This is a genomic window from Roseicyclus sp. (assembly GCF_965662675.1).
Lineage (GTDB): Bacteria > Pseudomonadota > Alphaproteobacteria > Rhodobacterales > Rhodobacteraceae > Roseicyclus.
Window position 1 is genome coordinate 1 of sequence record NZ_CBFIIK010000009.1, and the last position, 46,951, is coordinate 46,951.

General features: G+C 62.7%; 39 protein-coding genes, 1 tRNA gene and 2 pseudogenes. 16 read left to right on the forward strand and 26 right to left on the reverse strand.

All coding sequences use genetic code 11. The features are described 5' to 3' along the window. Nucleotides 1-319, reverse strand: a pseudogene (locus ACTG4J_RS03295) (DNA mismatch repair protein MutS); the annotation flags it as partial. A gap of 127 nt (nucleotides 320-446) precedes the next feature. Between ACTG4J_RS03295 and ACTG4J_RS03300 the strand changes: the two are divergent. The 3 genes from ACTG4J_RS03300 to ACTG4J_RS03310 are packed head-to-tail and all read left to right on the forward strand — an operon-like array spanning nucleotide 447 to nucleotide 3,285. Further along, nucleotides 447-2,711, forward strand: a complete 2,265-nt coding sequence (locus ACTG4J_RS03300; protein ID WP_439137098.1) for an NADP-dependent malic enzyme — start codon at nucleotides 447-449, stop codon at nucleotides 2,709-2,711. 38 nt (nucleotides 2,712-2,749) lie between these two features. Beyond that, nucleotides 2,750-2,992, forward strand: a complete 243-nt coding sequence (locus ACTG4J_RS03305) for a type II toxin-antitoxin system CcdA family antitoxin (RefSeq protein ID WP_439137099.1) — start codon at nucleotides 2,750-2,752, stop codon at nucleotides 2,990-2,992. Beyond that, nucleotides 2,992-3,285, forward strand: a complete 294-nt coding sequence (locus ACTG4J_RS03310; protein WP_439137101.1) for a CcdB family protein — start codon at nucleotides 2,992-2,994, stop codon at nucleotides 3,283-3,285. The genes ACTG4J_RS03305 and ACTG4J_RS03310 overlap by 1 nt, the downstream gene beginning before the upstream one ends. Before the next feature lie 3 nt (nucleotides 3,286-3,288). Here ACTG4J_RS03310 and dnaJ read toward each other — a convergent pair whose 3' ends face one another. The 3 genes from dnaJ to ACTG4J_RS03325 form a co-directional block, all read right to left on the reverse strand. Then, nucleotides 3,289-4,446 carry a molecular chaperone DnaJ gene (gene dnaJ / locus ACTG4J_RS03315; protein ID WP_439137102.1) on the reverse strand — a complete coding sequence of 386 codons (1,158 nt, stop codon included), beginning with the start codon at nucleotides 4,444-4,446 and terminating at the stop codon, nucleotides 3,289-3,291. A 74-nt stretch (nucleotides 4,447-4,520) separates the two neighbouring features. Continuing rightward, on the reverse strand, nucleotides 4,521-6,425 hold the full coding sequence (gene dnaK, locus ACTG4J_RS03320) for a molecular chaperone DnaK (protein WP_439137104.1): 1,905 nt from the start codon (nucleotides 6,423-6,425) through the stop codon (nucleotides 4,521-4,523). 255 nt (nucleotides 6,426-6,680) lie between these two features. Then, on the reverse strand, nucleotides 6,681-7,334 hold the full coding sequence (locus ACTG4J_RS03325; RefSeq protein ID WP_439137106.1) for an ABC transporter permease: 654 nt from the start codon (nucleotides 7,332-7,334) through the stop codon (nucleotides 6,681-6,683). A 287-nt stretch (nucleotides 7,335-7,621) separates the two neighbouring features. Between ACTG4J_RS03325 and cysQ the strand changes: the two genes are divergently transcribed. From cysQ to ACTG4J_RS03365, 8 genes are all read left to right on the forward strand, one after another. Further along, nucleotides 7,622-8,431 (forward strand): 3'(2'),5'-bisphosphate nucleotidase CysQ, encoded by an 810-nt coding sequence (gene cysQ, locus ACTG4J_RS03330; protein WP_439137108.1) that lies wholly within the window; start codon nucleotides 7,622-7,624, stop codon nucleotides 8,429-8,431. Next, on the forward strand, nucleotides 8,428-9,228 hold the full coding sequence (locus ACTG4J_RS03335) for a 3-deoxy-manno-octulosonate cytidylyltransferase (protein ID WP_439137109.1): 801 nt from the start codon (nucleotides 8,428-8,430) through the stop codon (nucleotides 9,226-9,228). The genes cysQ and ACTG4J_RS03335 overlap by 4 nt, the downstream gene beginning before the upstream one ends. Next, nucleotides 9,225-10,439, forward strand: a complete 1,215-nt coding sequence (locus tag ACTG4J_RS03340; RefSeq protein ID WP_439137110.1) for a glycosyltransferase family 2 protein — start codon at nucleotides 9,225-9,227, stop codon at nucleotides 10,437-10,439. The genes ACTG4J_RS03335 and ACTG4J_RS03340 overlap by 4 nt, the downstream gene beginning before the upstream one ends. A gap of 118 nt (nucleotides 10,440-10,557) precedes the next feature. After that, entirely contained in the window at nucleotides 10,558-11,451 is an 894-nt protein-coding gene (galU, locus tag ACTG4J_RS03345) for a UTP--glucose-1-phosphate uridylyltransferase GalU (RefSeq protein ID WP_439137112.1), read from the forward strand. Nucleotides 11,452-11,467: 16 nt separating this feature from the next. Further along, nucleotides 11,468-12,694 (forward strand): glycosyltransferase, encoded by a 1,227-nt coding sequence (locus ACTG4J_RS03350; protein ID WP_439137114.1) that lies wholly within the window; start codon nucleotides 11,468-11,470, stop codon nucleotides 12,692-12,694. A gap of 15 nt (nucleotides 12,695-12,709) precedes the next feature. Continuing rightward, the gene (locus tag ACTG4J_RS03355; protein ID WP_439137115.1) at nucleotides 12,710-13,720 is read left to right on the forward strand and encodes a glycosyltransferase family 2 protein; all 1,011 of its coding nucleotides are present in this window, start codon (nucleotides 12,710-12,712) and stop codon (nucleotides 13,718-13,720) included. Continuing rightward, on the forward strand, nucleotides 13,717-15,417 hold the full coding sequence (locus ACTG4J_RS03360) for a DUF5927 domain-containing protein (RefSeq protein WP_439137116.1): 1,701 nt from the start codon (nucleotides 13,717-13,719) through the stop codon (nucleotides 15,415-15,417). The genes ACTG4J_RS03355 and ACTG4J_RS03360 overlap by 4 nt, the downstream gene beginning before the upstream one ends. 3 nt (nucleotides 15,418-15,420) lie before the next feature. After that, nucleotides 15,421-16,857 carry a nodulation protein NodH gene (locus tag ACTG4J_RS03365; RefSeq protein ID WP_439137117.1) on the forward strand — a complete coding sequence of 479 codons (1,437 nt, stop codon included), beginning with the start codon at nucleotides 15,421-15,423 and terminating at the stop codon, nucleotides 16,855-16,857. Between the two features lie 13 nt (nucleotides 16,858-16,870). On the opposite strand, the gene ACTG4J_RS03370 is transcribed toward ACTG4J_RS03365, so the two are convergent. The 9 genes from ACTG4J_RS03370 to ACTG4J_RS03410 form a co-directional block, all read right to left on the reverse strand. Then, nucleotides 16,871-17,335: a PTS sugar transporter subunit IIA gene (locus ACTG4J_RS03370; protein WP_439137119.1), complete on the reverse strand. Its 465-nt coding sequence runs from the start codon at nucleotides 17,333-17,335 to the stop codon at nucleotides 16,871-16,873. A 74-nt stretch (nucleotides 17,336-17,409) separates the two neighbouring features. Further along, complete coding sequence (gene hpf / locus ACTG4J_RS03375; RefSeq protein WP_439137120.1) at nucleotides 17,410-17,985, reverse strand: ribosome hibernation-promoting factor, HPF/YfiA family; 576 nt, start codon at nucleotides 17,983-17,985, stop codon at nucleotides 17,410-17,412. Nucleotides 17,986-18,209: 224 nt separating this feature from the next. Further along, nucleotides 18,210-18,974, reverse strand: coding sequence for an LPS export ABC transporter ATP-binding protein (lptB, locus tag ACTG4J_RS03380; RefSeq protein ID WP_439137122.1), 765 nt, complete (start codon nucleotides 18,972-18,974; stop codon nucleotides 18,210-18,212). Then, nucleotides 18,971-19,477: a lipopolysaccharide transport periplasmic protein LptA gene (gene lptA, locus ACTG4J_RS03385; RefSeq protein WP_439137124.1), complete on the reverse strand. Its 507-nt coding sequence runs from the start codon at nucleotides 19,475-19,477 to the stop codon at nucleotides 18,971-18,973. Before lptA ends, lptB begins: the two co-directional genes overlap by 4 nt. A gap of 8 nt (nucleotides 19,478-19,485) precedes the next feature. Then, the gene (gene lptC, locus ACTG4J_RS03390) at nucleotides 19,486-20,082 is read right to left on the reverse strand and encodes an LPS export ABC transporter periplasmic protein LptC (RefSeq protein WP_439137125.1); all 597 of its coding nucleotides are present in this window, start codon (nucleotides 20,080-20,082) and stop codon (nucleotides 19,486-19,488) included. 9 nt (nucleotides 20,083-20,091) lie between these two features. After that, nucleotides 20,092-20,703: a ribonuclease D gene (locus ACTG4J_RS03395; RefSeq protein ID WP_439137126.1), complete on the reverse strand. Its 612-nt coding sequence runs from the start codon at nucleotides 20,701-20,703 to the stop codon at nucleotides 20,092-20,094. 149 nt (nucleotides 20,704-20,852) lie between these two features. After that, nucleotides 20,853-20,939: transfer RNA gene (locus ACTG4J_RS03400), tRNA-Leu, on the reverse strand. A 72-nt stretch (nucleotides 20,940-21,011) separates the two neighbouring features. Next, nucleotides 21,012-24,245 carry a translocation/assembly module TamB domain-containing protein gene (locus tag ACTG4J_RS03405; protein ID WP_439137127.1) on the reverse strand — a complete coding sequence of 1,078 codons (3,234 nt, stop codon included), beginning with the start codon at nucleotides 24,243-24,245 and terminating at the stop codon, nucleotides 21,012-21,014. Nucleotides 24,246-24,262: 17 nt separating this feature from the next. Beyond that, complete coding sequence (locus ACTG4J_RS03410) at nucleotides 24,263-26,080, reverse strand: autotransporter assembly complex protein TamA (protein WP_439137128.1); 1,818 nt, start codon at nucleotides 26,078-26,080, stop codon at nucleotides 24,263-24,265. Between the two features lie 147 nt (nucleotides 26,081-26,227). Here ACTG4J_RS03410 and ACTG4J_RS03415 point away from each other — a divergent pair, with 147 nt between their 5' ends. Further along, on the forward strand, nucleotides 26,228-27,214 hold the full coding sequence (locus tag ACTG4J_RS03415; protein ID WP_439137129.1) for a complex I NDUFA9 subunit family protein: 987 nt from the start codon (nucleotides 26,228-26,230) through the stop codon (nucleotides 27,212-27,214). On the opposite strand, the gene ACTG4J_RS03420 is transcribed toward ACTG4J_RS03415, so the two are convergent. Beyond that, nucleotides 27,211-28,014 carry an undecaprenyl-diphosphate phosphatase gene (locus ACTG4J_RS03420; protein WP_439137130.1) on the reverse strand — a complete coding sequence of 268 codons (804 nt, stop codon included), beginning with the start codon at nucleotides 28,012-28,014 and terminating at the stop codon, nucleotides 27,211-27,213. The genes ACTG4J_RS03415 and ACTG4J_RS03420 overlap by 4 nt on opposite strands. A gap of 211 nt (nucleotides 28,015-28,225) precedes the next feature. Here ACTG4J_RS03420 and ACTG4J_RS03425 point away from each other — a divergent pair, with 211 nt between their 5' ends. The 3 genes from ACTG4J_RS03425 to gltB all read left to right on the forward strand — a co-directional run bounded on the left by ACTG4J_RS03425 (nucleotide 28,226) and on the right by gltB (nucleotide 35,023). Then, complete coding sequence (locus ACTG4J_RS03425; protein ID WP_439137131.1) at nucleotides 28,226-29,659, forward strand: NAD(P)-dependent oxidoreductase; 1,434 nt, start codon at nucleotides 28,226-28,228, stop codon at nucleotides 29,657-29,659. A gap of 79 nt (nucleotides 29,660-29,738) precedes the next feature. Continuing rightward, entirely contained in the window at nucleotides 29,739-30,422 is a 684-nt protein-coding gene (locus ACTG4J_RS03430; protein WP_439137133.1) for a hypothetical protein, read from the forward strand. Nucleotides 30,423-30,484: 62 nt separating this feature from the next. Next, nucleotides 30,485-35,023 carry a glutamate synthase large subunit gene (gltB, locus tag ACTG4J_RS03435; protein WP_439137135.1) on the forward strand — a complete coding sequence of 1,513 codons (4,539 nt, stop codon included), beginning with the start codon at nucleotides 30,485-30,487 and terminating at the stop codon, nucleotides 35,021-35,023. 68 nt (nucleotides 35,024-35,091) lie between these two features. Here the strand turns inward: gltB and serB are convergent, their stop codons facing one another. After that, nucleotides 35,092-35,967 carry a phosphoserine phosphatase SerB gene (gene serB / locus ACTG4J_RS03440; protein WP_439137153.1) on the reverse strand — a complete coding sequence of 292 codons (876 nt, stop codon included), beginning with the start codon at nucleotides 35,965-35,967 and terminating at the stop codon, nucleotides 35,092-35,094. A gap of 135 nt (nucleotides 35,968-36,102) precedes the next feature. Here serB and ACTG4J_RS03445 point away from each other — a divergent pair, with 135 nt between their 5' ends. Further along, entirely contained in the window at nucleotides 36,103-37,569 is a 1,467-nt protein-coding gene (locus ACTG4J_RS03445) for an alpha/beta hydrolase (protein WP_439137136.1), read from the forward strand. A gap of 70 nt (nucleotides 37,570-37,639) precedes the next feature. On the opposite strand, the gene ACTG4J_RS03450 is transcribed toward ACTG4J_RS03445, so the two are convergent. The 11 genes and pseudogenes from ACTG4J_RS03450 to ACTG4J_RS03500 all read right to left on the reverse strand — a co-directional run. Further along, entirely contained in the window at nucleotides 37,640-38,701 is a 1,062-nt protein-coding gene (locus ACTG4J_RS03450; RefSeq protein WP_439137137.1) for a lipocalin-like domain-containing protein, read from the reverse strand. Beyond that, a complete protein-coding gene (locus ACTG4J_RS03455; RefSeq protein WP_439137138.1) occupies nucleotides 38,691-41,096 on the reverse strand; it encodes an FtsX-like permease family protein in 2,406 nt (801 codons plus the stop codon). The genes ACTG4J_RS03450 and ACTG4J_RS03455 overlap by 11 nt, the downstream gene beginning before the upstream one ends. A 3-nt stretch (nucleotides 41,097-41,099) precedes the next feature. Further along, entirely contained in the window at nucleotides 41,100-41,765 is a 666-nt protein-coding gene (locus tag ACTG4J_RS03460; protein ID WP_439137140.1) for an ABC transporter ATP-binding protein, read from the reverse strand. Nucleotides 41,766-41,804: 39 nt separating this feature from the next. After that, entirely contained in the window at nucleotides 41,805-42,617 is an 813-nt protein-coding gene (locus tag ACTG4J_RS03465) for a TonB family protein (RefSeq protein WP_439137142.1), read from the reverse strand. After that, nucleotides 42,614-43,000 carry a biopolymer transporter ExbD gene (locus ACTG4J_RS03470; RefSeq protein ID WP_439137143.1) on the reverse strand — a complete coding sequence of 129 codons (387 nt, stop codon included), beginning with the start codon at nucleotides 42,998-43,000 and terminating at the stop codon, nucleotides 42,614-42,616. The genes ACTG4J_RS03465 and ACTG4J_RS03470 overlap by 4 nt, the downstream gene beginning before the upstream one ends. Further along, entirely contained in the window at nucleotides 42,997-43,383 is a 387-nt protein-coding gene (locus tag ACTG4J_RS03475) for an ExbD/TolR family protein (RefSeq protein WP_439137144.1), read from the reverse strand. The genes ACTG4J_RS03470 and ACTG4J_RS03475 overlap by 4 nt, the downstream gene beginning before the upstream one ends. Beyond that, nucleotides 43,380-44,012: a MotA/TolQ/ExbB proton channel family protein gene (locus ACTG4J_RS03480; protein ID WP_439137145.1), complete on the reverse strand. Its 633-nt coding sequence runs from the start codon at nucleotides 44,010-44,012 to the stop codon at nucleotides 43,380-43,382. The genes ACTG4J_RS03475 and ACTG4J_RS03480 overlap by 4 nt, the downstream gene beginning before the upstream one ends. Beyond that, entirely contained in the window at nucleotides 44,009-44,767 is a 759-nt protein-coding gene (locus ACTG4J_RS03485; protein WP_439137147.1) for an ABC transporter ATP-binding protein, read from the reverse strand. The genes ACTG4J_RS03480 and ACTG4J_RS03485 overlap by 4 nt, the downstream gene beginning before the upstream one ends. Then, complete coding sequence (locus tag ACTG4J_RS03490) at nucleotides 44,764-45,750, reverse strand: FecCD family ABC transporter permease (RefSeq protein ID WP_439137149.1); 987 nt, start codon at nucleotides 45,748-45,750, stop codon at nucleotides 44,764-44,766. The genes ACTG4J_RS03485 and ACTG4J_RS03490 overlap by 4 nt, the downstream gene beginning before the upstream one ends. Beyond that, entirely contained in the window at nucleotides 45,747-46,601 is an 855-nt protein-coding gene (locus ACTG4J_RS03495) for an ABC transporter substrate-binding protein (RefSeq protein WP_439137151.1), read from the reverse strand. The genes ACTG4J_RS03490 and ACTG4J_RS03495 overlap by 4 nt, the downstream gene beginning before the upstream one ends. Continuing rightward, nucleotides 46,601-46,951, reverse strand: a pseudogene (locus ACTG4J_RS03500) (hypothetical protein); the annotation flags it as partial. The gene ACTG4J_RS03495 and the pseudogene ACTG4J_RS03500, both read right to left, overlap by 1 nt.

Here is a 46,951-nt window from a genome sequence, read left to right on the forward strand (position 1 = left end):
GCACCACGGCCTTGGAGCCGCCGCGCCTTTTCGCCTCCGCCGGGTCTTCCATCTGTTCGCAGATGGCCACGCGAAACCCTTTTCGGATCAGGGTCAAAAGGTAGCTCTCAGAACTATGCGCAGGTACACCGCACATGGCGATATCTTCTCCGAGATGCTGGCCCCGCTTTGTCAGCGCGATATCGAGCGCCGCCGCTGCCGCGACCGCGTCGTCAAAGAACATCTCGTAAAAATCGCCCATCCGGTAGAACAACAGCGCATCGGCATGCTGTGCCTTGATCTCCAGATACTGCGCCATCATTGGCGTGACGCTACTCATTCCGCCCCCCGATTGCTCGTATCCTAACCTACGCAAGCCCGGCTCGGGATTGAAGCGGCAAAAGGCCGTTGTTGCCGCCGCGTCTTGCAGTGGCTAAACCAGTGTTCGGACCGAGGGGGAGACAAAAATGGCTGAAAAGAGCAGGATCACTCGCGAAGAGGCCTTGGCCTATCACCTGGACCCGTATCCGGGAAAGATCGACATCAACGCTTCGACACCGATGGCGACTCAGCGCGATCTTAGCCTTGCCTATTCCCCCGGTGTCGCCGTCCCCTGCGAGGTGATCGCCGAGCGGCCCGAAGCGGCCTATGACTACACTACCAAGGGCAATCTGGTGGCCGTGATTTCCAACGGCACCGCCGTGCTTGGTCTGGGCAATCTCGGTGCGCTTGCCTCCAAGCCGGTGATGGAGGGCAAGGCGGTGCTGTTCAAACGCTTTGCTGATGTGAATTCCATCGATATCGAGCTTGATACCGAAGACCCCGATGAGTTCTGCCGCGCCGTGCGGCTGATGTCGCCCACATTCGGCGGCATCAACCTTGAGGATATCAAGGCGCCGGAATGCTTCATCATCGAACAGCGCCTCAAGGAAGAATGCGATATCCCGGTGTTCCATGATGACCAGCATGGCACCGCCGTGATCTGTGCCGCGGGTTTGATCAACGCACTGCACATTTCGGGCAAGAAGATCGAGGATTGCCGCATCGTGCTGAACGGCGCGGGGGCTGCTGGTATCGCGTGCATCGAATTGCTCAAGACCATGGGCGCGCGGCACGAGAACTGCATCGTCTGTGACACCAAGGGTGTGCTGTATCAGGGCCGCACCGAGGGCATGAACCAGTGGAAATCGGCCCATGCGGTGAAAACCGACCTGCGCAGCCTTGAGGACGCGATGAAGGGGGCGGATGTCTTCCTTGGTGTGTCCGCCAAGGGGGCTGTGACGCGCGAGATGGTGGCCAGCATGGCACCGAACCCCGTCATCTTTGCCATGGCCAACCCCGATCCCGAGATCACCCCCGAGGAAGCGCATGAGGTGCGCCCCGACGCCATCGTCGCCACGGGCCGGTCGGATTACCCCAATCAGGTGAACAACGTCTTGGGCTTTCCCTATCTCTTCCGTGGCGCGCTGGATATTCATGCCCGTGCCATCAATGACGAGATGAAGATCGCCTGCGCCCATGCACTTGCCGATCTGGCGCGCGAGGATGTGCCCGATGAGGTCGCCGTGGTCTATGGGCGCGATCTTTCCTTCGGGCGCGATTACATCATTCCCACCCCCTTTGACCCCCGGCTGATCTATACCATCCCCCCCGCCGTGGCGCGGGCAGGCATGCAAACCGGCGTGGCGCGGCGTCAGATCGACGATCTTGACCGCTACGCCGAGGGGCTGCGCGCCCGGCTTGATCCGACAAGCTCGATCTTGCAAGGAATCTATGCGCGGGCAAAATCGGCGCAGGCGCGGATGATCTTTGCCGAGGGCGATGATGTTCGCGTTCTGCGCGCCGCTGTTGCTTATCAGCGGCAAGGTTTGGGCCGCGCGCTTGTCGTGGGCCGCGCGGCGGATGTGAAATCCAAGCTCGAAGCAGCGGGCCTTGCCGATGCCGTGCGTGAGTTGGAGGTGGTGAATGCCGCCAACACCACCGAGTTGGAAAGCTACAAGGCCTTTCTCTATGAACGCCTGCAACGCAAAGGCCATGACCGGGCCGATATTCACCGCTTGGCCGCGCGCGACCGGCATGTCTTTGCCGCGCTGATGCTGGCCCATGGGCATGGCGATGCGCTGGTCACGGGGGCGACGCGCAAATCGGCCCATGTCCTCGATCTGATCGGCAAGGTTTTCGATGCCCGCGCCGAGGACGGGGCTGTCGGCATCACGGCGCTGTTGCACAAGGGCCGCATCGTCCTGATCGGCGACACGCTGGTGCATGAATGGCCCGAGAAGGAAGATCTGGCGCTCATCGCCCAGCGCGGCGCGCAGGTTGCCCGCGATCTGGGGCTGGATCCGCGCGTGGCCTTCGTCAGCTTTTCGACCTTTGGCTACCCGGTCAGCGAACGCGCTGAAAAAATGCATCAGGCCCCACAGGTTCTCGACAAGCTGGGGGTCGATTTCGAATATGATGGGGAAATGGCCGTCGATGTGGCGCTGAACCCCGATGTGATGGCGCAATACCCCTTCACCCGGCTTTCGGGGCCTGCCAATGTTCTGGTTGTGCCGGCGCGCCATTCGGCCAGCATCTCGGTCAAGCTGATGCAGGCGATGGCGGGGGCCACGGTGATCGGCCCGATCCTGACCGGGTTGAAAAGCCCCATTCAGGTCTGTTCGACCGTTTCGACGGCCAATGACATCTTGAACATGGCGGTAATGGCAGCCTGCGAGATCGGGCGGCGCTGACCGAGTTTCTTGGCGTGTGGGCAAGGGATGTGTATACTATGCCCACACCAACGCCGAGGGCCGTCATGGGCAAGCAACGCACCAACATCACGATCGATGCACGGCTTTTGGCCGATGCGCGCGAGATGGGGCTGAATGTCTCGGCCATCGCCGAAGAGGCGCTGCGCACGGCGCGCCGTGAAGCGTGGCAAAAAGAGAATGCCAAGGCGTTGGAAAGTTTGAATATCTGGGTTGAAGAGAACGGTTTGCCGCTTGCAGATTACCAAGTCTTGAAACTGTGATGGCGCAATACAAAGTCTATCGGCTGACAGGCGGTGAACTGGTCCTCGACCTTCAAAGTGACCTTATCGAGACCACGACACGAATCGTGGCTCGTTTGATTCCCTTCGGCCAGCTTGGAACTTCGATAAAAGACGCCAATCCGGTCTTTGTGATTGACGGGGAAGAACTTGCCCTTTTGACAACGCACCTTGGCGCGGTGCCGGAAACCATTCTAGGAGACGAGGTTTCCGATCTTGGCCAACACAGCTACACCATCCTGCGCGCCATCGACATGGTCTTTACCGGGATCTGAGGCTTAGCCCTTCATCCCGTCCCAAAAGCTTTTGACCTTGTCGAAAAAGCCGCTGGCGTTGGGGTTGTTCGACTTGGCGCTGATCTCCTCGAATTTTCGGAGCAGTTCTTTTTGTTCTGCCGTCAGGCTGACCGGTGTCTCCACCGCCAGCTCGATGTACATATCGCCGACACCCGCGCCGCGCAGTTGCGGCATACCCTTGCTGCGCAACCGCATTTGGCGACCCGATTGCGATCCCTCGGGCACCTTCACCCGTGCGCGGCCGCCGTCGATGGTCGGCACCTCGACCTCACCGCCAAGAGCGGCCTTGCTCATCGAGACTGGCACCCGACAGAACAGGTCGATCCCGTCACGTTGAAACAGCGCGTGGTCGCCCACTTCGATAAAGATATAAAGATCGCCCGATGGCCCACCGCGCAAACCGGCTTCACCCTCGCCCGACAAGCGGATGCGCGTTCCGGTTTCCACGCCTTGCGGAATATTCACCGATAGCGCGCGGTCTTTTTGCTGCCGCCCGGAGCCGCCGCAACTACGGCAAGGGTTCTTGATCACCTGCCCCATGCCCGAGCAGGTCGGACAGGTGCGCTCAACCGTGAAAAAGCCTTGCTGTGCGCGTACTTTCCCCATGCCCGAACAGGTCGGGCAGGTCGTCGGCTCCGAACCACCCTCGGACCCCGTGCCGGAGCAGCCAGAACAGGCGGTCGTGCTTGGCACGGTAATCTGCTTTGTCAGGCCGGCATAGGCATCTTCTAGCGATATTTTCAGATTATAGCGCAGATCCGAGCCGCGGCTGGCGCGTGAGCGCTGGCCGCCACGCTGGCCACCCATGAAATCCCCGAAGAGATCCTCGAACACATCCGAAAAGGCCGAGGCGAAATCGCCCTGACCCGGCCGCCCGCCATAGCCGCCCGCGCGCCCGCCGCCGGCCATGCCGCCATCGAAGGCGCTATGCCCGAAGCGATCATAAGCCGCGCGTTTCTCGGCATCCTTCAGGATGTCATGGGCTTCGTTCACCTCTTTGAACTGGGCCTCGGCATTGGGATTGTCGGAATTGCGGTCGGGGTGAAGCTCTTTCGCCTTTTGGCGATAGGCTTTCTTGATCTCATCGGCGGATGCGCCTTTCGAGACCCCAAGAACCTCGTAGTAATCGCGCTTGGCCATGTCGTTCCTTCCCTGAACGCAGGCGACCGGCCGGGTTTACGCCCAGCCGGTCGCCGTTGGATCACGCCGTTGGATCAGCCGCGCTTGCGGTCGTCGTCGAGATCTTCGAAATCGGCATCGACGATATCGTCATCGACGGGGCGCGCGGCGTCCGGGTCGTCTTCGCTATCTGAAGCCTGCGCCTTGTAGATCGCCTCACCGAGACGCATCGCGGCTTCGGTCACATTCTGGATTCCGCCTTTGATCTTGCCAGCATCTTCGGTTTCCAGCTGTTCTTTCAGCGCCTTGATCGCCAGTTCGATGGCTTCGATGGTCGAGGGGTCGACCTTGTCGCCATGCTCATCCATCGACTTTTCGGTCGAATGGATCAGGCTTTCGGCCTGATTGCGTGTTTCGACCAACTCGCGGCGCTTCTTGTCGGCGTCGGCGTTCTCCTCGGCCTCCTTTACCATGCGGTCGATATCCTCGTCCGACAGACCACCCGAGGCTTGGATGGTGATCTTTTGTTCCTTGCCGGTGCCTTTGTCCTTGGCGCCGACCGACACGATGCCATTGGCGTCGATGTCGAATGTCACCTCGATCTGCGGCACACCGCGGGGCGCGGGCGGAATGTTTTCCAGATTGAACTGGCCCAGCATCTTGTTGTCAGCGGCCATTTCACGCTCGCCTTGGAAGACGCGGATGGTCACGGCGTTCTGGTTGTCATCGGCGGTCGAGAAAATCTGGGCCTTTTTCGTCGGGATCGTCGTGTTGCGGTCGATCAGGCGGGTGAAGACACCACCCAGCGTTTCGATACCAAGCGATAGCGGCGTCACGTCGAGCAGCACCACATCCTTGACGTCGCCCTGCAGCACGCCCGCCTGAATGGCCGCACCCAGCGCCACGACCTCGTCGGGGTTCACACCCTTGTGCGGCTCCTTGCCGAAGAACTTGGTCACTTCCTCGACGACCTTGGGCATGCGGGTCATGCCGCCGACCAGAACAACCTCGTCGATATCGCCCTTGGACAGGCCCGCATCCTTGAGGGCGGCGGCACAGGGCTTCATCGATTTGGTGATCAGATCGCCAACAAGGCTTTCGAGCTTGGCGCGCGTCAGCTTCATTACAAGGTGAAGCGGTTGACCATTCGCGCCCATCGAGATGAAGGGTTGGTTGATCTCTGTCTGGCTAGAGGAAGACAGCTCGATCTTGGCCTTTTCGGCCGCTTCCTTGAGCCGCTGCAGCGCCATCTTGTCGGTCGTCAGATCGACGCCGTTTTCCTTTTTGAACTCATCGGCAAGGTAGTTGACGATGCGCATGTCGAAATCTTCGCCACCGAGGAAGGTATCGCCATTGGTCGATTTCACCTCGAACAGGCCATCATCGATTTCCAGGATGGTGATGTCGAAGGTCCCGCCGCCAAGGTCATAGACCGCGATGGTGCGCGTCTCTTTCTTGTCGAGGCCATAGGCAAGTGCGGCTGCTGTCGGCTCGTTGATGATGCGCAGCACCTCGAGGCCCGCGATGCGGCCGGCGTCTTTGGTCGCTTGGCGCTGGGCGTCGTTGAAATAGGCGGGCACGGTAATGACGGCCTGCGTCACCTCTTCGCCAAGGTAGCTTTCGGCGGTTTCCTTCATCTTGGTCAGGATCTGCGCCGAAACCTGGCTGGGCGAATATTTCTCGCCGCGCACTTCGACCCATGCATCACCATTGCCGCCATTGACGATATTGTAGGGGACAAGCTTCTTGTCCTTTTCAACCTCGGCATCGCCAAGGCGGCGGCCGATCAGGCGCTTGACGGCGAAGATGGTGTTTTCGGGATTGGTCACGGCCTGCCGCTTGGCGGCTTGGCCGACCAGACGCTCATCATCGGTATAGCCGACGATCGAGGGCGTGGTCCGCGCCCCTTCGGAGTTTTCGATCACGCGCGGCTGGCTGCCATCCATGATGGCGACGCAGGAGTTGGTTGTGCCGAGGTCGATACCAATCACTTTGGCCATGTCGGTCGGGTCCCTTCTTTCAAGCGAACGGGCGGTGGCGGGTCCGTTTTGGCCCCCGATGCGCCCCGTATAGGATAATGGTGTTGGTCAAGGTGCACGCCCCAACCGGTTCGCAGGGTATATAGGAGGGGGGTCAAGCCCCTGCAAGCGGGGCTGGACAGCAGAAAATCAGGCAAATTGACACGATGGCAAAGTTTGATCCGCGCCAAATGCATTCGGGCGCCGCTTTGCCGTCAGTGCCGCGCTGTCAGCCGGTCACCGACCAGCGCCCCAGCTTGCCGAAATATGCTTGCGGCCATACGCGTCGCCCATGAAGCCGATCATGAGGGCAACCAGTGTGAAATACAGCGGATATTCCCAATTCGAATGGTGTGGGAAGTAGTTGACAAAGGTAAAGCCACGCGCCTGATCGATCACATGGAACAGTGGGTTCCAATCGAACATGTCGATCATCATGCCGGGCATCATGTTTGCCACGAACATCTTGCCCGACGCGATCATGTTGGCGCGGATATAGATCAGTTGAACGATCGTGACGACATCCGGCAGCCACGGCTTCGCCGCCATCAGCATCAGCCCGACCGCGCATCCTGTCGCCCAAGCCAAAAGGTACATCAACAACGCGCCGGGCCAAAAGTGGATGCTGATCGGATTGATGACGGTGTGGATCGCAAAGAGGATGATCAGCAGGCAGATGGTTTGCGTGTAAAGAACGCTCATTGCAGAGGAGAAAATAGCCACCAGCGTGTTCATCGGCGCATGCTGCATCATTGCCGATGTTGGGCCTTCGGCACCCATGACTTGCTGCACTGACTTGATATGGGTCAGGTAGGCATAGATGCCGGTGAGCAGATACAACAAGAAATCGCCCCGTATCGCCGCACCGCGCGCACCGATCACGGTGAACATGAGATAGAAGGCAAAGATAAACAGAACCGATTGCAGCACGCTGAGCATGATGGCCCAAATCGCGTTGCGATGGCTTTGGCGCACCTTGCGCGCAGCAGCGATGAAGCTGAGTTCAAGCATGTTCAACGCAAGACTGAAGGTCGATTGCGTGCGCCTTGCCTCGAACATGAGCGGCTTACCCCTGAATACCCAAACATCGCTGCAGGGACTTGCCCATGCGCACTGCACTTGCCCCGCCGCGTGATGCCGACGATAACGCTATAGCCTTATCACGCAATCAAGGCAAAATGGAGGCAGATGTGGATTACGATCATGTGATGCGGGTTTTCCGTGAGGCGGCGATCGACGCGGGCGCGCGGATCATGGAGGTCTACAGGGCCGATGATTTCGATGTGCGGGCCAAGTCGGATGACAGCCCCGTGACCGAAGCCGACGAGGCTGCCGATGCGCTGATCTCGGCCCGGCTACGTGCAGAATTTCCAGATATCGTGTTGGTCACCGAAGAACAGGCCGACAGCCACGCTCAAAGCGCGGCGCGGTTCATCATCGTCGACCCGCTGGATGGGACCAAGGAATTCGTCCAGCGCCGTGGCGATTTCACCGTCAACATCGCGCTCGTGGAAAATGGCGTCCCGGTGCGCGGCGTGGTCTACGCACCCGCCAAGGAACGGCTTTTCTATACCGATGCGCAGGGCGTCAGTGTCGAGGAAACCGGGGCTTTCGATCCTGTCGGTATCGGCCCTGTTACGCCGATCAGGGTCAAACAGCCCGAAAAGGCGGGGCTTTTCGTCGTCGCCTCCAAATCGCACCGCGATGAGGCGACGGACGCCTATATCGCCAAATACCCCGTCGCCGATCTGAAAAGCGCGGGCTCGTCGCTGAAATTCTGTCTCGTGGCCACGGGTGAGGCCGACCTCTACCCCCGGCTGGGTCGCACGATGGAGTGGGATACCGCCGCGGGCGATGCCATTTTGCGCGGCGCGGGCGGGCGCATGGTCCGCTTCGAGGATCATCAGATCTTCACCTATGGCAAGCCGGGCTATGCCAACGGGTTTTTCATCGCCTACGCCCCCGGCGTGGAGTTGCAGACACCATGAGCGTCATTTGCGTGATCCCGGCCCGCTATGCCTCGACCCGCTATCCGGGCAAGCCATTGGTGACGCTGCGGGGCGCGACCGGCGAAAGCCAGAGCTTGATCGAACGCAGTTGGCGGGCGGCGCGGGCCGTGTCGGGCTTTGACGCGATTTATGTCGCCACCGATGATGACCGGATCGCCGCGGCGGCGCGCGGGTTCGGCGCGGATGTGCTGATGACCTCGTCCGAGGCGCGCAATGGCACCGAACGCTGCGCCGAGGCGCTGGGCCAGCTTGGCGCTGGGGTCGAGATGGTGGTCAACCTGCAAGGCGATGCGCCCCTGACGCCGCCGTGGTTTCTGGAGGCGTTGATCGCGGGCCTGCGCGCCGATCCTGATGCGGCGATCGCCACGCCGATCCTGCGCTGCGACGGCGAGACGCTGGCCGCGCTCAAGGCCGATCGCGCGGCTGGCCGTGTCGGCGGCACCACCGCCGTCGTCGATCACGCGATGCGCGGGCTTTACTTCTCCAAGGAGGTGATCCCCTTCACCGCCCAAGGTTACGCACCCGCGGCGCCGACGCCCGTGTTTCATCATGTTGGCGTCTACGCCTATCGCCCGGCAGCATTGCGTGCCTATCCCGATTGGCCCATCGGCCCGCTCGAGGCGCTCGAGGGGCTGGAACAGCTTCGGTTTCTCGAGGCTGGGCATCGTGTTCTCTGTGTCGAAGTGGCGGCACAGGGTCGAAAATTCTGGGAACTCAACAATCCCGAAGATGTGCCTCGGATCGAGGCGATGTTGACGGAGATGGGCCTGCCGTGAGTGATGCGCTGCGGTTGAGTGTCGTCGTGGTCAGCGCGGGGCGCCCCCGCGCATTGGATCGCTGTCTGACCGCAGTTTCGCAGATGCGCACCACGCGGGCCGAGGTCATCGTAGTTGCCGATAGTGATGGGATGGCTGTGGCTCGCCAACATGACTACGGCGCGCGGCTGACGCTTTTGGCGCAGGAGGGGGCCAATATCTCTGCTGCGCGCAATATCGGTATTGCGGCGGCGGCAGGTGAGATCGTGGCCTTTATCGACGATGATGCCGTGCCCGAGCCCGATTGGGCCGAGGCGATGCTTGCCGGTTTCGAAAACCCCGCGATCGCCGCCGCGACCGGGCCCGTCATCGGGCGCAACGGAATCTCATTGCAGTGGGGGCGGATGGCGGTCGACGTGCAAGGGCAGGATCGTTGGTTGCCCGCCGGGGACCAGATCAGGCCGGACGAGGTGCCGAAACTGCATGGCACGAACATGGCGTTTCGCCGGGAAATATTGTCTCGAACAGGCGGATTCGACACGGGTTTCGCATTTTTTCTGGACGAGACGGATCTTGCCTTGCGGCTTGGCAGCGCTGGTTTTGCAACCGCCTATCTTCCCGGTGCCGTTGTGCATCATGGGTTTGCCGCAAGCGCACGCCGAACCGAGGATCGGGTGCCGCTCGACCTGTTCGACATTGGCGCGTCGAGCGCGCTGTTCCTGCGCAAACATGCGCCCGATTCTCTTGCAGCGGGGCTGGCGCGTCTTGAGGCGGACCAGCGGACCCGGTTGTTGCGGCTGGCGCGACGGCGCAAATTGACCGCGCAGGATATGCGCAAGCTGATGGAAAGCCTGCGCGCCGGTATCGCGGATGGTGGCGCGCGCCAAGGCAGCGTGTCGATCGTCGCGCCATGTCGGCGATCCTTTCAGCCGTTGCGTGACGCAATGCCGCCGGCCATGGGCTTTACGAATGGTTGGTGGTTTTCCGCGCATCACCTTCGCCTTCAGGCCGAAAAACGGATCGCGGATGGGCAACCTACGACAGTCATCTTGCTTGCGCCGACACCGCGTAAACACAGGGTTGAATTCACCCAAGGTGGTTGGTGGGAACAGCGCGGCGGCCTTTTTGGACCATCCGACAGGGCGGGCGCCCGGATTCAGCCATGGCGGTATCGCGCACGGGTCGCGGCCGAGGTGGCGCGAATTTTTAGAGAGATGCCTATCGCTTTCTAGCAGAAAGCCTATCGAAAGAATATTTTCATGATTCCCCTTTGCCGGGGATTTCGCCATACTGCCCGGCAACTTCGCCACGAAAGCGGTGTGCGGGGGCACAATGAGCAGGGGTGAGTGAATGAAAAAGCGTGTGACCAAGGCGATCTTCCCCGTGGCTGGCCTGGGAACCCGGTTTCTTCCGGCGACAAAGTCGATCCCGAAAGAGATCATGACCTTGGTGGACCGTCCGCTCATTCAATATGCCATCGATGAGGCGCGCGCCGCCGGGATCAAGGACTTCATCTTCGTCACCAGCAGGGGCAAATCCGCGCTCGAGGATTATTTCGACAACGCGCCCGAGCTGGAAAACCAGCTGCGTAAAAAGGGCAAAACCGACCTGCTCGAGGCACTCAAGACCACCAATATGGAATCGGGCGCCATCGCCTATATTCGCCAGCATCGTGCGATGGGGCTGGGCCATGCGGTCTGGTGCGCGCGGCGACTGTTGGGCAATGAGCCCTTCGCCGTGATCTTGCCCGACGATGTCATCGCGGCCGAGACGCCCTGTCTGCAGCAGATGGTCGAAGCGCACGCCGAGATCGGCGGTAACATGGTCGCCGCGATGGAGGTGCCTGCGAGTAAAACCTCGGCCTATGGTGTGCTTGATATCAAGGAAGACATGGGCTCGGTCGTGTCGGTCAAGGGCATGGTCGAAAAGCCCGCACAAGGTACCGCGCCATCGAACTTGGCGGTGATCGGGCGCTATATCCTGACCCCCGCGATCATGGACAATCTCAACAAGATCAAGACCGGCGCGGGCGGCGAGGTGCAATTGACCGATGCGATCGCGCAGGAAATCGCCAATTCGGGCAATGTCTACGGTTTCCGTTTTCGCGGCCAGCGTTTCGACTGCGGCTCAAAGGCCGGCTTTTTGCAGGCGACCGTCGCCTTTGCCCTGGGCCGTGACGACTTGCGCGACGAGTTCTCCCAATATCTGGGGGATCTGATGGCCGCGCGTAACGCAGCGGAATAGGCATGGGGCCGCCGTAATGGCCGGTCTTTCGCAAGCGGGCTTGATCTGGCTGGATGTGACGCGGCTTGTCACCCGCGCCGGGCGGGGCGTGTTGACGGGCATCGATCGTGTCGAGATGGCCTATCTTGAGCATCTTCTGGCCTTTCCGGCGACCCATACAAGTTTCTTGCTGCGCTCGACACGCGGATACCTGTTGCTGGATCAAAATGGCGGGGCGGTTTTGCGTGACATCCTTACTGGGCGTCGCGCGCTTGGTCCGGCTGACCGCCTGTCGCGGCTGATCGGAAAAGGGACTGATCCGCGTCACAGGGTCGAAGCAAGCCTAAGGGCCCATGCAATCGCCCGCTGTCTGCGCGGCGGGCTTGGCCGCATGATCGGGCGGGCGGCCAAGGGGCCGGGCTGGTATCTCAATATCGGTCATACAGGCTTGAGTGCTGCGCGGCTTGGGGCCTTTGCGGCCCGACCTGATATGCGTGTAGCCGTTCTGGTCCATGACCTGATCCCGATCATACACCCCGATCTGGTCGCGCCCGGCATGCCCGCCCGCTTCGCCGCCCGGCTGAAGGCTGTGCGCGCACATGCCGATCTGGTCATTTGCAATTCGAAGGCGACGGCGGACGATCTGGCGCGGCATTGGTCGGGCGGGGACGGCCCGCCCCGGATCGTGGCGCATTTGGGCGTCGATGCGATGCCGCGTGACGATACCGCCCGCGATCCGCGTCATGTGGTGATGCTCGGCACGATCGAGCCGCGCAAGAACCATGCCTTGATGCTTGATACATGGGAGGTGCTGGCCCGCGCGGTGTCACCCGAGATCCTGCCACAGCTGCATATCATCGGGCCGACCGGCTGGCAGGTCACGGCGCTGATGGATCGGATCGCGCATCACCCGCTTTTGGGAAAGGCGATCCACCTGCATGGCCCACTGCCCGAGGAAGCGGTTCGCAACCATCTGGCGCGCGCCGGTGCTTTGGTCTTTCCGTCCCTGGCCGAAGGCTATGGCTACCCACCGCTCGAGGCGGCATTGGCCGGATCATTGCCGATTTGCAGCGATCTGCCCGTATTTCGCGAAACCTTAGGCAACAGCGCAGTTTACGTCCCGCACAAGGATGCCTATTCTTGGGCGGAAACGATTAAGAAACTTCTTTTGGTTAGTGACGAGTTGCCATCCCTTCCCCCGCCCAAAGCTCCGGGATGGGATGCGCATTTTGAGACGGTGGGCGCGCTTCTCGCTCACCCGTGAGCGGAAGGGCCGAGCATGAAGGCGATCAATCGGTATTCATTGCGCTTGCAGCGCAAGAAATACCTCGTTCGCGCTTGGCGAAAAAGCCGGGCGTTGCGGGTCGTCTCAGATCGGACCAATGTGATCGGTCCGCAAGATGTGCTTTGTTTCTGCACGCTGCGAAACGAAAAAGCGCGGCTGAAGTATTTCCTGAACTACTATCGCGATCGGGGCATTTCACATTTCCTCTTCGTCGATAACGACAGCAATGATGGCAGCCGGGAGTATCTTGCCGAACAAGCCGATTGTTCCGTTTGGACCACGCCCGAAAGCTACAAGCGCGCACGTTTCGGCATGGATTGGATCAACCGGTTGCTTCGGCTTTATGGCCATAAGCATTGGTGCCTTGTGGTCGATCCGGATGAGTTTCTGGTCTACCCGTTCAGCGATACCCGTCCGATACCTGCGCTGACCGATTGGCTTGATGCATCGTCGATCAAAAGCTTCGGCGCGATGATCCTCGACATGTATCCCAAAGGTGCGATCAGCGCACAGCCCTATGCCGAGGGTAGTGACCCTTTCCAGATCGCTTGTTGGTTCGATCCGGGCAACTACGTCATCCAACGCAACTGGCAATACGGCAATCTCTGGATTCAAGGCGGGCCGCGCGCGCGCGCCTTTTTCACCGAAACACCTGCCAAGGCCCCCGCATTGAACAAGATCCCGCTGGTCAAGTGGCACAAGAGCTATGCCTATGCCAGTTCGACACATATGTTGCTGCCGCGTGGCCTGAACCTTGTCTATGACGAATGGGGCGGCGAAAAGACCTCGGGTGTTTTGCTGCATGCGAAATTTCTCGATACCTTCAGCGCAAAGGCCACCGAAGAGCTTGAGCGCCGACAGCACTACGCCGCCTCGGCCGAGTACAAGGCCTATCATGCCGGGCTGAACCAGCACCCAGATTTCTGGACCAAATGGTCCGAGCGTTACATCAACTGGCGCCAGCTTGAGATCCTCGGTCTGATGTCCAAGGGTAATTGGGCATGAGCGCGCTGGGTTTCGTCATGTTGTGCCACACCGCGCTGCACCGCGCGGCACAGGTGGCACGCCATTGGGCGGAACGCGATTGCCCCGTGGTCATCCATGTCGATCGCCGCGTCAAACGCGCCCGCTACGAGGATTTTCGCCGCGAATTGGCCGATCTTGAGAATGTGCGCTTTTCCAAGCGCCTGCGCTGCGAATGGGGAACCTGGTCGTTGGTGCAGGCCTCGCAATCGGCGGCCGAGTTGTTGTTGGCGGAATTTCCGGGTGTGCGACATGTCTATCTGGCGTCGGGCTCATGCCTGCCGCTGCGACCGGTGGACGAGTTGCAGGCCTATCTTGCCGCGCGTCCCATGACCGACTTCATCGAAAGCGTGACCATCCGCGATGTCGATTGGACGGTCGGCGGCCTGAATGATGAACGCTTCAAGCTGCGTTTTCCTTTCTCATGGAAACGCCATCGCTTCTTGTTTGACACCTATGTCGATCTGCAACGCCGGGTCGGTTATCGGCGCCAAATGCCGGAAGGTGTCATGCCGCATCTGGGTAGCCAATGGTGGTGTCTGACCCGCCAGACCCTGACCGCCATCTTGCAAGATCCAAGACGGCGCGAGCTGGAGCGTTTCTTCAGCCTCGTCTGGATTCCGGATGAAAGCTACTATCAGACCTTGGTGCGCAACTATGCCCGCACGATCGAAAGCCGGTCGCTGACGCTGTCCAAGTTCGATTTTCAGGGCAAGCCGCATGTCTTTTACGACGATCACCTTCATCTGTTGCGTAGGTCGGATTGCTTTGTGGCGCGCAAGATTTGGCCCAAGGCCAACCGGCTCTACAACACCTTCCTGACCGATGACGCCACGATCAGCCGCATGGCCGAACCGGCACCGGGCAAGATTGACCGGGTTTTCTCGCGCGCGTTGGAGCGCCGAACGCGTGGTCGGCCCGGCCTATACATGCATAGCCGCTTTCCCAACCCGGATTGGGAGAATGGCAAGACGGCCGCGCCTTATTCGGTGTTTCACGGCTTTAACGATCTTTTCCTCGATTTCGAGGGGTGGCTGTCGCGCCGCTTGGGAACGGTGGTCCATGGTAATATCTTCGATCCGCGCCGCGCTCGTTTCGCGGGTGATGCGCCGACCTATGCCGGGGGTTTGTCGTCCAGCGCGACGATGCGCGACTATAACCCCGAGCATTTCCTGACCAGCATGATCTGGAACACCCGTGGCGAACGGCAGACATTCATGTTCGGGCCACGCGATAGCCAAAAGGTCGGCGCTTTCCTGGCGTCCGACAGTAACGCGCAGATCTCGGTCATCACGGGTGCTTGGGCGGTGCGGCTTTATCTCTCGAACCGCAACTTCGCCGATATCCGGCAAGAGGCGGCGCTTTTGCAACGGCGCGAGGTAGAGTTCGTCAACACGCTGCGCCATGTGAAATCGCGCGCCGATATCCGAATCTGGACGTTGGCGGAATTCATCGAAGAGCCGATGGAGAACCTGCAAAGCATTCTTGATGCGATCGAGGGTTCCAATGCGCTCCGACTGACCGAAGCGCCGCGAATGGCCGATCTGTCGGGTTTCGCGGCCTTCCTGCAATCGCTCAAGAACCAAGGGATGAACCCGATGACCGTGGGCGATTTCCCGCAAGAGGGGCATGCCCATCGCCCGCCCGCCGACCGCAACCGCCCCTATCTGGTGAACTGATCCATGGCCGCACGCCGTTTCGACGCCTTCGTTCTTTTTGCCGAGATGCGGACGGGCTCCAATTATCTCGAGGAAAGCCTCAACGCGCTGCCGGATGTGATCTGCCACGGCGAGGTGTATAATCCGACCTTTCTGGGACATCACAACCGCTTTGAATTGTTCGGCTTCGACATGGACCGCCGCGAGGCCGACCCCGTCGGCCTTTTGGATGCGCTGATCACGCAGACCGAGGGTTTGCCGGGGTTTCGCCTGTTTCACGATCATGATGACCGCGTGGTCGAACGTGTCTTGCCCGACCCCCGGATCGCCAAGATCATCCTAACGCGGAACCCGCTCGACAGCTATGTCAGCCGCAAGATCGCAAGCGCCACGGGCCAGTGGCGGCTGACGGATGCGCGGCACCTCAAGACGGCGCGGATTCATTTCGATTTGGCCGAATTCAACGAGCTGATGGATCAGCTCATGGGGTTTCAACGCCATTTGCGGCGCGGCTTGCAGGTGTCTGGCCAGGCGGCATTCCATATCCGCTACGAAGATATCAACGATCCGGAGATATTGAATGGGCTTGCCGCCTTCCTTGGCTCAACAGGGCGGGTCGAGGGGACATCGACCAAGCTCAAGAAACAGAACCCCGAAGACCTCTCGCAAAAGGTAGAGAATTACGAGGAGATGCTTGCTGGTCTGCGTGATCTTGACCGTTTCGGCCTATCGGTGACGCAGGAATATGAGCCGCCCCGCCCGGCGGGTGTGCCGGGTTTTGTCGCTCACCCTGAGGTGGGATTGCTGTTCCTGCCCCTCAAGGGTGCGCCGGAACAAGCGGTTTTGGATTGGATGGGCGAGATCGGCGGCGTGGGGCGCGACGCGCTTGTGCGCAAAATGAGCCAGAAAGACTTGCGCCAATGGATGAAGGATCACCCCGGCTATCGCAGTTTCAGCGTGCTACGTCACCCGGTGGCGCGCGCCTATAACAGTTTTTGCCGGTTCATCTTGCCCAATGACCGCCCCGTCTATGAAGAGCCGCGCAAGGTCATGCGCCAGCGCTACAAGCTTCCCCTACCCCCTCAGATGCCCGGCACAGATTGGACCGAAGAGATGCAAAAGGCAGCGTTTCTCGGCTTTTTGGAGTTTCTCAAGCCCAACCTTGCCGGACAGACCAGTATTCGCGTCGATACCGCTTGGGCCACGCAATCGGCCATTCTGCAAGGTATGGCCAATGTCACCTTGCCCCATACCCTGATCCGCGAGGAAGAGATGCAAGCGGCCCTGCCTGATCTTGCCCGCGCCGTGGGCCTGACAGCCCCACCCACGCCCAAGGCCGAGAGTATTCCGACCCAGATCGCGCTTGATACCATCTACGATGGCAAGCTCGAGAAAGCGACGATCGATGCCTATCGGCGCGATTACCTGAACCTTGGGTTTCAGCGCTGGAACAACCGCTGACGCCCCGTTTTCCTCAGGCCGCTTTCGATGTCGCGTATTCGGTCAGCAGCGTATGCAATGTTGCCGCGTCGTTGTTCGCCCGCAGCTTTGCCCGTAGTCCCGCATCGCGCAATGTGCGCGACACAAGCGCCAATGCCTTGAGGTGATCGACACCGGTATCAGCAGGTGCAAAAAGGGCAAAGACCAGATCGACGGGGTGTTTATCGGCCGCGTCGAAATCGACCGGCTTTTCCAAGCGGAAAAAGGCACCATGCACCTCGGTCAAGTCGGGCAGCCGCGCATGCGGGAGTGCCACGCCATGCCCGACCCCGGTCGGCCCAAGACTTTCGCGCTCTTGCAGGGCGTCGAATATCTGGCCCTCGGGCAGTTCGATCAGGTCATGCGCCAAGGCAGCGATTGACTGCATCAGGCGTTTCTTACTCGTGACGTCGGTCAACACTCTGACGGCGCGCGGCTTCAAAAGCGACGACAAGTCCATTTCATACCCCGTAACGATCCGGAACCCGGATCTGTTTCGCGCACCGCACCGTTATTGTGCGGTGCGCGTATTCGTCATTCTGGCCGCGGGTCTATCCAGCCGACATTACCATCATCTCGCCGGTAGACCACGTTCACACCGCTATGTTTCTCGTTCCGAAAGACCATGACGGCTGCGCCGGACAATTCCATCTGCATCACGGCTTCACCAACCGAAAGCGAAGGTATTTTCGCCTCCATCTCAGCCACGATGATGGGCTGAAGATCTTGCGGCTCATGTTCCTCTTCATCATGCCCGGCTGGCGCGAGGACATACATCGGCGCGTCGCTGGTTTCAACGGGGCTTTGGCGATCGCGGTGGTGATCCTTCAGGCGCCGCTTGTACCGGCGCAGCTGTTTTTCCATTTTTTCGCAAGAACCCTCGAAGGCGGCATAGATCTCATGCGCGTGACCTTTGGCAGATGCCGTCAAACCCGTCGAAAGATGGACCGTTGTTTCACAGACGAATTCCGCGCCCGAGCGCGAGAAAAAGACCGTCGCATCGGTCGGGCGCTCGGCGTATTTGCCGACGGCCGCGCCGAGGCTGGTCTTTACATGCGTTTGCAAGGCTTCGCCGATATCGATCTGCTTTCCGGTGATTTGGTAGCGCATTTGGTCTCCACCATTCGTAGGCACGGGGCGTTCATGGGCCGGGATGGTCCACGCGCCGCGCGCAAGATATATTCGGGTTGTTTCGGTTAAGAGCGATCCAGAGCCCCCCTTGGTGGGGCTTTTCCCGGGCTGGGCCCGGTGGGATCAGGGATGAAGCGAACGCGAACATCACCCGCATTAGGCGATGGTGATGGCGTGCTGTCAACGACAAGCAGAGCGCTTGGTCACGTAATCCGGAAGCTTTGTCCAAGATAGACGCGCCGGACATCCTCATCGCGTACCACTTCGTCCGGTGTGCCCGATTTTATGATGGTGCCGTCATGCAGAATATAGGCGCGATCGACGATCTCGAGCGTTTCGCGGACATTGTGATCGGTGATCAGCACACCGATTCCCCGCGACTTGAGATCTTGGACAAGGTTGCGGATATCGCCCACGGCAATCGGGTCGACCCCGGCGAATGGCTCGTCGAGCAAAACATATCGTGGGCGCGAGGCAAGGCAGCGGGCGATCTCGACGCGGCGGCGCTCACCGCCCGAAAGCGACAGGGCCGCGGCGCGGCGCAGATGACCGATCGAGAAATCCGCCAACAACTCTTCCAGCCGGTCATTGCGCCTTGCGCGGTCGGGCTCCACGATCTCGAGGATGGCCAGAATATTCTCTTCGACGCTCAGCCCGCGAAAGATCGACATTTCCTGTGGCAGGTAGCCGATCCCGGCCCGCGCCCGACGATACATCGGCAATAGCGTCACATCGCGCCCGTCGATGGTAACGCTGCCCCCATCGGGCGTGATCAGCCCGGCGATGCAATAAAACGAGGTGGTCTTGCCCGACCCGTTCGGCCCCAACAGCGCCACGACCTCGCCGCGCGCCAGCGTGATCGAGACATCGCGGATCACCGGCCTTTTGCGATAAGACTTACGAAGCCGGTCAACGACCAGACCTTGCTCGCCTTGCGTGACGCTGAGAGATGGGCGCTTGTCGCTCATGGTGCCGATTGCGGCGTCAAGACGGTGCGCACGCGCCCCTCGACGACCCCATCGCCGGTGGTCATATCGACGACCATGCTATCGCCCGCGATGGTGGTGCCGCCTTGCGTCACCAAGACAGCGCCCGTCATCGTCAAGATCGCGGCGGCGACGGAATAGACCGCATCCTCGCCTTCGGCCGCATCTTCGCCGCGTGTAATCAAAACGCCACCCGTGGCGATAACTTCGTCCACGCTACGCTGACCCTCGCGGTCGGAGTAGACCACCGCGACATCCTCGGCGGCAATGCGCAGATCGCCCTGAATGATGATGACATTGCCCGAGAACAAGGCACGCCCGTTGGTCTGGTCGATGGTCAGATTATCCGATACCGCCTCGACCGGCTGGTCGGAATTATGGGCGACACCGCCGAAGCCGATCGCAACCTGTGCGGCGGCTGGCTGGATCAAACCGACCAGACCGGCAAGAGCTATGGCAAAAAGCGATGGGCGTCGGGTCATCATCTGTCTTTTCAATTCTGCGTGTCGTATAGCAGGCGAACGCCCCCAGTGAAATGCAACAAAGCCTGCCCTTCCGGCCCGGTCAATTGCATCGCACCCGCCTCGAGCATCATTCCCGGCCCGCGTAGCATAACCGCACCGGGCGAGGTCATTTCCATCGCGGTCAAAGCAACCACGATCCGGTCGGAAATCAGCTGGAAGCCGGTGGTGGTTTGCGCGTTCACCGCTCCGTCGAGATCGACGATTTGGGCGGTGGCGTCATATGCGCCGCGATCGGCCGTCAAGTGCAGGTTTTGGCCATCTTTCAGCGCAACATCGGTTTCCACCCTGTCCATCTGCAACCTGTTGGGGTCGTCCATGCGCTGCACCGCGTTATCTGCCGTTAGTGTAACGGGCTGACCATCGCCCAAAATGCCGGCGAAACGCGGTTCGGTCAGCAACCGCTCAGAGCCCAGTTGGCCGATATCGACATCATTGAACAGCAACGCATCTTGCGGGTTGGGGGTGCGCGAGAACAAAAACAACGTCGACAAAAGGCCGAGCGCTGTCAGCGGCAGCAAAACCTTGGCCCAAGATACCAGCGTAGAATATCGGTTCGGCCCTGCCATCGGCCCTGCCTAGTGGTTGAAAATGTCGACTTCGGGCCAACCGGCAAGGTCAAGCCGGGCGCGGGTCGGCAGGAAATCGAAACAGGCCTGCGCGATCTCGGACCTGCCTTCGCGGGCCAAAATCGGATCAAGTTCATCTTTCAGGCGGTGCAAATACAAAACATCCGATGCGGCATAGGCTTTTTGCGCATCCGTCAGATCGGCCGCGCCCCAATCCGATGTTTGCTGCATCTTCGAGATATCGGTGTCGAGCAACTCTTGCAAAAGGTTCTTCAGACCGTGGCGGTCGGTATAGGTGCGGATCAGCTTCGAGGCGATCTTGGTGCAATAGACCGGGGCGGCCAGCGCACCAAAGGCATGATACATCACCGCGATATCGAAACGCCCGAAGTGAAACAGCTTCAGCACCGCGGGATCGGTCAAAAGCCGCGACAGGTTGGGCGCCATTTTCTGGCCTTTGGCGATCTGCACCAAATGCGCGTTTCCATCGCCGGCCGATAGCTGCACGAGGCAAAGCCTGTCGCGATGCGGGTTCAAACCCATGGTTTCGCAATCAATCGCGACAACCGGGCCAAGGTTCAGCCCGTCAGGCAGATCATTTTGATGGAAATGAATGGTCACGACCTGATCCCCTTGCACCGCGTTTATGGTGACATAAGCCCCTCGGCGTTGAAATGCGATAGCTTTCGGATGTCGCGTGCTATGCAGCGGCGGTCCCGCGCAAAACGCATTTTCGAATATCGGGGAGTTACGACCGACACGGGGTCGATTGGTGCCCAGGAGAGGACTCGAACCTCCACGACCTTTCGATCACTGGCACCTGAAGCCAGCGCGTCTACCAATTCCGCCACCTGGGCAGGTGTCGTGGAGCGGCTGATATCCCTGCGCCGCGGGGCTGTCAACGGGGCTTGGGTGGGGAATTCGGCGTCTTAGTAATCGCGCTCGAAAAACACGCCAAGCCGGGTTTCACCGTCGGCCGACAGGCCGCCGCGTGCGGTGATGTTCGGTGTCAGATCGATGTTGAGCGATATATCCGCCCCCCCGTCGCCCGCGATGGTGACATCGGTGTAAACATTCTCGGAGAGGTATCGCCCCGCGCGCAGTGCGGCATTGCCCGTGGCATCGGTGCGCAGGTCAAGATCGTCCAGCCCAAGCCCTTCGCGCAGATTGGCGAGGATGCCTGCCTCGGACGATCCGCCGGCAAGCCCCGTCGCCGCATCGACCATTTGCAACAGTTGCAGCGGCGATAGGGTCGCGACCGTGCGGCCGAACAAGAGCTGGGCGAGGATTTCATCCTCGGGCAAGGGCGGGGTGGCGGTCAGCCTGATCTCGGGGGTGCTGACCGGCCCCGAGATGTTGATCCCGATCAGATATGCGCCGCTGCGGCTTGTGGCCAATAGGTCGATGGTCGGGTCGAAATTGCCTGTCAGCGTGACGGCGCCTTCGGTCAGATCGAGCCGTGTCCCGAGAATCGATAGCCGCCCTCGGATCAAGTCGAACCGACCCGAGGGGATGATCTGTGCCGTGGTGCCACCGATCCGCAAACTTCCGCCCAACTCGGCATCCAATCCCCGTCCGCGGAGGAAGATACGGCCGGGCGCGGTGATCGTCAGATCGAGCGCGATGTTTTGGGAACCGCCCCCGCGCTGCGGCGATGGGCCGAGCCCCGCGGCGATCCGCGTGCGCCGCTCGGGCGCGCTTTCGCCTTGGTGCAAGATCGGCGGGATCGGCGCGGCCCCGCCAAGACCGCTTTCCGGCACACGCAAATCTGTCTGTCCAAGGGCCAGATCGCCGGTGATCAGCAACGCCCCGGCAAGCCCGCCGGTGATGCGGATCGCCGCGCGGTCGATCCGGGCATCGTAGAGCGTCGGATCGCTGAGCCGTAATCCCACCCCTGATAGCGATATCTGTGCCGCAAGATCGCGGCTGGTGAGATCGATGCTACCCGTCCCGGTCACACGACCGGTATCGGCCTGTGTCGCATCGAGATCGACCTGCAGCTGACCGTCCGACAACTGCCCGCTTAGGCGAATATTCTCGATGGCGGTTTGCAGGCTGGGCAAGGAAAGGCGTGCATTATCCGTTACGAAGCTGCCTGTTAGAGCCGAAAAAGACGGCTCGCCTTGCAAGGCAACGTCGAAGGCAAGCCTTCCGCCGATGCTGCGGGGGGCCAATGCGCGATTGGCCAGTGCAAGCGGCAACGCGCCCTGAGCGCGCAACGCGACGGTGCCAGCCTCGGGCATGACGGCGCCCGAAACGGTGGCATCTATCCCGGCGGCGCTATCGATATCGGCGCGCAGTTGCCATGGTGCTTGGGCGGTTGGTCCGCGGGTTGCGTTCAACGCGGCGGTAACGGCACCCGACAGCGCATCGGTGAAAAGGCCGATATCCGCCAGCCGACCTTCAAGCGCGACAAGCGCCCCGTCGCGACTGACCCGGCCCGTGCCGTCAAGCGTCAGGGCCGAACCCGTCAGCTTCAGGTTGCGCAGCGCAAAGCCTGTCTCGTCGCGGCGTGCCGACAAGGCCAGATCGGTCTGCCCCGCCAAGAGCTGCGGTGGCAGGCCCGCACCAAGGCGCAACGCGCGTCCCGTGCCATCCAAGACCATGTCGAAGGCCCCCGAAAGCGGTTCGGCTTGCAGGGTGAGGTTCGCGGCCAGACGCCCGGCCAGCGGTTGCTTTGCCAAGGCCGCAAAGCGGGATAGGTCGGCAATTTCCATCGCCAATGTGGTATCGAGTTCGGCTTTCCCATCCGCCCAATTCAGGCCCGCGCCCCCGGCAAGGCGGATATCGCCCGCCTGTAGCGCCATGTCGCGCAGCAAGATCGGCGCGCCTGTGGCCCAATCCAGCGTGCCGCCTAGTCGCGCGCCATTTCCCAAAGCGGCCGCGATGGCGGGATCGCGGTGGTCAAGACCGGCAATCTCGACCGTGATCGGTGCCGCCAACGCCAGACCATCGCCCGATGACTGCAATCGCCCGCTTGCCTCCAGCCCAAGCTGCGCCACGCCGAAGCCGTCGCTGACCAGATCGCGCAATATCCCCTGGGCCGTGTATTCCGGCCCGCTGCTGGCATCATGGCGCAGTGTCAGATCGACCAGCCCAACGGTGACATTGGCCCCCGAGATGGGCAGCCGCACCCGGCCCTGCCCGGTCGGATCGGCCATGCGCAGGCGTAGGTCAAAGGCGCTGGGCCTGCCATCGGCGGCGGTTGCGAAACGGCCGTCAAGGCTAAGGGCTGCGGCGGACAGGCGTAGATCATCGAGGACAACAGAGCCGTCTGGCGCAAGGTTGATCAGGCTCGAAAACGCCACTTCGGGTCCAAAAAAGGGCCGGTAAGCCGGCAGGAACAGCGGTGTGATATCGCCGCTCAGATCGGCGCTGATCGTTCTTGTGCCGGTTTCGGTGGGCTTGGTTGTCGTCACCTGACCCGTCAGGCGCGGCGCGCCATCGCTCGACAGCGCGATCTCGGCCCGAAAATCATCGATCGGGCCATCGCCCATGACGCGCAGGGCGATGGCGGGCGCATCCGGCAGGCCAAGGCGCGTGGCGACAAGGCCGCCCGCATCCTCTGCAAGATCCAGCGACAGCGCGAGGCGGCGACTGTCATTTTGATAGGATCCGCGCAGATCGAAGCGCCCCCGCGGCCCATCCAGCCGGGTGATCGCCAGATCAGCACTTCCTTGCCCGTCGGCCAAGGCGGCGCTGCCGGAAATCGCCAGTTCCGCTGGCATGCCCAAGATATCGGCACCCAGCGTTACCCGCTCGATCCGAACCTGTGCGATCGCGATCGAGACGGGCAGTTGCGGCAAACGAAAGGGCGTTGCCTCGGCTTGTGGGATATCCAGCCCGGTACTTGGGTTGGGTCGGCGCAAGACTTCCAGCCGTGTGGCTTGTAGGGTGTCGATCTGCAGCGCGCCGCGCAACAAGGCGGCGCGTGACCAATCCAGCCGTGCCCCTTCAAGCCGCAGCCACACGCCTGCATCATCGGCGATGGTCAATACATCCATCTGGGCGCTGGCGCTGAGCGCGCCGCGAAAGCCCTCGATGCTGACCTGTCGCGCGCCATCGGACAGCTGGGTTTCCAAGAAGGTCACGATGCGCGAACGGTCGTCATCGGCCTGTGCGTTGGCCATTGCGGACCAAAGCAGCGCGAAAAGCATGGTCATGATCGCCCAGCGCCGCATCAAAAGGCCTGTCCTATGCCGATATAGAGGAACAGATCGCGCCCCGCCGAGGCGCCCGATGTCGGCGTGGCAAGATCGACCCTGATCGGCCCAAAGGGTGTGGTATAGCGTAGGCCGACCCCCGCGCCCGAATGCCATGTCGTGCCGTCCGTGTCCCAAGCCTCGGCGCTGATGCCGCCAAGATCGGCGAAACCGACCAAGCCAAAGCCGCTATCGCCGAGATCATGGCGCAGTTCGGCCGACACCCCCAGAAAACCGCGACCGCCGCTGGACAGGCCGGATTGGATGGCGCCAAGGCTGCGATAGGGCTGGCCGCGCACCGTGCCCGCGCCGCCGGAAAAGAACAGGTTATCTGGTGGAATATCGGCAAGGTCTGCCCCGACAATCCCGCCGATCTGGCCCCGCGCCGCAAATCGCGTGGCGTTGCGCGCGCCAATCGGCCAATAGCGCCGCCCATCCAGCGTGATCCGCGCACCGTTGCTTGCGCCGAAAAGGCCAAAGGCCTCGACATCCGCCGCGATGTAGCTGCCGCGCCGTGCGTCAATCGGGTCATCGCGCCGATCGACGATCAGGCCCAGGGGCAGGGTCAACCGTGTCAGATCGCGCTGGCCCAGACCATCTTCGATCCGCGAGAATTCCAGCCCAAGCCCGCCCGAAATGGTGATTTCATCAGATAGGATATGGGTCAGCTTGCCCGCGATGCGCGCGCCGTCGATCCGATAGGTCGGCTCACGCAGGAACATCGTCTCCGCCTCCAGCGAAAGCGCGGTGTCCGGGCCGAAACTTGCCGGTCGGTCGAACCGGGCGGTGAAGATGGTGTCGATCTCATCCCCGCTTTGGATGTCGTCGATTCCCGCGATGGCGAGATCGAAGCGAAGCCGCTCGGCCCCGCCCAACAGATTGCGATGCATCCAATAGGCGCTGAGCTGGATACCTGCATCGCTGGCCAGCTCCGCGCCGAAGCCGAGGCGGCGCAACGGTGCCTCTTCCACGATCGCGGTGACATCGGCGGTGTTGTCGCCCTTGGCCGGTTCGAGCGAAAGCGCGACCGCGGCGAAAGCGCCTGTTTCGCGCAGCCGCTGCTCGGCGCGGGCCAAGGCGGCGGGGGAATAGCTCTCGCCGCTGGGCAGCCCGGCGATTGCGGCGATTCGGTCTGGTCGCATGCGCATCTGACCGACTGGCAGCAACGCGCCGAACTGGAGGACGGGGCCGGGCGCAAGCCCGATATCGACAGCCAGCACCGCATCGCGGTGTTGCGCGACGATTCGCTGGTGTGACACCGCGGCATTGGCGTGCCCGATATTCTGCCACCCCAAGATGGCGGCATTCGTGGCGTCCCGCAGCAGGGCGGTATTGGCGGGCTGTCCCGGTGCAAACCCTTCGGGCAGGGTCGTGTCGGGTGCAAGTGGGCCGATCCGCGCTTGCCCAAGGCGATATGGCGCGCCCGGTTGTACCGTGATCTCGACACGCGCGACACGGTCAGGCGGCGCCAGGGGCGAAATCTCGGAGGCCTCGCGCCCATCGAGACGAATCGAGATGACCGGCGCGAAAAACCCCGCCTCGTAAAGGATGCCGATCAACCGGGCGTAGTCCGCGCGCGCGGCGGCGGTGATATCGGCACCGCTTGGCGGCCCCTCGCCATCGACCAACCGCAAGAGCAGGGCGTCACGGCGCAGCCGGTCCAACAGCGGCTCGGACGCGCTCGGGGCGCTGAGCGTGACTTCTTGGGCGACACCCGTACGCAGCCCGACACCGATGGCGGCAACACATATCGCCGCGAGAAAGCTGATCCGGATCGGGCGGGGCGTTATCTGCATTGCACCAATTCTATCGTGGCCGCGATGGGGGATACCAGAGCCATCAAGAGACGCGGCCCAAACCGGCAAGGATTGGGACGATTTGCGCCTTGTCGGAAGCGGGCCGCCCGCCTATCACCCGCGCATAGCGATCGGAGGACGTCAGTCATGTCAAAGCTCGTCACCATATTCGGCGGATCGGGATTTGTCGGCCGATACATCGCGCGCCGCATGGCCAAAGAGGGATGGCGCGTGCGTGTCGCGGTGCGACGCCCGAACGAAGCACTGTTCGTGCGCCCATATGGCGTGGTCGGACAGGTCGAGCCGATTTTGGCCAATCTGCGTGATGACGCCAGCGTGCGCGCGGCCATTCACGGTGCCGATGCGGTCGTGAATTGCGTGGGTATTTTGGCCGAGGCGGGCAAGAACCGCTTTGACGCCGTGCAAGCCGAGGGTGCGGGTCGCGTGGCGCGGATCGCCCGCGAAGAGGGCGCCGCGCATCTTGTGCATATTTCAGCTATCGGCGCAGATACCGAAAGCGAAAGCCGTTATGCCGCCAGCAAGGCCAAGGGCGAAGAGGCGGTCCTTGCTGCCTTTCCCGGCGCGATGATCTTGCGCCCTTCGATCATTTTCGGCCCCGAGGATCAGTTCTTCAACCGTTTCGCAGCGATGAGTCGGTTGGGCCCGATCTTGCCCGTGGTCGGTGCCGAAACACGGTTCCAGCCCGTTTATGTCGATGATGTCGCCCAAGCCGCCGTGATGGGTGCCTTGGGTCAGGCAAAGCCCGGCATCTATGAATTGGGCGGCCCCGAGGTCGCGACCTTCCGGCAGTTGATGCGCCGCATGCTCGGTGTCGTGCGCCGCCGCCGCTTGATCTTGAACACGCCTTTCTGGATCGCGCGCATCATGGGTGCGGTCTTCGATGGGTTGCAGGCGGTAAGCCTTGGGCTGTTCCAAAACGGTCTTTTGACCCGCGATCAGGTACGCAATCTGGCGCGTGACAATGTCGTGGGCGAAGGGCGCATGGGCTTCGGGGCGCTTGGCATCGTGCCGGTCGCGATGGAGGCCGTGCTTGACGATTACCTTTGGCCCTATCGGCCCGGTGGGCAATATGCCGAGATCAAGGAAAGCGCGCGCCACCTGAGACAGGATTAGGCGTAGGCGATCCATAACAGCACGATGCCCAGCACAACGCGGTAGATCACGTAAGGCGTGAAACTGACCGATTGCAAAAGCCGCATCATCAGCGACAGCGCCAGCAAGGCGGCGACAAAGGCGAAACCGGCCGCGATGGCCCCATCGCGGAGCGCTTGCGCATTGGCCGAAACGATCGCGTCGACACCCAGCAACACGCCCGAGGCGGCGATGGTCGGGATCGACATCAGCATCGCGATCCGTGCCGCGCTGTGGCGGTCATAGCCCAAGAAACGCGCGCCGGTGATCGTGATGCCCGAGCGCGAGGTGCCGGGGATCAGCGCTACCGCCTGCCATAGCCCCAAGACGATGGCGTCACGAAGGCTCCAACCCGCGGCTTGTTTCACCTGCGCGCCGCGTTGGTCGGCCCAGTAAAGCACGATCCCGAAAATCAGCATGCTCCAGCCGATCACGGCAACCGAGCGCATCGCATCATCAAGCCCGGTCAAATGCAGCACCAACCCCACCACGACCACGGGGATCGTGGCGATCATCAGCAAGAACGCCAGCTTTGCGCCGGGGGTGTCGATCCGGCCCGTCAACATGCGCGGCACGCCCAACAGCCCCATCCGTACATCGGACCAGAAGTACAAGATCACCGCGGCCAGCGTGCCGACATGCACCGCGACATCAAGAAGTTGGCCCTGATCTGCCAATCCCGTGAGATTCGGCAAAAGAACCAGATGACCCGAGCTTGAGACAGGCAGAAACTCGGTGATGCCTTGGATCAAAGCCAAAAGGATGAGGTGCCACAAAGTCATTGGCCAAACCTTGTCGTGGTGGACAAAAATATAAGATATTGTTTTCGCATTATTAAAAACTCGATAGGTCCGATTTTTTACTAATTCCCGGATATGACGGCCATGTCGTGTGGCAATGAGGTGAAAGAATCTTTAAATAGGTCAGCAATACTGTCTTTTTATCCATTCGCGCTATCGGTATAGGCGTCGCAGCTAGGATGGGAGATGTTTCGTGGCCAAGCAACCCATGTTGAAATTCGTCTCGTTGCCGAAAGAAATGCCCCAGAAGCGTCCTCCGACGCTGCGCAAGGCGGATTTCGACGAGATATACGGTGAATACGCGCGCGAAAAGGCCGCTGAACAAGCGGGCCGCTGCAGCCAATGCGGCGTGCCTTATTGTCAGTCGCATTGCCCGCTGCACAATAATATTCCCGATTGGCTGAAGCTGACCGCCGAGGGGCGTCTGCAGGAAGCCTATGAGATCAGCCAGGCGACCAATACCTTCCCCGAGATCTGTGGCCGCATCTGTCCACAAGATCGCTTGTGCGAAGGCAATTGCGTGATCGAACAGTCGGGTCACGGCACGGTGACGATCGGATCGGTCGAGAAATACATCACCGACACGGCTTGGGATCAGGGCTGGGTCAAGCCCGGCATCCCCTCGGTCGAGCGGGCCGAGTCGGTCGGCATTATCGGTGCGGGCCCCGGTGGCCTTGCCGCCGCCGACATGCTGCGTCGTGCGGGGCTACAGGTGACGGTCTATGACCGCTACGACCGCGCGGGCGGCCTGATGACCTACGGCATTCCTGGCTTCAAGCTTGAGAAGGATGTGGTCATGCGCCGTATCCAGCAGTTGGAAGATGCGGGCATCAACTTTGTCGTCAACTGCAACGTGGGCGAAACGATCAGCTTCGACGCGATCCGCGGCAAGCATGATTTCGTGATCATCGCCACGGGCGTCTACAAATCGCGCGACCTGAACGCGCCGGGTGTCGGTGCCGACGGCATCGTGCGCGCGATCGATTACCTGACCGCCTCCAACCGCAAAAGTTTTGGCGACGAGGTGCCGGAATTCGACAGCGGTGAGTTGAACGCAAAGGACAAGCGCATCGTCGTGATCGGCGGCGGCGATACGGCTATGGATTGCGTGCGCACCGCGATCCGTCAGGGTGCGAGCAGCGTCAAATGTCTCTATCGTCGCGACAAGGCGAATATGCCCGGCAGCCAGCGCGAGGTCGCCAATGCCGAGGAAGAGGGCGTCGATTTCGTCTGGCTTTCTGCGCCCAAAGGATTCGCAGGTGACAAGGTCGAGGGCGTGATGGTGCAGAAGATGCGCCTTGGTCAGCCCGATGCGACCGGCCGCCAAAGCCCCGAAGTGATCGAAGGCGCCGATTATGTCGAAGGCGCCGATATGGTCATCAAGGCGCTGGGCTTCGAGCCGGAGGATCTACCGACGCTTTGGGGCGCGCCTGAGTTGGAAGTGACCCGCTGGGGCACGATCAAGGCCAATTTCCGCACCCATGAGACACAGATCCCCGATGTCTATGCCGTGGGCGATATCGTGCGCGGTGCAAGCCTCGTGGTCTGGGCGATCCGCGACGGGCGCGAGGCGGCCGAGGCGATCTTGGAAAAGCTGGCCGTGTCGGGCGCGGTTGCCGCTGAGTGACGGACAAAGCCCGGAAAGGCTGATGAAAGTGATACGGACAAGACATATTGGCCTTATCTCAGCCGCTTTCGCGGCTTTGATGAGCCTTGCCTTGCCCACACCGCTCGCCGCGCAGCCTTCGCTGTTCGAAGTGCCCGCGGGCTGCACAGCCTTTCTGACGGTGCAGGCGCGCGGTTGCACGGTCAGCCATCATTGGCGCTGTGAGGCCGATCCGCAGGGGACGCATTGGCGTGTTTCCGTCGATAGCGATGGGCCCTTCCATCTAAGCTACACCGATGCGGAGTTTCGTTGGCTGCAAAGCTGGAACCTGCGGTCGGGCGGCGGCAGTGTCTTGATCGAACCCGAGCAAGACCCTGCCAGCTTGTCTGAACTTTTGGACAGCGGCAGTGACACCATGGTGTTCTCGCTGATGATCGAGGGTGCGTCGGGCAATGTGCAGCGCGACTATACCGGCTTTGACAGCCTGACGGGCGATGCGGTCAACATCGATGGCCAGCGGCTTTTGGTGACTGATTTCGCCTATCAATACAATGTCGGCGCGGGGCAGCGCCGGGTGCAGGGGAACCAATTCGTGCATCCCGAATGGCGGCAGTTTTTCGGTGGCATCGAGACGGTCATCGATGGTGATGAACGCTTTGAATATGACAACAGCCCGATGGAATTCGCCCAAACCGGCGAGGCGGGTTTTCTGAGCATGACGCCGATCTATGATTGCGGTGAGATGATGAGCGGTGGGCCATTTGGGCCGATGCAGAACGGCTGAACAGATTTTTCCGGGCGCGTGACAGGGACGCACCGCCCGGCCCGAACGAAAGGGACGAGACCATGACCAAGTATGATGCCGAATGGGTCGCCGCCGAAGAGGCAAAGCGCGCGTGGCTGGCCGAGAATGGCCTGTATTCCGAGGATGAAGAACATTCATCTTGCGGTGTGGGTCTGGTCGTGTCGATCGACGGCAAGCCCTCGCGGCAGGTGGTCGAAAACGGGATCAACGCATTGCGGGCCGTCTGGCACCGTGGCGCGGTCGATGCCGATGGCCGCACCGGCGATGGCGCGGGCATCCATGTGCAGATCCCGGTGCAGTTCTTCTACGATCAGGTCCGCCGCACCGGCCATGAGCCGCGCATGGATCAACTGATGGCGGTGGGTCAGGTGTTCTTGCCGCGCACCAACTTCGGCGCGCAGGAAACCTGCCGGACGATCGTGGAATCCGAAGTGCTGCGGATGGGCTATTACATCTATGGCTGGCGCCATGTGCCGGTCGATGTGAGCGTTTTGGGCGACAAGGCCAACGCCACCCGTCCCGAGATCGAGCAGATCATCATCTCCAATTCCAAGGGCGTCGATGTCGAGACCTTCGAACGCGAGCTTTACGTCATCCGCCGTCGGATCGAGAAAGCCGCTCAGGCCGCGGGCATCCGCGAGATGTATATCTGTTCTTTGTCGTGCCGCTCGATCATCTACAAGGGCATGATGCTGGCCCAGGATGTGGCCAATTTCTATCCCGACCTGATGGATGCGCGGTTCGAGTCCGCCTTCGCGATCTATCACCAGCGCTATTCGACCAACACCTTTCCGCAGTGGTGGTTGGCCCAGCCCTTCCGCATGTTGGCGCACAACGGCGAGATCAACACGCTCAAGGGCAACACCAACTGGATGAAGAGCCATGAGATCCGCATGGCCTCCACCTATTTCGGCGAGATGGCCGAGGATATCAAACCGATCATCCCGCAAGGTGCGTCTGACTCCGGTGCGCTCGATGCCGTGTTCGAGGTACTGGTGCGCGCGGGCCGTTCGGCGCCGATGGCCAAGACCATGCTGATCCCCGAGGCATGGTCGAACACCGCGACCGAGCTGCCGCAGGCGTGGCAGGATATGTATTCCTATTGCAACTCGGTGATGGAGCCATGGGATGGCCCCGCCGCCCTTGCCATGACCGATGGCCGCTGGGTTTGCGCGGGTCTTGATCGCAACGGCCTGCGCCCGATGCGCTATGTGGTGACGGGTGATGGGCTTTTGATCGCCGGGTCCGAAGCGGGCATGGTTCCCGTAAACGAGGCGCGCGTGGTCGAAAAAGGCGCGCTTGGCCCCGGCCAGATGATCGCCGTCGATATGTCCGAGGGGCGTTTGTTCCACGACACCGAGATGAAGGACCGCCTTGCCGCCGCCCGCCCCTTTGGTGAATGGGTTGGCAAGATCGTCGATCTGGCCGCCGAGACCGATGGCGCGCCGGAAAAGACCCTGTTCGAAGGTCAAGAATTGCGCCGCCGTCAGGTGGCCGCGGGTTATTCCATCGAAGAGCTGGAGCAGATCCTTGCCCCCATGGCCGAGGATGGGAAAGAGGCCTTGGCCTCGATGGGTGACGATACGCCCGCGGCGGTGCTGTCGAGCATGTACCGGCCGCTGTCGCATTACTTCCGCCAGAATTTCAGCCAGGTCACCAACCCGCCCATCGACAGCTTGCGCGAATACCGTGTGATGAGCCTCAAGACCCGGTTCGGCAACCTCAAGAACGTGCTGGATGAGGACAGCAGCCAGACCGAGATCTTCGTGCTGGACAGCCCTTTTGTCGGCAATGCCCAGTTCGCGGCGATGGTCGGCCATTTCAATGCCGAGCATGTGGTGATCGATTGCACTTTCCCCGCGGGCGGCAAGTCCGATGCGCTGCACAAGGCGCTCGAGCAGATACGCCATGCGGCCGAGGATGCGGTTCGCTCGGGTGCGGGGCATCTGATCCTGACCGATCAAGGCCAAGGCGAAGGTCGCGTGGCCATGCCCATGATCCTTGCCACCAGCGCGGTGCATAGCTGGCTGACGCGGCAGGGCTTGCGCACCTTCTGTTCGCTCAATGTGCGGTCGGCCGAGTGCATCGACCCGCATTACTTCGCCGTGCTGGTGGGCTGTGGTGCAACCACGGTCAACGCCTATCTGGCGCAAGACAGCATCGCCGATCGCATCGAGCGCGGCCTGATCGACGGCACGCTGACCCAAGCCATGTCGCGCTATCGTGCCGCCATCGACCAAGGTCTGCTCAAGATCATGGCCAAGATGGGGATCTCGGTCATCTCGTCCTATCGTGGCGGCCTGAATTTCGAGGCCGTGGGCCTGAGCCGCGCGATGGTCGCGGAATATTTCCCCGGCATGGTCAGCCGCATTTCCTGCATCGGCGTCAGCGGCCTGCAGAAAAAGGCCGAAGAGGTGCATGCCAAGGGCTTCCTCCGCGGTGAGGGCGTGCTGCCTATCGGCGGTTTTTACAAGGCGCGCCGCTCGGGCGAAAAGCATGCGTGGGAAGCGACCACGATGCACATGATGCAAGAGGCGTGCAATCGCGCCTCCTACAGCCTGTGGAAGCAGTATTCGCAAAAGATGCAGGCGAACCCGCCGATCCATCTGCGCGATCTGATGGATATCAAGCCGCTTGGTGCGCCCGTGCCGATCGACGAGGTGGAAAGCATCACCTCGATCCGCAAGCGTTTCGTGACGCCGGGCATGTCGCTGGGCGCGCTGTCGCCCGAGGCGCACAAGACCTTGAACGTCGCGATGAACCGTATCGGCGCAAAGTCGGATAGCGGCGAGGGTGGCGAAGACCCGGCGCATTTCGTGCCGGAACCCAATGGCGACAACCCATCTGCCAAGATCAAGCAGGTGGCATCGGGCCGTTTCGGCGTGACCGCTGAATACCTGAACCATTGCGAAGAGCTGGAGATCAAGGTCGCTCAGGGTGCCAAGCCCGGCGAGGGTGGTCAGCTGCCCGGCATGAAAGTCACCGACCTGATCGCGCGGCTGCGCCATTCGACCAAGGGCGTGACACTGATCAGCCCGCCGCCGCATCACGATATCTATTCGATCGAGGATCTGGCGCAGCTGATCTATGACCTCAAGCAGATCAACCCGCGCGCCAAGGTGACGGTCAAGCTGGTGGCATCCAGCGGCGTCGGCACGATCGCCGCCGGTGTCGCCAAGGCCAAGGCCGATGTGATCCTGATTTCGGGCCATAACGGCGGCACGGGCGCCAGCCCCGCGACCAGCATCAAATATGCGGGTCTGCCGTGGGAAATGGGCCTGACCGAGGCGCATCAGGTTCTTGCCATGAACAACCTGCGCGACCGGATCACGCTGCGCACCGATGGTGGGCTGCGCACCGGGCGTGACATCGTCATGGCGGCGATGATGGGAGCCGAGGAATATGGCATCGGCACTGCGGCGCTGATCGCCATGGGCTGCATCATGGTGCGCCAGTGCCAGTCCAACACCTGCCCCGTCGGTGTTTGCACGCAAGATGAAAGCCTGCGCGCCAAGTTCACCGGCAATGCCGACAAGGTAGTGAACCTGATCACCTTCTATGCGCAAGAAGTGCGCGAGATCCTCGCCTCGATCGGGGCGCGGTCGATGGATGATGTGATCGGGCGGGCCGATCTGTTGACGCAGGTGTCGCGCGGTGCTGCGCATCTGGATGATCTGGACCTCAACCCGATGTTGATCACCGTCGATGGCGCGGATCGGATCGTCTATGACCGTGCCAAGCCGCGCAATGTGGTGCCTGACACGCTGGACGCCCAGATCGTCAAGGATGCGCATCGCTTCCTCGAAGATGGGGAAAAGATGCAGCTTTCCTATGCGGTGCAAAACACGCTGCGCACCATCGGCACCCGCACATCCAGCCATATCGTGCAAGCCTTCGGCATGCGCAACACGCTCCAGCCCGACCATCTGACGGTCAAGCTGCAAGGGTCGGCCGGGCAATCGCTGGGCGCCTTCGCCGCGCCGGGGCTAAAGCTGGAAGTGTCTGGCGATGCCAATGATTATGTCGGCAAGGGCCTGTCTGGCGGCACGATCGTAGTCAAGCCTGTGCAGGATAGCCCGCTGGTCGCGCATGAAAACGTGATCATCGGCAACACCGTGCTTTACGGCGCGACCGCTGGCTACCTTTTCGCTGCGGGTCGCGCGGGCGAGCGCTTCGCCGTGCGCAACTCGGGTGCATCGGTCGTGGTCGAGGGCTGCGGGTCGAACGGGTGTGAATACATGACCGGCGGTGTTGCGGTGATCCTGGGCCGGATCGGCGCCAATTTCGGCGCGGGTATGACCGGCGGCATGGCCTATCTCTACGATCCCGAGGGGGCGGCGCAGGTGAACATGAACCTCGAAACGCTGGTCACTTGCCCCGTCACCGTGGCGCATTGGGAAACGCAGTTGAAAGGGCTGATCGAAGCGCATCTGCGCGAGACCGGTTCGCGGCGTGCAGCGGCCATCTTGCAGGATTGGGAGGCCGAGCGCGGCAACTTCCTGCAGGTCTGCCCCAAGGAGATGCTTGGCAAACTGTCCCATCCGATCAGTGTTGAGGCGGCGGCCGTTCCGGCGGAATAAGCACCACCCTATCGGCAGATCATGTCATTTCGCCGGGGCCATCGCATGACGCGGTGGCCCCGCTTTCTTTAGCGGATGACGAACTCGGCCTTGGCGTAACCTTGCGCGAAAAGCAGCGCTGTCAGATCGCCGTGGTTGATCGCGTGGGGGGCCTCGGCCTGCACCACGGGTTTGGCATGGACCGCCACCCCCAGATGGGCGCGCGTCAACATGCCCAGATCATTGGCCCCATCGCCGATGGCCAGCACATCGGCATCGGTAATCTTGAGCCTTGCCGATAGATCATCGAGCGCGGCGACCTTGGCCGCGCGGCCCAAGATGGGTTCGGCGACAGTGCCCGTCAGCTCTCCATTCTCGATATGCAGCGTGTTAGCGCGGTGTTCGTCAAAGCCGAGCTTGGTTGCCACGGCTTCGGTAAAGGCCGTGAACCCGCCCGAGACCAGCGCGGCATAGGCGCCATGCGCCTTCATCGTCGCCACCAGCGTGGCGCCGCCCGGCATCATGGTGATGCGGGCCGCCAGCACATCGCCGATCACCCTTTCGGGGAGGCCTTTGAGAAGTGCTACCCGCGCTTTCAGCGCCCCGTCGAAATCCAGCTCGCCATTCATGGCGCGCGCCGTGATCTCGGACACTTGCGGCCCGATCCCGGCGGCTGCGGCCAGTTCGTCGATACATTCTTGCTGGATCATCGTCGAATCCATATCCGCCAAGAGCAGTTTCTTGCGCCGTCCGGCGCTAGGCTGGGCGATCATGTCGACACCCTCGGCCGAGAGGCTCTCATGGATCTCGGTCAGTGATTTCGGGAGTTTCGGCACAGCGAATTCAGCCGCGCCATTGCGATCGAGCCAGACCGCCTCGCCGCCGCCCATCGCATCGCGCAGCGCACGCACCAGCGCAGGGTCGAGGATCATCGCGGGATTGGTGATGAGCGTGACGGTGAACATGGCAAAACCCCGTGCTTTTCGCGTCATAGACCATGATCCGGCGCACAGGGCCAGAGGCTTTGGCGCTTGGCTTGGCCAGTCATGCTGCTATCTGCTGTGGATGAAACCTGACGGGTGAAGACGATGACTTGGCGCATGGGAATTGTCGCGGCGCTGTCGGTGCTGGCGATCTTGGTCGGGCTGGCCCGGATGGAAGATCCGCGCGCCGATCTGGTGATCCGCGACGCGCGCGTGGGCCAAACCCCCGTCACCGTAATGCATCTACCGCAGGCGCAGGGGCCGGTCGTGGTGATCGCCCACGGCTTTGCCGGGTCGCGGCAGTTGATGGCTGGGTGGCAGCTCAGCCTTGCGCGGGCGGGTTTCATCACCGTGAGCTTCGATTTCGAGGGGCATGGGCGCAACCCCGTGCCGATGTCGGGCGATGTGACCAGTATCGACGGCACGACGCGTCTTTTGATGGAGGAAACGGGTCGGGTCACCGATTTCGCCGTTGCCCTGCCCGGTGCGCTGCCGCGTGTGGCGCTGTTGGGCCATTCCATGGCCTCCGATGTCGTCGTGCGCCAAGCGCTTGCCGATCCACGGGTAGAGGCGGTGGTGGGCTTGTCGGTCTTCAGCGTGGCGATCACGCCCGAGACGCCCGAGAACCTGTTGATCCTGAATGGGGAATGGGAGGGCGCTTTGCGCGCCGAGGCGGCGCGCGTCATGGCCGAGATCGGCGCGGTGGAGGGCCAGACCATCGGCACACCCGGCGCGGGCTTTGCCCGCCGTGCGGCGCCTGTCCCATGGGTCGAGCATGTCGGTATTCTTTACGCGCCGAGCGGGATCGGTGAAGGGATCGACTGGTTGGCCGCAAGCCTTGGACAGCCCGCCCTGTCCGGCCCGGTCAACCTTGGACCATGGATCATCCTGACGCTGTTCGGCGTCGTGCTGCTGGTGCGTGCCTTGGCGGAATTTTTGCCGTCGGGGCCTGCGCCATGGCAGCCGGGGCGGCGGCTTTTCTGGGCGCTGGCGCTCGGGCCTGCGTTGCTCACGCCGCTGATCCTGTCGCTCTTCGAGACGCGATTCCTGCCTGTGCTGGTGGCCGATTACCTTGCCCTGCATCTGGCGCTTTACGGGGCGCTGGTGCTGGCGGGCGCGGCTTGGGCGGGTGGGTTGCCCAAAACGCGCGGCTGGATCTGGGGTGTGGCGCTGGCGCTTTACGGCATCGCGGTTTTTGGCGGGATCATGGACCGCTATGTCGGCAGTTTCGTGCCGCATCCGGGACGTTTGGCGGTCGTCGCCGCGATCTTGCCCGGTGCCGTCCTTGCCATGCTGGCCGATGCAATCTTGTCAGGGGCGACGCGCGCGATGCTGTGGCGGCGGGTAGTGTCGCGGGGGATGTTCCTTGCTTCGCTTGGGGTGGCGGTGGCGCTTGATTTCGAGCGGCTGTTCTTCCTGATCATCATCATGCCGGTGATCTTGCTGTTCTATCTGAGCTACGGGATGATGGGGCGGTTTCTGGGCCAGCGGACCGGATCGGTGGTGGCGGTCGGGCTGTCGCTGGGCGTGATCCTTGGCTGGGCCTTGGGGGTCACATTCCCGATGTTCGATCCGGGTTCGTGAGAACGCAAAGGGGGCTCTGCCCCCGTCGCCAGGGGCGACCCCCCCGGAGTACTTGGAAAGCAAAGATGGGCTATTGGTAACCTGTCATTTCCAGATAGCCGCGGCCCGGATGGCTGCCGGTGAGGGTCACGGGCCCCTCCCAATAGGGGATGGAGACCGCCATCCAGCTTTGCGGGTTCAGCGCAGTGGCGGTGATGTCGAGGCCCTTTTCGGGCAATTCGACGCGCCAGCGGGTCGGGATATCGCGCCCGGCGACGTTGCTGATCGCAAGCGGCGTCATGCTGAGCGCGCCGTCGGGAAAGGATTGGCTTTTGCCATTCGCGTCGATCCAAGTGGCAGCGGTAAAGGAGGGGGCGGCGCTGTCGCGCAGGGTAAATCCCATCAGCCGTGCGCCATCGTCGAATTGCAACGAGACCCAATCCCAGCCGTCTTGTGTCTCCGATAGCGGTTGCGAAGACCATTCGCGATCAAGCCACGCCGTGCCCATGACGGGGATCGTGCCACCCGGCAGGGTAATGGTGCCGGCAACCGTGTAGAAGGGTTGCGAGTAGTAATAGCTGGCCTGACCCAAGGCGGATTTCACCGAATAGCCCGCTTGGCCATGAAAGATCAGCGGGCCGGTCGCGGTCAGCGCCAGATCATAGGCGAAATCCGCGCCCTGTGCGCCGACCTGCAGCGCGTCCAGCGCATCGGCGGTGGCGGGTGCCGTCGAGGTCATCGCCCAATCATCGATCCATGCGGCAAAGGGGGCGGCGGTGACACCGGCCTGACCGATGCCGCCGCGGGCCAGACGCTCGGCGCTCAGATGCGCGTTTGGCGTGGTTAGGCCGGCATGGGCCATCCAAAGCTGCGATGCCTCCCAGCCGGTGGAATCATCGGGCGTAAGGCCGGAGCGGAACAGCGTCCATTGCGCGCCGTAAAGCGTGCCATCGGGGCCGGTCAGGTTGGCGGTCAGGTACCACCATTCGATGCGGTATTCGGGATGCGCCCCGTGATCTGTGGGAAAGTCGAAGATCGGGGGGTTTTGCGGCATGGCAAATCCCGCGGCCTCGGTCCCCAGCCCGGCGAAGCCTTGGGCCGTGGCATGGCCTGCAAAGAGGCACAAAGCGGCGGTAAAGAGACTAAATCTCATGGGCGAATACCTTGAGCAAACGGGCGGATGAGCTGCGCGCCAAGCGCAGCGCGGGCAGCGCCGCGGCGATGCAGGCCACCACAAGTGCCAGTGCCAAAAGCCGCAAAAGATCGCCGGGAAAAACCTGCATCGGCAAGCGCCAGCCAAAGGCCTGCACATTGATGATGGCCAAGAGCATCCATGCCAAGGCCAGTCCCACGGGCAGCGCCAGCGCAAAGGTCAGCCCGGCCAAGATCAGGCTCCGGATCAGTTCGAACCGTGCAAGCCGCGCCCGCGTGATCCCCAGCGCCCAGACCGGGGCAAGCTGTGGCAGGCGCATGTCGGCCAAGGTCAAGAGCCCGGTGAGCAGCGCAAAGCCCGCCACCCCCAGCGTCAGCAGGTTCAGCGCCCCGGTGATCAGGAAGGTCTGTTCGAATATCTCGAGCGAGAAGCGCTTGATCTGGGTCTGGTTGATCACCGCATCGGCGGGCAGACCGAAATCAGCGCGCAGCGCGCTGGCCAAGGCAGCGGTATCGGCGGCGGCGGTGCGCAGCGCAAAGCGGGTCGGCGTGATCGCGGGATAGGTCAGACGGAAACGGTCAAGCGTCACGATGGCCTGTGCCTCCGGGTTCCCATAATCGGAATAGATGCCAAGAATGGGAAGCGAAACGCCGGGTGCGATGGTAAGCGCCTCGCCGAGCGAAAGCTTTGAAAAACGGGCCAGCTGTTCGTTGATCAAAACACCCTCGCCGGTGGCAAGCCTGTCCCATGCAGCGGGTTGCGCGGCAATCAGCGGCCAGTGGTCACGAAAGGTGGGGTGGTCGGCTTGCCCGTAGACGGCACCCGGCCGACCGGCCAGCGTGGTATCTGCCCAGACGACGGGCAAGATCGCATCTGTTCTAGGCGCGAGGTAGTCGACCATCCGCGCGGCCTCGGCCGGGGTGGTGGCGGTCACATAAAGCTCGGCCACAAGGCGCTGGTCGAGCCAACCGATAAAGGTGGCGCGAAAGCTGCCCACCATGGTCGAGACGCCGATATTGGCCGAGAAGGCCAAGAGTAGCGCCATCAGCGCAAGGGAAAGACCCGGCAGTTGCTGGCCTGTATCGGCAAAGATCCATGTGCCGACGGGGCCGCGCGCGCGCGACTGACCCAGCCACAGCAATGTGGCAAGCGTGATCGGCAGCAAAAGGGCCGCGCCCAAGAACAGGCACGCGACCGCGACAAAGCCCAAAAACAGGGTCTCGCCCCAAAGGGCCAGTGCTGCGCAAAGGGCCAATAGTGCCAGCGCCAGCAGCGCTTGGCGGCGCATCAATGCGGCGCTGGCCCGGCGCCATGCTTGTGGCAAGGCCGGGGCGAGGATCGGCAGGCGCGCGGTGCGCCCCATGGCCTGCGCCCCGGCAAGGGTCGCGCCCGCCAATGTCATCGCCAAACCCGCCAAGGCCCAGATGGGATCGAAGGACAAGGTGCCCGGCAGATCGGCGCCGTAAAGCCCGCGCAACGTCCCCGCCACGCCCGGCATCAGCGCGGCGGCGATGGCATAGCCCAAGATCAGCCCGGTCAGACCGGCAAACAGGGCCAAACCCGCCAGTTCGAGACCAAGTGCCGCCAGCAGGCTGCGCAGCGGCAGGCCAAGCGCGCGCAGGGTGCGGATGGTCGCGCGGCGTTGCTCGAACGCCAGACCGATGGCGGCATGCACGATGAAAAGCCCAACGGCGAAAGCCAAAAGGCCAAAGGCCGTCAAGTTGAGGTGAAAGCTTTCCGTCAGCTGCGCCGGGTCGGCGCGCTGTTCGGGGGCGATGCGTTGCAGGCTGGTTGCCGTCGTAAGGGGGGGCAGATGCGCGGGCTGATCCATCCAGACCAAAAGATAGGATGGGTCGGATTGGGCAAGCAGCCGCGCGGCGGTGCCGATATCGGTCAGCGCCGCGCCGGGTGGGATGTTCTCGGTCGTGCGGATCGGGGGCAGATCGGGTGGCAATGGGCCGGCGGCGGTCTCAGACGTCATCAGCAAAAGACCCGGCGCGGTGAAAAAACCGGCAAGGTCGATATTGCCACCTTGCAGGGTGGGGGTATTCGCCTCGGGTGGGGCGGTCAGCGGGTCGATGCCCAAGAGCCTGAGCCGCGCGTCGCCCAAGCGCAATTCCCCCGAGATGACGGGCGAGACCAGATAGCCCGCGCGGCGCAGCGCGATGTAGTCGGACAGCGGTACGGGGCGGCCATCGGGGCTGACCAGGCGGTCGAGCCGGTCTTGGCCCAACATGGTGGCGGCACTGCCGTAAGCGGCGCGCGCCTCGGTATTGATCGCCTGCACGCCGGACCAAAGCGCCGTCGCCAAGGCAAGACCCAGAACCAGCATCGCAAGCTGGCCGGGATGGCGGCGCCAATGCGAAAACAGGGTCGAAAGTGCCGTGCCGAGCATGATCTAGCCCCCACCCCATGGGGCCAGCTGCCCGCGTGACAGGTGCACGCGCCGGTCAAGCCGCGCGGCAAGGCGGCTGGAATGGGTCACCATCATCAGCGCGGCACCCGTTTCCGCCACCAGTTCAAGCAGCAGATCCAGCACCGCGTCGCCTGTCGCCTCGTCGAGATTGCCGGTAGGCTCATCGGCCAAGATCAGACCCGGCGCATGGGCAAGGGCCCGGGCAATGGCTACGCGCTGTTGCTGGCCACCCGAAAGCTCTTCCGGGTAGCGGTGCAGGAGATCGGAAAGGCCAAGCCGCCCTGCCAGCATCGCATCGCGGGCGGGGTCGTGTCTGCGGGCAAGCCGGGCCTGAAAGCTGATATTTTGTGAAACCGTCAGCGAGGGGATCAGGTTGAATTGCTGAAACACCAGTCCGATCCGATCACGGCGCAGGGCTGCGCGGCCTGCATCGTCCAGCCGGGAAATTTCGACCCCATCCAGCACGATAGAGCCATTATCAGGCGCATCAAGCGCGCCCACCAGATGCAACAGCGTGCTTTTGCCCGAGCCGCTTTCGCCGGTCAGCGCAAGGCTTTGCCCATGCGGCAAGCCAAACGAGACCCCCTGTAACACCGCGACCGGGCCATAGGCTTTGGTCAGCCCTTCGATCTGCAACAATATGCTCATGCCTACCTACCTAGCAGCCGCGCGGCCCAGTGAAAGGGCCTAGCGAAAACGGATCGGCAGGGTGAAGGCGTAACTCGCTTCGCGCAGCGCATCGGGGGCGGCGGGAAAGCGGCCCGCACGGCGAACGGCTGAAAGCGCCGCTTCGTCCAACGCCTGATCGCCCGAGCTGCGCGCAACGCCAAGCGCGCCCAACGTGCCGTCGCGCCCGATCCTGAGCGTGAGCGTCACCTGACCGGCGGCATTGACGCGTGGCCGTGCGCGCTCGATCCGGGCCATGATCTGCCCACCCCATGCGGCCATCAAGTTTTGACGCTGGGCTTGGTTCAAGGCAGGGGTGGGTTGCGCTGGGGCGGGTGCAGCACCGCTAGTCTGGCCGCCGCCTTGACCTTGGGCCAGCCGGGGCGCTTGCGGGGTTGAGGCGGGTGCGTTTGCCACATCGGGGCGGGCCAAAGGGCGTGGCGATTGCGCAAGGGCGTTGGGGCTGAGCGGTGACGGCGCGCTGTCGGCCATGCCGGGCGCAAGCGGCGGTGCATCGGCACGCGGCAAGATCGGCGCATCAGGCAATGTGAGAGCCTGAACCGCCCGTTCGGGTATTGGCATGGCCGGCGCAGCCAAGACTGGCATCTGTGGGGCTTGCAGCGTTGTGGGGCTGATCACCGGCTGGGGCGGCATGGCCCAGCGCGCGGCCAGTGCCGCGATGCTTTCGGGAGCTGCGGCCAGCGTGACGCGGTCGGTGCCGCCATCGCCCATCGCCTGCGGCCCGGCCTGCCCGTCGCTGAACCCCGCCATCACCCCGGCATGCACGGCGGCTGAAAGCCCGAGGAAGGCCGCGATTTCGGCGATCCGCCTCATGGTTGCACCGTGATCAGACGGATGTCGGTGACGCCAAGCCCGGCAAGACGCGGCAAAAGCCGCGCCAGTTCGGCGGCGGGGTAGGCCGCATCGGCCATGATCGGTAGTGGCCCATTAGGGCGCGCGGCAGAAAGGGCGGCCAAGGCGGCATCGCCCGTCATCGTGCCAAAGATCATCTGACCATCGGCGGCGATATAAAGCGTGCCGGGCTGCGGATCACTGCGGGGGGTTTCCGCCATGGGCGCGGTGATCGCCAGTGGCGGCGGCGGCGTCAGGCTGGCGGTCATCAAAAAGAACACCAACAGCAAGAAGACCACGTTGATCATCGGCACGATGGCGCGGTCTTGATCCGTGTGGCGTTTGCGGGCGGGGGCGAAGTTCATGGGGCCACCAGCACGAGATTGGCAAAGCCCGCCGCCCTTAACCCCGCCATCACATCGAGCAGGCGTTGCAGGCCGACCGCCTCATCGGCGCGGATCACGATAGGGTCTGATGTCGTCTCTGTCAGGCCAGATAGAGCCTGTTCCAACCCTTCGGGCGTAACGGGCTGTCCGTTGAGCAACAGGCCGGCCTCTGCGACTTGCACCAGCCGTGGCGGCCCCTGCCATTCAGCCCCGGCCCCGCCCCCGATGGTCAGATCAAGCGCCCCTTCTTGCCCAAAACGGGCGGCCAGCATGAAGAACACCAAGAGCAAGAACACGACGTCGATCATCGGCGTCAGGCTGGGCCGGCGGCGGGGCTGGGGTTGGGCGAAGCTGAAACTCATGGCCGCCGCACACCCCCACGGGTGAAGATACGGGTGGCATCATCCTCCATCTCGGCCTGAACGCGGTCGGCGATGCTGTCGAACCATGTCAGCGCGGCGGCGGCTGGGATGGCGACGGCCATACCAGCGGCCGTGGTCAAGAGCGCCTCCCAAATCCCGCCGGCAAGCGTGGCGGGGTCTGTCTGGCCGCCTGCCTCTTGCAGGGCTTGGAAGGCCGCGATCATGCCAAGCACAGTGCCGAGAAGGCCGAGAAGCGGCGCAATCGTCACGATCAGGTCAAGCGGTCTTAGCCCGCCGCGCAATTCCGCCAAAAGCGCGCGGGCGATCCGGGTGGTTTCCTCGCGCGCTGCCTCTGGCGTCAGGGCGGGGTCGCCATGCGCCGTCATGGCCGCATGGGCAAGGCGCGCGCGGACCGAACCGCGGGGCGCAAGCCGGGCCAGTGCACCGGCGATATCGCCCTGTTGCCAAAGCCCGATCGCCTCGGCGGTGACGCGCCCGCCCGACCAAGCGCCCAAGGCAGACAGGCGGTAAAGCTTCCACAAGATCAGCGCCAGCGTCAGCACTGATAGCGCGGCGATGGCCCAGATGACTGGGCCGCCGCGCGTCAGAAGGTCGGAGTAATCGGTCATGTCAGCACCTCGAGTGGCTGAAAGATGATGCCATCGGGGCCTTGCGCCATATGGGCGGAAATGCCGAAGACTTGCGCCAGATTCTCGCGCGTCAGCACAGCGGCGGGCAGGCCATCGGCATGGATGCGGCCCTTGTGCATCAAGATCAGCCGCGTGCAATGCCGCGCGGCCAGCCCCAGATCATGAAGCGAGACCATCACCGCTTTGCCAGCCGCCGCCAGCCGGGCGAATGCCGCCATGGTGGCGATCTGGTGGCCGGGATCAAGCCCTGCAATCGGCTCATCCGCCAAGATCAGCGGCGTGTCTTGCGCCAATGCCCGGGCGATCAGCACGCGGGCTTGTTCGCCACCCGACAGCGCGGTCGCGGCGCGCCCTTCGAACCCGTTCAGATCCATTGTTGCAAGCGCCCGCGTCACGGCGGCACGGTCGGCATCGCTGGGGCGCTGGCCTGCGGCCAGATGCGGGGTGCGGCCCAGCATGACCAGCGTTTCGACGGCGATGGGCCATGCGATCTCGCGCGATTGCGGCAGCCAGGCCGCATGGCGCGCGCGCCGGTCGGACGGCAGGGCCGTGAGCGAGGACTGCCCCTCATGCGGCAAAAGCCCCAGCGCGCCGCGCATCAGGCTGGTCTTGCCCGCGCCGTTGGGGCCGATCAGCCCCACCAATTCACCCGCGCCGATGGTCAGCGTGGCGGCATCGACCACGGGGCAATCGCCGCGCCGCACGGTCAGATGATCGAGGGTCAACAGCGTCATGCCCGCCCCTCGCGCGTTTTGTAGATCAGGTGCAAAAACAGCGGCGCGCCGATGATCGCCATCACAACGCCAAGCTTCAGGTCACGCTCGGGCAGGATCAGGCGCACGGCGATGTCGGCCAAAAGCACCATCGCCGCCCCCCCCAGCGCCGAGGCGGGCAAAAGGATCGAGGGCCGGGCGCCGACCAGCGGGCGGAGCAAATGCGGCACGACCAGCCCGACAAAGCCGATCGCCCCCGCAACGGCGGTCGCCGCGCCGACACAGGCCGCCACCCCCAACACGAGGTGCAGGCGCAGCCGGGTGAGCCGGATACCCATGGCGGCGGCGGCATCCTCGCCCAAGCTTAGCGCGTCAAGGCCACGGCCCAAGCCCATCAGCAAGACCCAGCCCAGCGCCATGAAGGGCGCGGCCAGCCAGAGGTGAGAAAAGCTGCGGTCGGCGAGTGAGCCCATCATCCAGAACACGGTTTCCGATGTGGCGAAGGGGTTGGGGGACAGGTTCAGCGCCAGCGACATCAACGCGCCTGCCAAGGCCGAGATGGCGATGCCTGCCAAGATCAGCGTCAGCGACCCGCCGCGCGGCCCCGCGAGTATCAAGATCAGAAGCACCGCGATGATTGCACCGCTGAGCGCCGAAAGCGGCAGCGCCAGCGCAAAGGCCGCGGCAAACCCCGTCTGCATCGCGATCACGGCGCCGAGTGCTGCAGAGCCTGACACGCCGATCAGACCCGGTTCGGCCAGCGGATTGCGCAGGTACCCCTGCAAGGCCGCGCCCGAGAGCCCAAGGCTTGCGCCGACCATCACGGCCAGTATCGCGCGGGGCAGGCGGATCTCGCGCATCACCAGCGTCACGGCCTCGCCTTGGCCGGTGAAGAGCGCCGAAAGGCTTTCGGCAAGGCCAAAGCCCGCCGGCCCCGTCAAAAGCGAAACGATAAACAGCGCGGCGCTAACCAGCGCCAAGAGGGGGAAAAGCACGCGGGTCACGAGCCGCCCTCCATCGCTTCGCGCATCTCGACCAAGGCGCGGAGCGCCGCGATCACGCGTGGCGTGCCACAGGCCCAGTCTGGGCCGCTTTCATGGCCAGCCCCCGCCGCGATCAGCGCGGCCAGCGCGGGGTGATGCATCAACTCCTCGGCGCGTGAGGCACCGGGATAGGGGCGGTCGCGGATGATGAGATCGGGGGCGGCCATGACCAGCAGTTCCAGCGCGATCTGCCCCGTGGCGCTGGGCGTGATCTCGGTCGCGATGTTGCGAAAGCCCGCCCGCGTCAGGAGCTCATGCGACAGCGTGCCTTCGCCAAGGCTATAGCCATTTGGGAAATACAGGATCGCACGCGGCCCGTCGGGCGGGGCGGACAGCGCGTCAAGATCAGTCTCGAACTGGCGGATCAGGGTCTTGGCTTCGGCTTGTCGACCCAGCAATTCGCCGTAACGGCGCAGGCGCTCGGGGATGTCGGATAGCTGGCTGATGCCATCGACCTGTTCGACCGTCAGGCCAAGGCGTCGCAGCATGGCAAGGGCGGCGGGGTCGGTCCAGGGTCCGGCCAGCACCAGATCGGGGCGCATCAGATAGATTTCCTCGGCGCTGCCGTAATTCAGCGGGTAACGCGCGGCGAGATCGGCGAGCGGAGAGGTGACAGGATCGGCCGAGATATAGCTGACCGAAACAAGCTGGTCGGGGGCGGCCAACATCAGCGCGAACTGGTCGGTGCAAAGGTTCATGGAAACAACGCGCGCGGGCGCGCCCTCTGGCGCGACCCGCTGCGGTGGCGTTTGCGCGCCCAAAGGCCCCGCCACAAGGGCGAGACCAATGGTGATGGCGCGCAAGATACGCATCAGAAACGCGACCTCAGGCCGATGTAGAATGCCCGGTCGGAGGTGCCGTAGCGGTTCGACAGCTGATACTCCGTATCTTGCAAGTTCTCGATCCGCAGATAGGCGTCGATGTCATCCGTCAGGGCATAGGTCAGATTGGCATGCGCCACCGTGTAATCCGCCAATGTGGGCCGATTGCGGACCGACTGCATGGAAACAGTGGCGGAAAGCCGGTCGGTGATGTCGCCGCTGAGCGCAACGGACAGGTCATTGCCGGGGAATTCGAGGTTCCACGCATTCCCTGCTGTCAGCGCGGGGTTTTCGCCCGTTGTCACGGTGTAGCTGCCATCAATGCGCCAAGCGGCGGTGAT

What these genes read in the sequence shown, in the direction of transcription:
- ACTG4J_RS03300 (WP_439137098.1), top strand. Translation starts at nt 447, where the DNA reads ATGGCTGAAAAGAGCAGGATCACTCGCGAAGAGGCCTTGGCCTATCAC.
- ACTG4J_RS03305 (WP_439137099.1), top strand. Translation starts at nt 2,750, where the DNA reads ATGCCCACACCAACGCCGAGGGCCGTCATGGGCAAGCAACGCACCAAC.
- ACTG4J_RS03310 (WP_439137101.1), top strand. Translation starts at nt 2,992, where the DNA reads ATGGCGCAATACAAAGTCTATCGGCTGACAGGCGGTGAACTGGTCCTC.
- dnaJ (WP_439137102.1), bottom strand. Translation starts at nt 4,446, where the DNA reads ATGGCCAAGCGCGATTACTACGAGGTTCTTGGGGTCTCGAAAGGCGCA.
- dnaK (WP_439137104.1), bottom strand. Translation starts at nt 6,425, where the DNA reads ATGGCCAAAGTGATTGGTATCGACCTCGGCACAACCAACTCCTGCGTC.
- ACTG4J_RS03325 (WP_439137106.1), bottom strand. Translation starts at nt 7,334, where the DNA reads ATGTTCACCGTGATCGGTGCGCGCGGTGCGGCGATACGGGGCGATTTC.
- cysQ (WP_439137108.1), top strand. Translation starts at nt 7,622, where the DNA reads ATGGAGGCAGATGTGGATTACGATCATGTGATGCGGGTTTTCCGTGAG.
- ACTG4J_RS03335 (WP_439137109.1), top strand. Translation starts at nt 8,428, where the DNA reads ATGAGCGTCATTTGCGTGATCCCGGCCCGCTATGCCTCGACCCGCTAT.
- galU (WP_439137112.1), top strand. Translation starts at nt 10,558, where the DNA reads ATGAAAAAGCGTGTGACCAAGGCGATCTTCCCCGTGGCTGGCCTGGGA.
- ACTG4J_RS03350 (WP_439137114.1), top strand. Translation starts at nt 11,468, where the DNA reads ATGGCCGGTCTTTCGCAAGCGGGCTTGATCTGGCTGGATGTGACGCGG.
- ACTG4J_RS03355 (WP_439137115.1), top strand. Translation starts at nt 12,710, where the DNA reads ATGAAGGCGATCAATCGGTATTCATTGCGCTTGCAGCGCAAGAAATAC.
- ACTG4J_RS03360 (WP_439137116.1), top strand. Translation starts at nt 13,717, where the DNA reads ATGAGCGCGCTGGGTTTCGTCATGTTGTGCCACACCGCGCTGCACCGC.
- ACTG4J_RS03365 (WP_439137117.1), top strand. Translation starts at nt 15,421, where the DNA reads ATGGCCGCACGCCGTTTCGACGCCTTCGTTCTTTTTGCCGAGATGCGG.
- ACTG4J_RS03370 (WP_439137119.1), bottom strand. Translation starts at nt 17,335, where the DNA reads ATGGACTTGTCGTCGCTTTTGAAGCCGCGCGCCGTCAGAGTGTTGACC.
- hpf (WP_439137120.1), bottom strand. Translation starts at nt 17,985, where the DNA reads ATGCGCTACCAAATCACCGGAAAGCAGATCGATATCGGCGAAGCCTTG.
- lptB (WP_439137122.1), bottom strand. Translation starts at nt 18,974, where the DNA reads ATGAGCGACAAGCGCCCATCTCTCAGCGTCACGCAAGGCGAGCAAGGT.
- lptA (WP_439137124.1), bottom strand. Translation starts at nt 19,477, where the DNA reads ATGATGACCCGACGCCCATCGCTTTTTGCCATAGCTCTTGCCGGTCTG.
- lptC (WP_439137125.1), bottom strand. Translation starts at nt 20,082, where the DNA reads ATGGCAGGGCCGAACCGATATTCTACGCTGGTATCTTGGGCCAAGGTT.
- ACTG4J_RS03405 (WP_439137127.1), bottom strand. Translation starts at nt 24,245, where the DNA reads ATGACCATGCTTTTCGCGCTGCTTTGGTCCGCAATGGCCAACGCACAG.
- ACTG4J_RS03410 (WP_439137128.1), bottom strand. Translation starts at nt 26,080, where the DNA reads ATGCAGATAACGCCCCGCCCGATCCGGATCAGCTTTCTCGCGGCGATA.
- ACTG4J_RS03415 (WP_439137129.1), top strand. Translation starts at nt 26,228, where the DNA reads ATGTCAAAGCTCGTCACCATATTCGGCGGATCGGGATTTGTCGGCCGA.
- ACTG4J_RS03420 (WP_439137130.1), bottom strand. Translation starts at nt 28,014, where the DNA reads ATGACTTTGTGGCACCTCATCCTTTTGGCTTTGATCCAAGGCATCACC.
- ACTG4J_RS03430 (WP_439137133.1), top strand. Translation starts at nt 29,739, where the DNA reads ATGAGCCTTGCCTTGCCCACACCGCTCGCCGCGCAGCCTTCGCTGTTC.
- gltB (WP_439137135.1), top strand. Translation starts at nt 30,485, where the DNA reads ATGACCAAGTATGATGCCGAATGGGTCGCCGCCGAAGAGGCAAAGCGC.
- serB (WP_439137153.1), bottom strand. Translation starts at nt 35,967, where the DNA reads ATGTTCACCGTCACGCTCATCACCAATCCCGCGATGATCCTCGACCCT.
- ACTG4J_RS03445 (WP_439137136.1), top strand. Translation starts at nt 36,103, where the DNA reads ATGGGAATTGTCGCGGCGCTGTCGGTGCTGGCGATCTTGGTCGGGCTG.
- ACTG4J_RS03450 (WP_439137137.1), bottom strand. Translation starts at nt 38,701, where the DNA reads ATGAGATTTAGTCTCTTTACCGCCGCTTTGTGCCTCTTTGCAGGCCAT.
- ACTG4J_RS03455 (WP_439137138.1), bottom strand. Translation starts at nt 41,096, where the DNA reads ATGCTCGGCACGGCACTTTCGACCCTGTTTTCGCATTGGCGCCGCCAT.
- ACTG4J_RS03460 (WP_439137140.1), bottom strand. Translation starts at nt 41,765, where the DNA reads ATGAGCATATTGTTGCAGATCGAAGGGCTGACCAAAGCCTATGGCCCG.
- ACTG4J_RS03465 (WP_439137142.1), bottom strand. Translation starts at nt 42,617, where the DNA reads ATGAGGCGGATCGCCGAAATCGCGGCCTTCCTCGGGCTTTCAGCCGCC.
- ACTG4J_RS03470 (WP_439137143.1), bottom strand. Translation starts at nt 43,000, where the DNA reads ATGAACTTCGCCCCCGCCCGCAAACGCCACACGGATCAAGACCGCGCC.
- ACTG4J_RS03475 (WP_439137144.1), bottom strand. Translation starts at nt 43,383, where the DNA reads ATGAGTTTCAGCTTCGCCCAACCCCAGCCCCGCCGCCGGCCCAGCCTG.
- ACTG4J_RS03480 (WP_439137145.1), bottom strand. Translation starts at nt 44,012, where the DNA reads ATGACCGATTACTCCGACCTTCTGACGCGCGGCGGCCCAGTCATCTGG.
- ACTG4J_RS03485 (WP_439137147.1), bottom strand. Translation starts at nt 44,767, where the DNA reads ATGACGCTGTTGACCCTCGATCATCTGACCGTGCGGCGCGGCGATTGC.
- ACTG4J_RS03495 (WP_439137151.1), bottom strand. Translation starts at nt 46,601, where the DNA reads ATGCGTATCTTGCGCGCCATCACCATTGGTCTCGCCCTTGTGGCGGGG.